The organism is Microbacterium sp. Y356 (assembly GCF_059445355.1).
The window spans coordinates 2,510,839-2,567,724 of the sequence record NZ_JCAIUE010000001.1; the positions used below are offsets into that span (position 1 = coordinate 2,510,839).

At 65.5% G+C, this 56,886-nt stretch carries 54 protein-coding genes (2 of these 54 cut by a window edge); 36 read left to right on the plus strand and 18 right to left on the minus strand.

Going from position 1 to position 56,886, the window contains the following annotated elements:
* The 17 genes from AC1C2Q_RS12055 to AC1C2Q_RS12135 all read left to right on the plus strand — a co-directional run.
* Nucleotides 1-318 carry the end of an ABC transporter ATP-binding protein gene (locus AC1C2Q_RS12055; RefSeq protein ID WP_495431334.1) on the plus strand. The gene continues 1,458 nt to the left of window position 1, outside the view, so only the last 318 of its 1,776 coding nucleotides appear in the window; its start codon lies beyond the left edge, outside the window; it ends in the stop codon at nt 316-318.
* 36 nt (nt 319-354) lie between these two features.
* Nucleotides 355-1,476: a Gfo/Idh/MocA family protein gene (locus AC1C2Q_RS12060; RefSeq protein ID WP_495450307.1), complete on the plus strand. Its 1,122-nt coding sequence runs from the start codon at nt 355-357 to the stop codon at nt 1,474-1,476.
* Nucleotides 1,473-2,366 carry a DUF6807 domain-containing protein gene (locus AC1C2Q_RS12065; RefSeq protein WP_495450308.1) on the plus strand — a complete coding sequence of 298 codons (894 nt, stop codon included), beginning with the start codon at nt 1,473-1,475 and terminating at the stop codon, nt 2,364-2,366. Before AC1C2Q_RS12060 ends, AC1C2Q_RS12065 begins: the two co-directional genes overlap by 4 nt.
* On the plus strand, nt 2,363-3,064 hold the full coding sequence (locus AC1C2Q_RS12070) for a cupin domain-containing protein (RefSeq protein ID WP_495450309.1): 702 nt from the start codon (nt 2,363-2,365) through the stop codon (nt 3,062-3,064). The genes AC1C2Q_RS12065 and AC1C2Q_RS12070 overlap by 4 nt, the downstream gene beginning before the upstream one ends.
* 77 nt (nt 3,065-3,141) lie before the next feature.
* The gene (locus tag AC1C2Q_RS12075) at nt 3,142-4,236 is read left to right on the plus strand and encodes a Gfo/Idh/MocA family protein (protein WP_495450310.1); all 1,095 of its coding nucleotides are present in this window, start codon (nt 3,142-3,144) and stop codon (nt 4,234-4,236) included.
* The gene (locus AC1C2Q_RS12080) at nt 4,233-5,198 is read left to right on the plus strand and encodes a family 43 glycosylhydrolase (RefSeq protein ID WP_495450311.1); all 966 of its coding nucleotides are present in this window, start codon (nt 4,233-4,235) and stop codon (nt 5,196-5,198) included. Before AC1C2Q_RS12075 ends, AC1C2Q_RS12080 begins: the two co-directional genes overlap by 4 nt.
* A 132-nt stretch (nt 5,199-5,330) precedes the next feature.
* On the plus strand, nt 5,331-6,623 hold the full coding sequence (locus AC1C2Q_RS12085) for an ABC transporter substrate-binding protein (protein ID WP_495450312.1): 1,293 nt from the start codon (nt 5,331-5,333) through the stop codon (nt 6,621-6,623).
* 97 nt (nt 6,624-6,720) lie between these two features.
* Complete coding sequence (locus tag AC1C2Q_RS12090; protein ID WP_495450313.1) at nt 6,721-7,710, plus strand: carbohydrate ABC transporter permease; 990 nt, start codon at nt 6,721-6,723, stop codon at nt 7,708-7,710.
* Nucleotides 7,707-8,648: a carbohydrate ABC transporter permease gene (locus AC1C2Q_RS12095; protein ID WP_495431342.1), complete on the plus strand. Its 942-nt coding sequence runs from the start codon at nt 7,707-7,709 to the stop codon at nt 8,646-8,648. Before AC1C2Q_RS12090 ends, AC1C2Q_RS12095 begins: the two co-directional genes overlap by 4 nt.
* A 30-nt stretch (nt 8,649-8,678) precedes the next feature.
* Nucleotides 8,679-9,326, plus strand: coding sequence for a hypothetical protein (locus AC1C2Q_RS12100; RefSeq protein ID WP_495450314.1), 648 nt, complete (start codon nt 8,679-8,681; stop codon nt 9,324-9,326).
* A gap of 69 nt (nt 9,327-9,395) precedes the next feature.
* Nucleotides 9,396-10,919, plus strand: coding sequence for an arabinosylfuranosidase ArfA (gene arfA / locus AC1C2Q_RS12105; protein ID WP_495450315.1), 1,524 nt, complete (start codon nt 9,396-9,398; stop codon nt 10,917-10,919).
* Between the two features lie 179 nt (nt 10,920-11,098).
* Entirely contained in the window at nt 11,099-12,226 is a 1,128-nt protein-coding gene (locus AC1C2Q_RS12110; protein ID WP_495450583.1) for a Gfo/Idh/MocA family protein, read from the plus strand.
* 3 nt (nt 12,227-12,229) lie between these two features.
* Entirely contained in the window at nt 12,230-13,402 is a 1,173-nt protein-coding gene (locus AC1C2Q_RS12115) for a dihydrodipicolinate synthase family protein (RefSeq protein WP_495450316.1), read from the plus strand.
* A complete protein-coding gene (locus tag AC1C2Q_RS12120) occupies nt 13,399-14,268 on the plus strand; it encodes a sugar phosphate isomerase/epimerase family protein (protein WP_495450317.1) in 870 nt (289 codons plus the stop codon). The genes AC1C2Q_RS12115 and AC1C2Q_RS12120 overlap by 4 nt, the downstream gene beginning before the upstream one ends.
* A gap of 10 nt (nt 14,269-14,278) precedes the next feature.
* Nucleotides 14,279-15,316: a LacI family DNA-binding transcriptional regulator gene (locus tag AC1C2Q_RS12125; RefSeq protein WP_495450318.1), complete on the plus strand. Its 1,038-nt coding sequence runs from the start codon at nt 14,279-14,281 to the stop codon at nt 15,314-15,316.
* 30 nt (nt 15,317-15,346) lie between these two features.
* Nucleotides 15,347-16,456 (plus strand): glycerate kinase, encoded by a 1,110-nt coding sequence (locus tag AC1C2Q_RS12130; RefSeq protein ID WP_495450319.1) that lies wholly within the window; start codon nt 15,347-15,349, stop codon nt 16,454-16,456.
* A 9-nt stretch (nt 16,457-16,465) separates the two neighbouring features.
* A complete protein-coding gene (locus AC1C2Q_RS12135) occupies nt 16,466-16,897 on the plus strand; it encodes a hypothetical protein (protein ID WP_495450320.1) in 432 nt (143 codons plus the stop codon).
* A 1-nt stretch (nt 16,898) separates the two neighbouring features.
* On the opposite strand, the gene AC1C2Q_RS12140 is transcribed toward AC1C2Q_RS12135, so the two are convergent.
* Nucleotides 16,899-18,026 carry a Gfo/Idh/MocA family protein gene (locus tag AC1C2Q_RS12140; RefSeq protein WP_495431350.1) on the minus strand — a complete coding sequence of 376 codons (1,128 nt, stop codon included), beginning with the start codon at nt 18,024-18,026 and terminating at the stop codon, nt 16,899-16,901.
* Nucleotides 18,026-18,847 (minus strand): sugar phosphate isomerase/epimerase family protein, encoded by an 822-nt coding sequence (locus AC1C2Q_RS12145; RefSeq protein WP_495431351.1) that lies wholly within the window; start codon nt 18,845-18,847, stop codon nt 18,026-18,028. Before AC1C2Q_RS12145 ends, AC1C2Q_RS12140 begins: the two co-directional genes overlap by 1 nt.
* 97 nt (nt 18,848-18,944) lie before the next feature.
* Between AC1C2Q_RS12145 and AC1C2Q_RS12150 the strand changes: the two genes are divergently transcribed.
* Entirely contained in the window at nt 18,945-19,577 is a 633-nt protein-coding gene (locus AC1C2Q_RS12150; protein ID WP_495450321.1) for a TetR/AcrR family transcriptional regulator, read from the plus strand.
* A 31-nt stretch (nt 19,578-19,608) separates the two neighbouring features.
* Here the strand turns inward: AC1C2Q_RS12150 and AC1C2Q_RS12155 are convergent, their stop codons facing one another.
* The 3 genes from AC1C2Q_RS12155 to AC1C2Q_RS12165 are packed head-to-tail and all read right to left on the minus strand — an operon-like array spanning nt 19,609 to nt 24,389.
* Complete coding sequence (locus AC1C2Q_RS12155; RefSeq protein WP_495450322.1) at nt 19,609-21,909, minus strand: beta-galactosidase; 2,301 nt, start codon at nt 21,907-21,909, stop codon at nt 19,609-19,611.
* Complete coding sequence (locus AC1C2Q_RS12160; protein WP_495450323.1) at nt 21,906-23,675, minus strand: glycoside hydrolase family 35 protein; 1,770 nt, start codon at nt 23,673-23,675, stop codon at nt 21,906-21,908. Before AC1C2Q_RS12160 ends, AC1C2Q_RS12155 begins: the two co-directional genes overlap by 4 nt.
* Nucleotides 23,676-23,714: 39 nt before the next feature.
* Nucleotides 23,715-24,389, minus strand: a complete 675-nt coding sequence (locus AC1C2Q_RS12165) for a rhamnogalacturonan acetylesterase (protein WP_495450324.1) — start codon at nt 24,387-24,389, stop codon at nt 23,715-23,717.
* Nucleotides 24,390-24,579: 190 nt separating this feature from the next.
* Between AC1C2Q_RS12165 and AC1C2Q_RS12170 the strand changes: the two genes are divergently transcribed.
* From AC1C2Q_RS12170 to AC1C2Q_RS12200, 7 genes are all read left to right on the plus strand, one after another.
* Nucleotides 24,580-25,245, plus strand: a complete 666-nt coding sequence (locus tag AC1C2Q_RS12170; RefSeq protein WP_495431356.1) for a YesL family protein — start codon at nt 24,580-24,582, stop codon at nt 25,243-25,245.
* Between the two features lie 76 nt (nt 25,246-25,321).
* On the plus strand, nt 25,322-26,857 hold the full coding sequence (locus AC1C2Q_RS12175) for an extracellular solute-binding protein (protein WP_495450325.1): 1,536 nt from the start codon (nt 25,322-25,324) through the stop codon (nt 26,855-26,857).
* 57 nt (nt 26,858-26,914) lie between these two features.
* Nucleotides 26,915-27,883 carry an ABC transporter permease gene (locus AC1C2Q_RS12180; protein WP_495431358.1) on the plus strand — a complete coding sequence of 323 codons (969 nt, stop codon included), beginning with the start codon at nt 26,915-26,917 and terminating at the stop codon, nt 27,881-27,883.
* Entirely contained in the window at nt 27,883-28,764 is an 882-nt protein-coding gene (locus tag AC1C2Q_RS12185) for a carbohydrate ABC transporter permease (RefSeq protein ID WP_495431359.1), read from the plus strand. Before AC1C2Q_RS12180 ends, AC1C2Q_RS12185 begins: the two co-directional genes overlap by 1 nt.
* Nucleotides 28,761-29,408, plus strand: a complete 648-nt coding sequence (locus AC1C2Q_RS12190; RefSeq protein WP_495450326.1) for a DUF1961 family protein — start codon at nt 28,761-28,763, stop codon at nt 29,406-29,408. Before AC1C2Q_RS12185 ends, AC1C2Q_RS12190 begins: the two co-directional genes overlap by 4 nt.
* On the plus strand, nt 29,405-32,044 hold the full coding sequence (locus tag AC1C2Q_RS12195; RefSeq protein WP_495450327.1) for an exo-rhamnogalacturonan lyase family protein: 2,640 nt from the start codon (nt 29,405-29,407) through the stop codon (nt 32,042-32,044). The genes AC1C2Q_RS12190 and AC1C2Q_RS12195 overlap by 4 nt, the downstream gene beginning before the upstream one ends.
* Nucleotides 32,045-32,116: 72 nt before the next feature.
* A complete protein-coding gene (locus AC1C2Q_RS12200; protein WP_495450328.1) occupies nt 32,117-33,082 on the plus strand; it encodes an aldo/keto reductase in 966 nt (321 codons plus the stop codon).
* A gap of 68 nt (nt 33,083-33,150) precedes the next feature.
* On the opposite strand, the gene AC1C2Q_RS12205 is transcribed toward AC1C2Q_RS12200, so the two are convergent.
* Entirely contained in the window at nt 33,151-34,128 is a 978-nt protein-coding gene (locus AC1C2Q_RS12205) for a hypothetical protein (protein WP_495450329.1), read from the minus strand.
* A 105-nt stretch (nt 34,129-34,233) separates the two neighbouring features.
* Nucleotides 34,234-35,877, minus strand: a complete 1,644-nt coding sequence (gene pgm / locus AC1C2Q_RS12210) for a phosphoglucomutase (alpha-D-glucose-1,6-bisphosphate-dependent) (protein ID WP_495450330.1) — start codon at nt 35,875-35,877, stop codon at nt 34,234-34,236.
* A 133-nt stretch (nt 35,878-36,010) separates the two neighbouring features.
* Here pgm and pheA point away from each other — a divergent pair, with 133 nt between their 5' ends.
* A complete protein-coding gene (pheA, locus tag AC1C2Q_RS12215; protein ID WP_495431365.1) occupies nt 36,011-36,952 on the plus strand; it encodes a prephenate dehydratase in 942 nt (313 codons plus the stop codon).
* A gap of 188 nt (nt 36,953-37,140) precedes the next feature.
* Here the strand turns inward: pheA and AC1C2Q_RS12220 are convergent, their stop codons facing one another.
* Nucleotides 37,141-38,187, minus strand: a complete 1,047-nt coding sequence (locus tag AC1C2Q_RS12220) for an LLM class flavin-dependent oxidoreductase (RefSeq protein ID WP_495450331.1) — start codon at nt 38,185-38,187, stop codon at nt 37,141-37,143.
* 95 nt (nt 38,188-38,282) lie between these two features.
* On the opposite strand from AC1C2Q_RS12220, the gene AC1C2Q_RS12225 reads away from it, so the two are divergent.
* From AC1C2Q_RS12225 to AC1C2Q_RS12245, 5 genes are all read left to right on the plus strand, one after another.
* On the plus strand, nt 38,283-39,458 hold the full coding sequence (locus AC1C2Q_RS12225) for an ROK family transcriptional regulator (RefSeq protein WP_495431367.1): 1,176 nt from the start codon (nt 38,283-38,285) through the stop codon (nt 39,456-39,458).
* Nucleotides 39,459-39,548: 90 nt separating this feature from the next.
* Entirely contained in the window at nt 39,549-40,661 is a 1,113-nt protein-coding gene (locus AC1C2Q_RS12230; RefSeq protein ID WP_495431368.1) for an ABC transporter substrate-binding protein, read from the plus strand.
* A gap of 75 nt (nt 40,662-40,736) precedes the next feature.
* Complete coding sequence (locus tag AC1C2Q_RS12235; RefSeq protein WP_495431369.1) at nt 40,737-41,555, plus strand: ATP-binding cassette domain-containing protein; 819 nt, start codon at nt 40,737-40,739, stop codon at nt 41,553-41,555.
* Entirely contained in the window at nt 41,552-42,820 is a 1,269-nt protein-coding gene (locus tag AC1C2Q_RS12240) for a sugar ABC transporter permease (protein ID WP_495431370.1), read from the plus strand. The genes AC1C2Q_RS12235 and AC1C2Q_RS12240 overlap by 4 nt, the downstream gene beginning before the upstream one ends.
* A 94-nt stretch (nt 42,821-42,914) precedes the next feature.
* Nucleotides 42,915-44,630 carry a cation:proton antiporter gene (locus AC1C2Q_RS12245; protein WP_495431371.1) on the plus strand — a complete coding sequence of 572 codons (1,716 nt, stop codon included), beginning with the start codon at nt 42,915-42,917 and terminating at the stop codon, nt 44,628-44,630.
* Between the two features lie 99 nt (nt 44,631-44,729).
* Here AC1C2Q_RS12245 and AC1C2Q_RS12250 read toward each other — a convergent pair whose 3' ends face one another.
* From AC1C2Q_RS12250 to AC1C2Q_RS12280, 7 genes are all read right to left on the minus strand, one after another.
* A complete protein-coding gene (locus AC1C2Q_RS12250) occupies nt 44,730-44,936 on the minus strand; it encodes a hypothetical protein (RefSeq protein WP_495450332.1) in 207 nt (68 codons plus the stop codon).
* Nucleotides 44,937-44,993: 57 nt separating this feature from the next.
* A complete protein-coding gene (locus tag AC1C2Q_RS12255; RefSeq protein ID WP_495450333.1) occupies nt 44,994-45,428 on the minus strand; it encodes a TA system VapC family ribonuclease toxin in 435 nt (144 codons plus the stop codon).
* A complete protein-coding gene (locus tag AC1C2Q_RS12260) occupies nt 45,425-45,670 on the minus strand; it encodes a CopG family transcriptional regulator (RefSeq protein WP_495450334.1) in 246 nt (81 codons plus the stop codon). Before AC1C2Q_RS12260 ends, AC1C2Q_RS12255 begins: the two co-directional genes overlap by 4 nt.
* A 110-nt stretch (nt 45,671-45,780) precedes the next feature.
* A complete protein-coding gene (locus AC1C2Q_RS12265; RefSeq protein ID WP_495450335.1) occupies nt 45,781-47,190 on the minus strand; it encodes a dicarboxylate/amino acid:cation symporter in 1,410 nt (469 codons plus the stop codon).
* Nucleotides 47,191-47,323: 133 nt separating this feature from the next.
* Nucleotides 47,324-47,560, minus strand: a complete 237-nt coding sequence (locus tag AC1C2Q_RS12270) for a helix-turn-helix domain-containing protein (RefSeq protein ID WP_495431374.1) — start codon at nt 47,558-47,560, stop codon at nt 47,324-47,326.
* The gene (locus AC1C2Q_RS12275) at nt 47,557-48,159 is read right to left on the minus strand and encodes a DUF2975 domain-containing protein (protein ID WP_495450336.1); all 603 of its coding nucleotides are present in this window, start codon (nt 48,157-48,159) and stop codon (nt 47,557-47,559) included. The genes AC1C2Q_RS12270 and AC1C2Q_RS12275 overlap by 4 nt, the downstream gene beginning before the upstream one ends.
* A 2-nt stretch (nt 48,160-48,161) precedes the next feature.
* Nucleotides 48,162-48,782: a hypothetical protein gene (locus tag AC1C2Q_RS12280; protein WP_495450337.1), complete on the minus strand. Its 621-nt coding sequence runs from the start codon at nt 48,780-48,782 to the stop codon at nt 48,162-48,164.
* A 230-nt stretch (nt 48,783-49,012) separates the two neighbouring features.
* On the opposite strand from AC1C2Q_RS12280, the gene AC1C2Q_RS12285 reads away from it, so the two are divergent.
* Nucleotides 49,013-51,541, plus strand: a complete 2,529-nt coding sequence (locus AC1C2Q_RS12285) for an ATP-dependent Clp protease ATP-binding subunit (RefSeq protein ID WP_495431377.1) — start codon at nt 49,013-49,015, stop codon at nt 51,539-51,541.
* A 194-nt stretch (nt 51,542-51,735) separates the two neighbouring features.
* On the opposite strand, the gene AC1C2Q_RS12290 is transcribed toward AC1C2Q_RS12285, so the two are convergent.
* Both AC1C2Q_RS12290 and AC1C2Q_RS12295 read right to left on the minus strand, forming a co-directional pair.
* Nucleotides 51,736-52,536 carry an SDR family oxidoreductase gene (locus AC1C2Q_RS12290; RefSeq protein ID WP_495450338.1) on the minus strand — a complete coding sequence of 267 codons (801 nt, stop codon included), beginning with the start codon at nt 52,534-52,536 and terminating at the stop codon, nt 51,736-51,738.
* Nucleotides 52,533-53,060 (minus strand): MarR family winged helix-turn-helix transcriptional regulator, encoded by a 528-nt coding sequence (locus AC1C2Q_RS12295; protein WP_495450339.1) that lies wholly within the window; start codon nt 53,058-53,060, stop codon nt 52,533-52,535. Before AC1C2Q_RS12295 ends, AC1C2Q_RS12290 begins: the two co-directional genes overlap by 4 nt.
* Nucleotides 53,061-53,144: 84 nt before the next feature.
* Here AC1C2Q_RS12295 and AC1C2Q_RS12300 point away from each other — a divergent pair, with 84 nt between their 5' ends.
* The 3 genes from AC1C2Q_RS12300 (at nt 53,145) to AC1C2Q_RS12310 (ending at nt 54,954) form a co-directional block, all read left to right on the plus strand.
* Nucleotides 53,145-53,645: an amino-acid N-acetyltransferase gene (locus AC1C2Q_RS12300; protein ID WP_495431380.1), complete on the plus strand. Its 501-nt coding sequence runs from the start codon at nt 53,145-53,147 to the stop codon at nt 53,643-53,645.
* Nucleotides 53,645-54,322, plus strand: coding sequence for a hypothetical protein (locus AC1C2Q_RS12305; RefSeq protein ID WP_495431381.1), 678 nt, complete (start codon nt 53,645-53,647; stop codon nt 54,320-54,322). Before AC1C2Q_RS12300 ends, AC1C2Q_RS12305 begins: the two co-directional genes overlap by 1 nt.
* A 215-nt stretch (nt 54,323-54,537) precedes the next feature.
* A complete protein-coding gene (locus AC1C2Q_RS12310; RefSeq protein WP_495450340.1) occupies nt 54,538-54,954 on the plus strand; it encodes an SseB family protein in 417 nt (138 codons plus the stop codon).
* 125 nt (nt 54,955-55,079) lie between these two features.
* On the opposite strand, the gene radA is transcribed toward AC1C2Q_RS12310, so the two are convergent.
* Nucleotides 55,080-56,462: a DNA repair protein RadA gene (gene radA, locus AC1C2Q_RS12315; RefSeq protein WP_495450341.1), complete on the minus strand. Its 1,383-nt coding sequence runs from the start codon at nt 56,460-56,462 to the stop codon at nt 55,080-55,082.
* Nucleotides 56,463-56,615: 153 nt separating this feature from the next.
* On the opposite strand from radA, the gene AC1C2Q_RS12320 reads away from it, so the two are divergent.
* A protein-coding gene (locus AC1C2Q_RS12320; RefSeq protein ID WP_495450342.1) for a cytochrome ubiquinol oxidase subunit I crosses the window boundary here: on the plus strand, nt 56,616-56,886 show its 5' end (the start). The gene runs 1,145 nt beyond the window's last position; the window shows 271 of its 1,416 coding nt (coding positions 1-271); the start codon lies at nt 56,616-56,618; the stop codon falls past the right edge of the window.

Genomic DNA, 56,886 nt, shown 5'->3' on the forward strand with positions numbered 1-56,886 from the left:
GCGCGACTGTCAGGCGGGCAGCGGCAGCGTCTGGCGATCGCCCGCGCGCTCGTGCGCGATCCGCGGATCCTGCTGCTCGACGAGGCCACCTCGGCGCTCGACCCCGAATCGGAGGGGCTCGTCAAGGAAGCGCTCGAACGGCTCATGCGCGGGCGCACCACACTCGTCGTCGCCCACCGTCTGTCCACTGTGCGGCAGGCTGACCGCATCGTCGTGCTCGAGCACGGCCAGATCGTCGAGAGCGGCACCCACGATGACCTGCTCGCCGCAGAAGGACGCTACGCGAAACTGCACCTCACACAGGCGGGGCTCACCTGAGCTAGCGCCTCGCGTCCGAATCCACGAAGGAGTGAAATGAGACAGGACCGACCATTCCAAGTCGCCATCATCGGCACAGGGTCGATTGCGCACGCCCACGCGCAGGCGATCGTCGACCTCGCGCCGCGTGTGCAGCTTGCCGCCGTTGTCGATCTCGATGAGGACCGTGCGCGCGCGTTCGCGGAGCGATTCGGAGCGGCCGCAGTGCATTCGACAGCTGACGCCCTGTTCGACGCGGAGGATCTCGATCTCGTGCACGTGTGCACGCCGCCGCAGACCCACGTGCCGCTTGCGATCCAGGCACTGCGTGCAGGCGTGCCCGCGCTCGTGGAGAAGCCGACAGCGCTGAGTCTCGCCGAGATGGACGAGCTCGTCGCCGTCTCTCGCGAGACGGGTGTGCCGGCGCTCACCGTGTACCAGCATCGCTACGGCGCGGCGGCCCAGCGACTTATTGGCCTCGTGCGCGACGGGGTGCTCGGACGCCCACTGGTCGCGACCTGCGAGACGCTCTGGTACCGCACTCCCGATTACTTCGACTTGCCGTGGCGTGGACGCTGGGAGGTTGAAGGCGGTGGTCCGACGATGGGCCACGGCATTCACCAGTTCGATCTGCTGCTGGCCGTGCTCGGGCCCTGGGCGCGGCTTTCTGCTTTCGCCGCCCGCCAGTCGCTGCCGACCGACACCGAGGACGTCTCGATGGCGCTCGTCGAGTTCGACAGCGGCGCACTCGCCACGGTCGTCAACTCGATCGTGTCGCCGCGGGAATCCTCGCGTCTGCGCTTCGACTTCGAGCACGCGACCGTCGAGGTCGAGCACGTCTACGGCTACACCGACGCCGACTGGACGTTCACGCCAGCGCCCGGTCACGAAGAGCTGGCCGCGCGCTGGGTGGCAGAGCCTTCGAGTGAGCGCAGCGGGCATCGCGCCCAGGTCGCCGCAATCCTTGACGCGCTCGCCGCCGGGAAAGAACCAGGGGTGGGCGTCGACGATGCCCGCCGCACCCTCGAGTTCGCCGCGGCGACCTACGCGTCCGCCTTCCGCGGGCGACCGGTCGCCGCGGGCGAGCTCACCGGCGACGATCCGTTCGTTCGATCGATGTCGGGCGGCGCCGTGCCGTGGCATCCTGTCAAAGCCCGTCCTGAGGAGGTCATCGCATGACCCTGACCATCGATCGTGCCGCCAGCGAGATCGTCGTCCGCGACGGCGACGTCGAGCTGTTCCGCTACGTCTTCGTTCCTGATTCGCCGCAGCTCGAGTCACCGAAGCCCTACCTCGATCCGCTGCGCACGCGGGCCGGGCGGGTGGTGAGCCTGTACCGGCCATGGGATCACGTCTGGCACAAGGGCATCGCCTGGTCCCTGCCGGTCGTGGACGACGAGAACTTCTGGGGCGGCCCCACATACGTGCGAGGTGAGGGGTACCTCCAGCTTCCCAACGACGGCACGCAGGCGCACGTCTCGGTCGCCCTCGTCGAGGAGGGCACGCTCGCCCGGTTCGCGCACGACCTTGAGTGGATCGCCCAGGACGGCCGTCGCATGTTCGCCGAGCGCCGGGAGTTGACTGCGCGCACGCTGGACGCCGATGCGTGGGCGCTCACCTTCGAGACCGCCCTGACCAACGTCACTGACGCACCGATCGTGATCGGTTCGCCCACGACGAAGGGTCGGGAGAACGCCGGATACGGCGGGCTGTTCTGGCGTGGCCCGCGCTCGTTCACCGATGGCACGCTTGTGACGGTGGACGGGACCGGGTCTGGGTCGGATGTCCGTGGCCAGCGTCACGAGTGGATGGGCTTCGCCGGTCGGCATGACGAGATTGATGAGACGTCGCTGCTCGTGATGGTCGATGCGGCGTCCAACCCGCATCATCCGCCGCAGTGGTTCGCACGCTCCGAGGAGTTCGCCGCGTTGAATCCGGCGCCGTTCTTCAGCGAAGAGTTCACGATCGCGCCGGGTGAGACGGCGACCTTCCGCTACGCGGTCGGGATCGCGGATGCCGGGGCGGATGCCGCTGCGGATCTCGCGGCGCGATTGCGGGAGCTGTTGTGACCGGCGTGTTCCCCGGCGGCGTCGCCGTCTCCGACCTCGAGGTGTACGACTGGGAGGCCGCCGACGGATGCCGCGGAGGATCTCCCCACCTGCACACCGCGTCGAGCGAGGGCTACGTCGTGATCGGCGGCACAGGCGCCGTGCAGACGCTATCGGCCGCGGGGTTCGAGGAGCACCCGCTCGTGCCAGGCGACGTCGTGTGGTTCACGCCGGGCACGGTGCACCGCCTCGTCAACGAGGGCGAGCTGCGTCTGCTGGTCGTGATGTCCAACGCTGGCCTCCCTGAGGCCGGCGATGCCGTGCTCACGTTCCCTGCCGAGGTGCTCGACGATCCGGACGCCTACGCCGCCGCCGCTGCACTGCCCGCAGGCGAGGGCCGGGCGGACGCCGCTCGCGCCCGACGTGACCTCGCCCTCGCGGGATTCGCCGAGCTTCGTGAGGGCGGAGCCGCGGCGCTCATCGCCTTCCACGAACGAGCAGTCCGTCTCGTCCGCCCGCTGACCGCGCAGTGGCGCGCACAGTGGGAGGAAACCGTCGCCGCCGAGACGGCGCGCGTCGGCGAACAGCTGACTGCGCTCGCCGCGGGGGAGCCAGGACTGATGTCAGCGGCATCCGTCACCCGCGCCGTACCGACCGCCGCCGAGCGGACTTTCGGCATGTGCGGACGACTGCGCACCTGGCAGTGGACCGACGAGTGACCGGCATCTGCGCGATGTCTTCCGGCGAGCGTCGTAAAGTTCTAAGCGTTCCTTCTTCGAGACTCTAAGGTTCCCGCATGATCTCCCCCCTCCGTGCCGCGATCGTCGGCACCGGATCCGTCGCCAACCTCCACGCGCAGGCGGTGGCGGTGCATCCGCGCGCCGAGCTTGTCGCCGTGACCGATCTGTCCCGCGTCGCGGCTGACGCCTTCGCCGGGCGGCACGGTGGGCCGGCTGTGTACGACACGCTCGACGCGCTGCTGGACGCGGAGCATCCGGACGTCGTCCTCATCTGCACTCCGCCGGTGGTGCACCGCGAGCAGGCGCTCGCTGCGCTCGCCGCCGGTGCGCACGTCGTGGTGGAGAAGCCGCCGGCGCCGTCGCTGAACGAACTGGAAGACATGCGCGCCGCGGCTGCGGCGGCCGATCGTCAGCTGGCGGTCGTGTTCCAACAGCGCACCGGTACCGCCGCCGCGCACGTCCGGCGACTGCTGCACGAGGGCACGCTGGGTCGGCCGCTGATCGCCGTCTGCCAGACGCTCTGGTATCGCGGCGAGGACTACTTCGCGGCGCCGTGGCGCGGCAAGTGGGAGACCGAGGGCGGCGGCACGACGTTGGGTCACGGCATCCATCAGCTCGATCTGCTCGGGTTTCTCCTCGGAGACTGGGCGAGCGTGCAGGGGCGGCTGTGGCGGCTCGATCGCGAGACCGAGACCGAGGACGCTTCCACGGCCACCATCACCTTCGCGAACGGCGTCGTCGCGCAGGCAACCACCAGTGCGGTCTCTCCACGCGAGACCAGCTCGATCCGCATCGACACCCAGAAGGCAACCGTGACGGTCGATCACCTCTACGGGCACGGCCATGCGAACTGGGCGATCACGCCGGCTCCCGGCTTCGAAGGCGAGTCAGGCGGCTGGTCTCTGCCGCACGTCGAAGAACAAAGCGGCCACGCGGTGCTGCTTCGCGACGTGTTCGACGCGCTGCTGGACGGCCGCGACCTGCCAGAGACCGCCGACGAACCGGCCCGTTCGTTCGAGCTGGTCGCTGCGATCTACGCCTCAGCAGCGAGGGACGGGGCCGTCATCACGCCGGCCGATCTCGCTTCGCATCCGACGCATCGCGCCGGTTTCGCGAGCCCGGTGACCGACATGCGGGCCGCCGACGCATGACGCTCACCGAGCTCTATCGGGACCCGGTCTATGACGGCGCGACCGACCCCACGGTCGTCATCGCCGACGGCCGCTGGTGGATGTTCTACACGCAGCGGCGCGCGACCCACCCTGATCCTGGACCGGGCGTCGCGTGGGTCCATGGCAGCCGCATCGGCGTCGCCCACTCCGATGACGGGGTGCAGTGGCACTATGCCGGCACCCTCGAACCGGAGGGCGCCGGACTGCAGTTGGCATCGGGGCCTCCAGACACCACCGACCGCACGCACTGGGCGCCAGATGTCATTCACGATGGCACGCGTTGGCGCATGTACCTCACCGAGATTGACGGCGTCCCTGACCAGTGGCCCGGCCACGCGCGCCACATCGTCGAGTACGTCTCGGACGATCTCGCCCTCTGGACGCGCCGCGGATCGATCGCGCTGTCGAGCGACCGTGTCATCGACGCGGCGGTCGCCCAGACACCGGACGGCAGCTGGCGCATCTGGTACAAGGACGAGGCAGCCGACAGCGTCACCATGGTTGCCGTGTCGGCCGATCTCGGCGAATGGTCAGTGGAGGGTGTCGCGATCGGAGGACGCCCGCACGAGGGTCCGTACGTGCTCGAGCTCGGGGGCTGGTGGTGGATGATCGTCGACGAGTGGCGGGGGATGGCGGTGTATCGCTCCTCCGACGCGATCGACTGGCAGCGTCAAGGTGGGCCGGACGCGGTGATCCTCGGCGCTGGCGAGGTGTCAGGCACTGGCTTCGGCCACCACGGCGCGGCTGTGCGCGAGGGGGAGCGATCCTGGTTCTACTTCTTCGGCCACCCCGCTCGTACAGTCATCCCCGGCTCCGAAGTCGAGACGATGGATGATCGACGCTGCGCGGTGTACCGGGTGCCACTGGGTGTCATCGACGGTCTGCTCACCATCGACGGAAAGCGTTTGCCTCCCAAGCTTGCAAAACGATTCAACGCGTAGTACCGTGACCGGCAAGCGCTTTCCCAAAATGCGATCTTCTGTTCGATACGAATAGCGCCCGCACTGCACCCACATGGACAATGAACGTTCGCCAGAGCACAGAGAACGCTGACGTTCACAGAGAGGACAAAGATGTTCAACAAGAAGCGGTCACTCGCAGCGGTCGCGCTCGTCACCGGCGCCGCCTTGGCCCTCGCCGGCTGCGCCGGCGGCGGCAACGAGCCGGCAGAAGAGCTCGACCCGGAGGCAGAAGTCACGCTCGACCTCGCATTCTGGGGCAACGACGTGCGCGCGGACCTGTACAACCAGGTCATCGAGGCGTTCAACGAGGAGCACCCGAACATCACGGTGAACGCCACCTTCCTGGGCTTCCCCGAGTTCTGGGAGAAGCGCCAGACTGAGGCTGCAGGCAAGAACCTGCCGGACGTCATGCAGTTCGACTACTCGTACCTTCGTCAGTACGCCGAGAACGGGCTTCTCCTCGACCTTGACCCGTTCCTGGGCGACATCATCCAGACCGAGCCGCTCTCCGAGAACATCTTGTCGATCGGCGTTGTGGCTGACACCACCTATGCGATCCCGACCTCTACCAACGCGTGGGGTCTGTTCACTAACCCGACGCTGCTCGCGACGGTCGGCGTTGAGGACTTCACCGGCGGTTCGTGGGCCGACTACACCGACTGGATGGCCGGTGTCACTGAGGCCGCAGGCGGCGAGTTCTGGGGTGGCAGTGACTACACCGGTCGCATCCAGAACTTCGAGCTCCAGTTGCGTGCAGAGGGCGGGAACCTCTTCAATGAGGATGGCACGCTCGGCTTCGATGAGGATCGACTCGCCGAATTCTGGGAAGAAGGGCAAGAGATCCGCGACGGGATCGGCGTCTCACAGCAGCTCGTCGAAGAGCTGAACCCCCTCGGCCCGTTCGATGCGGCCAAGGTCGCCAGCGAGCTCACCTGGGACAACTTCGGCAGCGGCTACCTCGGTAACCTCGGCGAGGGGTACACCGAACTGAATCTGCAGGCTCCACCCGTGACCGTTGAAGGTGCGAAGGACCTGTACCTGAAGCCCTCGATGCTGCACGCGATCTCCGCGAGCACCGAGCACCCCGCGGCCGCCGCCACGCTGGTCGACTTCCTGATCAACTCGCCGGAGTCGGGTGAGATCTTCGGTACAAACCGCGGCTTGCCTGCGTCGAGCACCGCACTTGAGGCGGCCGACCTCGATCCGCTGAGCCTGCAGATCAAGGACCACGAGACCGCGATCGCCGACCGCCTCGGCGATGCTCCGCCGGTGCCGATCGTCGGCTACGGCACCATCGAAGAGAAGTTCCGCCAGCTCGGCGCTGAGCTGAACTTCGGCACGATCACCGTCGACGACGCTGTTGCACAGCTCTTCACAGAGATCGACGTCGTCCTGAACGGCTGATCTGGCTGACGGACTCGGGGTCCGGGCGGTATCATCACCGCCCGGACCCCGTGTCCCGGATACCACCCGAACTGCCCTCATCACCACAGGAGTCCCCGTGAGCACGACTGAGACGAGAGTCATCGTCACCGGCGAGAAGCGGCGCCAGCCGTTGCGTCGCCGCCGGCCCGAGAGCCTGAACCGCCCCAGTCAGAAGCGTCGCCAGTTGCGCGAGACGGCCGCCGGATATGGTTTTCTCATCCCGTGGTTGATCGGCTTCTTCGGTCTCACGATCATCCCGATGGTGTACTCCCTCTACCTGTCGTTCACGCGGTACAACATCTTCCAGCCGCCCCGCTGGATCGGCTTCGACAACTACGTGCGGCTGTTCACCAACGACCCGCAGTTCATGCAGTCGGCGCAGATCACGCTGATCTACGTGCTGGTCGGCACCCCGATCACTCTGGCCGCGGCCCTAGGGGTCGCGATGCTGCTGAACTACCGAGACAAGGGTTCCGGTTTCTTCCGCTCGGCGTTCTACGCCCCGAGCCTGATCGGTGGCTCGGTGTCCGTCGCGATCGTGTGGCGGGCGATGTTCGGATCTGACGGACCCGTCGACAGTGCGCTGAGTTCCATCGGCCTCGACCTGGGTGGCTGGATCGGCAACCCCGCACTCGTATTGCCAGCGATGATCGTGCTGGCGATCTGGCAGTTCGGCGCCACGATGGTGATCTTCCTGGCCGGCCTCAAGCAGGTGCCGAAGGAGCTGTACGAAGCCGCTGAGATGGACGGTGCGAACGCGTGGCACCGCTTCCGAGCAGTGACGCTTCCGATGCTCTCCCCGGTGATCTTCTTCAACCTGCTGCTCGGCCTGATCGGCGCCTTCCAGGTGTTCGCATCGGCGTACATCATCTCCAATGGCTCTGGTGGCCCCGCCGGCATGACGAACTTCATCACCCTTTATCTGTACAAGCGCGGCTTCGCCGACGGCCAGATGGGTTACGCCGCGGCGATCGCGTGGGTGCTGCTCGTCGTCGTAGCGATCATCGCCTTCATCCTCTTCAGAACCCAGCGTTCCTGGGTGCACTACGCGGGAGACAACCGATGAGTACTTCCAATGCCGCCACGACGTCCGGTGCGGCCTCCACTCCGGTCTTCGCCGCGCAGCAGACGACACCGGTCGGCCCCCCGTCCGCCCGCCGCCGGGTGAAGCGCAAGACCTGGCAGACCGTTGTGTGGCTTGTTGTCTTGCTGGTGCTCACCGCGATTGTGCTGTACCCCCTGCTGTGGCTGTTCTTCTCCACCTTCAAGCCCAACGCGGAGTTCGGCCAGAACCCCGGTCTGCTGCCGAACTCGCCCACGATCGAGAACTACATCAAGGTCGCAGACGGCATCGCCGGCGTGCCGATGTGGCGGTTCTTCCTCAACTCGCTCATCCTGGCCGTCGCGGCCGTGGTCGGCACGGTGCTGTCCTCGGCGCTGGCCGCGTACGCCTTCGCCCGCGTGCGGTTCAAGGGCCTTGGTATCCTCTTCGCCGCGATGATCGGGACGCTGCTGCTCCCGTTCCACGTCGTGATCATCCCGCAGTACATCATCTTCAACAACCTCGGACTGGTCGACACCTTCTGGCCGCTCGTTCTGCCGAAGTTCCTCGCCACCGAAGCGTTCTTCGTGTTCCTGCTCGTGCAGTTCATTCGGCAGATGCCGCGCGACCTGGACGAGGCTGCGCGCATCGACGGCGCTGGGCACTTCCGGATCTTCTGGGCGATCATCCTGCCGCTGATCAAGCCCGCCCTGATCACCTGCGCGATCTTCTCGTTCATCTGGTCGTGGAACGACTTCCTTGGGCCGCTGCTCTACCTGACGAGCCCTGACAACTACCCGCTACCGATCGCTCTGCGTCTGTACAACGACCAGACGTCCAGCAGCGACTACGGTGCTACCGTGACGGCCTCGTTCATCGCGCTGTTGCCGGTGCTGCTGTTCTTCCTGGCCTTCCAACGGTTCCTCGTCGACGGCGTCGCCACTCAGGGACTGAAAGGCTAAGTCGGCGTGGTCATGCAGGAGGAGATGACGATGTCCCGTCGCGAGGAGCGCACCGCCCGCCGGGCTGCACTCTCGGGCAGTGGCCCCACCAGGGGCGACGTGCCGCCCGCGCGCTTCCCGGGCGCCGGCGCGAAGTTCGCACTGTTCGGCGAGGTGCTGCTCACTGGGCTCCTCATCACGATCGTCGGCGTGCTGGTCGTCACACTGCCAGCGGCGCTGGCCGCTGGCGTGCGTCACCTGCGCCGGTTCATCGCGGCGGAGGACTCGCGACTGAGTCTGTTCTGGGCGGACGTGAAGTCGGCCATCCTGCCGGGCCTGCCGCTCGGTCTCGGCGCCACCCTCCTCGCCCTCGTGCTGCTGCTCGACATCGATCTGGCGCGGTCAGGTTTCCTGCCCGGAGGGCCGGCGATCGAGGTCATCGGCTGGGTTGGCCTCGCCGCCTGCGCACTCGCGCTACTCACCGCCGCCGGCGCGTGGACGCCCGAGCTCGGCTGGAGGGGTGCGCTGCGTGCGATCCCGAGCGTCGTCAGGGTCGACATCGTCGGCGCCTGCTATCTCGTCGCTGCGGCAGTGTTCGTCGTCGCGACCACGTGGGCGCTCCCGCCATTGTTTGTCCCGGCGATCGGATGCGCGGCACTCGCTGTCGTCGCGATCCCAGAACGTCACCGTTCCCGCTGACCGCTCCCGCTGACCGCGGTCCTTTGAGCCGGTAAGACCACCGGCTTCCTCTCTCAGAACGGATGCCAGATGACTGACGCTTTCGGCCGCCTTGACCCCCACTACGAGATCGGCGACATCGACCGACGTGTGTTCGGCGGCTTCGTCGAGCACCTCGGACGTCACATCTACGACGGCATCCATGAGCCGACGCACGAGAGTGCCGACGCTGACGGCTTCCGCACCGATGTGATCGATCTCGTGACTGAGCTCGGGGTCTCGACGATCCGCTATCCCGGCGGCAACTTCGTCTCCGGTTACCGGTGGGAAGACGGCGTCGGCCCCGTAGAGGAGAGGCCCCGACGCCTCGACCTGGCCTGGCACTCCACTGAGACCAACGAGGTCGGGCTGCACGAGTTCCAGCGCTGGCTCGACAGGGTCGACAGCGACCTCATGCTCGCGGTCAACCTCGGCACACGCGGGACCCAGGAGGCGCTCGATCTGCTCGAGTACGCCAACAGTTCTGCAGACACTGACTGGACGCGCCAGCGCGCCGCGAACGGGCAGCAGCAGTCGTTCGGTGTGAAGATGTGGTGCTTGGGTAACGAGATGGACGGCCCATGGCAGGTGGGGCACCGCAACGCCGACGATTACGGCAAGCTCGCCTCGCGTACGGCGAAGGCGATGCGGATGCTCGATCCCGGTATCGAACTCGTCGTGTGCGGCTCATCCTCGCGAGGCATGCCGACGTTCGGTTCGTGGGAGCGCACCGTGCTCGAGCACACGTTCGACGACGTCGACTTCATCTCGTGTCATTCCTACTATCAGGAGCACGGCGGAGATGCGCAGGAGTTCCTGGCATCCGGCGTAGACATGGCGAAGTTCATCGATTCGGTCGTGGCGATCGCCGACTCGGTCGCGGTGACGCGGAAGAGCGATAAGCGCATCATGATCTCGTTTGATGAGTGGAACGTCTGGTATCTCCACCGGGAGGACGGAACGCAGTCGGGGGAGGAGCTGAAGGACAAGGGCTGGCCGGTCGCTCCAAGGCTGCTCGAGGATCAGTACCACGCCCTCGATGCCGTGGTCTTCGGAGACCTGCTCATCACTCTGCTGCAGCATTCTGACCGCGTTCGTTCGGCGTCGCTCGCGCAGCTGGTCAACGTGATCGCACCGATCATGACAGAGCCCGGCGGGCCGGCATGGCGGCAGACGACCTTCTTCCCGTTCTCGATCACCTCCCGCCTGGCGGGCGAGCGCGCGGTGCGTGTGCCTGTGACAGGCGGCACCTTCACGAGCGAGCGGTTCGGCGAGGTGGCCGCCGTGAACGCGGTTGCGACGATCGACGACGATGGCGCCTCAGTGTTCGTGGTGAACCGTTCGACGACGGATGCCGCGCAGCTGCGCCTCGATCTGACGCAGGTCGGGGCGGCTTTCGGCCGTGAGCTCACCATCATCGAGTCGCACCTGCTGCACGATGACGACATCTACGCAGCCAATACGCTCCAGGACCCCGAGCGCGTGGGCGTGCGCCCCGCTGATGCAACAACCTCCGGCGTCGAGCTCTTACTGAGCCTGCCGGCGGTCTCTTGGGTGGCGCTGCGGTTGGCCTGAGCAACAGCGTGCGGGGCGGCTTGCGGAAAGCGCGTTCCGGTGTCATGATAAATCAATTGGAAAGCGCTTACCGAGTTGTGGTGGGCCGGAGAAAAGGAACGAAAGTGTCAGAGACGACCACGCTCGCTACCGCCCCCGCGGCATCCACTCGCCCCCAGGTGCGCGAGATCGGCATCATCATGAATGGCGTCTCCGGGCGAATGGGCTACCGGCAGCACCTGGTGCGGTCGATCCTCGCAATCCGGGATCAGGGGGGCATCGAGCTTTCCGACGGCACGAAGGTGACGGTGAAGCCGATTCTTGTCGGTCGCAACGAGACCAAGCTCGCTGAACTTGCGGCTCTGCACGGCATCGAGGACTACACGACCGATCTGGACGCGGCACTCGCTGATCCGCGGTGGGAGATCTACGCCGACTTCCTGGTGACGAAGGCCAGAGCATCCGCCATCCGCAGGGCGATCGCGGCGGGCAAGGCGATCTACACCGAGAAGCCCACTGCGGAGACTCTCGAAGAGGCGCTCGAACTCGCGCGGCTGGCGAAGGATGCCGGCGTGAAGACCGGTGTGGTGCACGACAAGCTCTACCTGCCAGGCCTGCAGAAACTCAAGCGACTCATCGACTCGGGCTTCTTCGGTCGCATCCTGTCGGTCCGCGGTGAGTTCGGATACTGGGTGTTCGAGGGCGACTGGCAGCCAGCGCAGCGCCCGAGCTGGAACTACCGCACCGAGGATGGCGGCGGCATCATCACCGACATGTTCCCGCACTGGAACTACGTGCTGCAGAACCTGTTCGGTGAGGTCAAGAGCGTCTACGCGCAGGCCGCGGTCCACATCTCCGAGCGCTGGGACGAGAACGGTGAGAAGTACACCGCTACCGCCGAGGATGCCGCCTACGGCATCTTCGAGCTCGAAGGCGGCGTCATCGCCGAAATCAACTCCAGCTGGACGGTGCGCGTGAACCGCGACGAGCTCGTTGAGTTCCAGGTCGACGGTACGCACGGATCCGCAGTGGTCGGACTCTTCGGTGCGAAGATCCAGCCGCGTAACGCCACGCCCAAGCCGGTCTGGAACCCTGACCTTGAGGACACTCACGACTACGACGCTGACTGGCAGCAGGTTCCCACCAACGAGATCTTCCTGAACGGTTTTCGCCAGCAGTGGGAGGAGTATCTGGAGTCCTTCGTGCTCGGCACCGACTACCCATTCGACCTTCTTGCGGGGGCCAAGGGCGTGCAGTTCGCCGAGGCGGGCCTCACCTCCAGCGCCGAGGGTCGCAAGGTCGTTCTCGAAGCTCTGACGCTGGACTGACCCATGACAATGCTTCGCCTTCTCTCCGCTGATGGTCTGCTGTCGGATGCCACGCTGAACGACACGGGCGCGTACACCCGCCCGATCGCGCCGCTGCGCAGCCGCGTGGCCTTTGCCGCCGCGCACGTTGTCCCCAAGGTTCATGCTGACAACACTCCTGGGCAGCCAGCAGACATCGACTGGGATGCAACCCTCGCATTCCGTCGCAACGTTTACTCGTGGGGCCTCGGGGTTGCCGATGCGATGGACACCGCGCAGCGCAACATGGGACTGGACGCGGCAGCCACACGCGAACTCATCGCCCGCAGCGCCGAAGTAGCCCGTGAGGAGGGCGGTTCGGTCGTCGTCGGTGTCAACACCGATCACGTCGCCGAATCGCACATCTCGCTTAGCGCCGTGATCGACGCCTACAAGGAACAGTTGCACTTCACTGAGGAACAGGGCGCAGCCCCAGTTCTGATGGCTTCGCGCCACCTCGCTCGTGTGGCGACCGATGCCGCGGACTACCGCCGCGTGTACCGCGAGGTGCTGCAGTCGGCGACCGTGCCCGTGGTGCTGCATTGGCTCGGTACCGCTTTTGACCCAGAGCTCCGTGGCTATTTCGGTGCGGAGGACTGGCAGAGCGCATCCGCGGTCTTGTTGGACATCATCGAGGAGAACCCGGGAAAGATCGCCGGGGTCAAGATGAGTCTGCTCAACGCCGAGTCCGAGATCTCGGTGCGCTCGCGCTTGCCTGAGCACGTGCGCATGTTCACCGGCGACGACTTCAACTACGTCGACCTCATCGGCGGAGACACTGTCGGTCGAGGCAGCAGTCACTCTGACGCGCTCCTCGGCGCGTTCGCCGCAATCACGCCGGTCGCCTCGGTGGCGATTCAGGCGCTGGATGCGGGAGATCCAGAGGCGTACCTGCGCATTCTCGGGCCCACTGAGGAACTCAGCAGACAGGTGTTCGCCGCGCCGACCTTCTACTACAAGACGGGTGTGGCGTTCCTGTCCTGGCTGAATGGTCATCAGCCAGCTTTTCAGATGATCGGAGGGCTCCACTCGGCACGAAGCCTCCCGCACCTCAGCCGCATCGTCGAGCTTGCGAACGCATCGCTCGCACTGGAAGACCCTGAACTCGCCCACACACGCTGGCACGCGATGCTGCGCTTGAACGGAGTGCACGCATGAACGTTCCAGACCCGCGCCTGTCCATCAACCAGGCCACCATCAAGTACGCCGACCTGGCCACAGCGCTTCGGGTCACGGTCGAGGCCGGAGTCCAAGCGATCGGGTTGTGGCGTGAGCCGGTACAGGCGGTCGGCTTGACGGAGGCGGCGGCCATGCTCGCCGACTCGGGGCTGCGGTTCACCACGCACTGCCGCGGCGGCTTCTTCACGATCCCCGAGGGGCCAGCACGTCGAGCGTCGATCGATGACAACCGGGTCGCGATCGAAGAGGCTGCCGTCCTCGCGGCGGCCGGCGCTGAAGGATCCACTGCCACCCTCGTGCTCGTCGCCGGCGGCCTGCCAGAGGGCTCGCGCGATCTGGTTGGTGCTCGTGAGCGAGTCCGCGACGCCATCGGGGAACTCACCCCTGACGCTGCCGCCGCAGGTGTGACCCTCGCGATCGAGCCGCTGCATCCGATGTACGCGTCCGATCGTTGTGTGGTGGCCACTCTCGGGCAGGCGTTGGACATCGCGGCAGACTTCGACCCGGCCGTCGTTGGCGTCACGGTGGACACCTTCCACATCTGGTGGGATCCGGAGGTGATCTCGAGCATCCAGCGTGCTGGTCGTGAGAGACGCATCGCGACGTACCAGGTCTGTGACTGGAAGACACCGCTTCCGCTGGATGTGCTCCTCGGCCGCCACTACCCGGGTGAAGGCGTCATCGACTTCGGGCCGATGACCCGAGCGGTACTGGATAGCGGGTACGACCGTGACATCGAAGTGGAGATTTTCAACGAGAAAGTCTGGGCGACAGACCCGCTCGAAGTCGTTCGCCGAACCGCTGCGGGGTTCGGTTCCGCCATTTCGCCGCACCTCACCGCCTAGAATCACGATTGTGACTGACGTTCCTGCTCCCGCGCACTCCGGCTCAGCCACGCTGCACGACGTGGCACGAGAAGCCGGCGTCTCTTTGGCCACCGCATCGAGGGCGCTGAACGGCTCGACGCGCAAGGTCGCTGACTCCTATCGGGAGCGGGTTGAGGCGGCCGCTGAAAGGCTCGGATACACCGCGAACCTCTCTGCGCAGGCGACGGCCCGTGGCACGTCGGCCATCATTGCACTGCTCGTGGCTGACATTGCCGACCCGTACTTCGGCGAACTGGCATCCGGCGTCGCCCGAGGAGCCGATGAGTCGGGACTGGTCGTCACGATCGCGATCACCGAACGCGACCCAGAGCGCGAGGTGCGCCTCGTGCGGGCCCTGCGTGGTCAGCGGCCGCGCGGCGTGATTCTTGCGGCATCCCGTCCCTCTCCCGAGATCGCCCCAGAGCTGGCCAAAGAGCTCGACGCGGTGACGGCGTCCGGTGGGCGGGTCGTGGCTCTTGGTGTCGGATCCGACACCGTGCGCGCCGTCGGGATCGACAACCGAGGGGGAGCCAAAGCCCTGGGCGCCGCACTCGCCGAGCGAGGATATCGTCAGGCAATCGTGCTTGCAGCCGCCGAGGGCGTGGTGACCAGCGATGCACGGCTGGCCGGATTCGAAGAGGGATTCACCGCTGCAGGCGGAGCGCAACCGCGCGTCTACCGTGGTGCCTTCACGCGTGATTCGGGCACCGACGTCATGGCGCAGGCACTTGAGGGCGGCATCGACCCAGGAACGCTCGTGTTCGGTATCAGCGACGTGGTCGCTATCGGTGCTCTGTCAGCGATCCGTGCGGCCGGGCGCGAGGTTGGCGCCGACATCGCTCTGTGCGGGTTCGACGACATTCCCACCGGACGCGACGTAACCCCGGCCCTCACGACCGTGCATGTGCCGTTGGAAGACGTCGGATACGAGACCTTCCGCGCGGCGACTGATCCGGAGTGGGTGCAGGACGACGATGCGCTCCGCCTCGAAGTTCTCCTGCGATCCAGTACGCCCCCGCTGTCTTGACCGACGACACGCTCACAGGGGGAGACATAGATGACTAAGGTCGTACTCGCACCGGACAGCTTCAAGGGGTCCATCACTGCGGCTGATGCCGCACAGGCGCTCGCCGATGGGTGGGCCGCCGTCGATCGGACGGCTGAGTTCGTGATGCGCCCCATGGCCGACGGTGGCGAGGGCACGGTGGCCGCGTTCGACGCGGCCGTGCCTGGTGCCGTTCGAGTGCCGGTGCGCGTGGACGGACCTGCGGGAGTGCCGGTGGATGCCGAATGGCTGCTCCTCCCGCCGACGGATGCCACGCCCGGCGGCACAGGTGTGATCGATCTGGCATCAACGTCTGGCATCGAGTTGGTCGACGACCTGCGCCCCTTCGACGCTGACACGACCGGATTCGGTCAGGCGATCGTCGCCGCGCTCGATCATGGCGTCTCTCGCCTCGTGCTCGGTATCGGATCGAGCGCCTCGACGGATGGGGGGACCGGGCTGCTGACCGCGCTCGGAGCGCGATTCACCGATGTCGACGGGCTACCGATCGCGCCCGGTGCCCGCGGACTGCTGGATCTTGCGGTGGTTGATCTCGAAGGCCTTCGCTCTGCGCCGGAGGTGCTCGTTCTCTCGGATGTCACGAATCCGCTGGTGGGGTCGCACGGTGCTGCGGCCGTGTTCGGACCGCAGAAGGGGCTGACGGATGCCGTCGACATCGTGCGCGTCGACGCCGCACTGGTGCGCCTCGCCGATCTGCTCGGCTTTGACCCGCAGTTGCCTGGTTCTGGTGCAGCCGGCGGGGCTGGCGCAGCACTGGCGCGCTGGGGCGCCGAGCTCGCTCCGGGTGCCGGTGAAGTCGCGCGGCTGATCGAACTCGACGAAGCGATCGCCGACGCCGACATCGTCGTGACCGGAGAGGGCTCCTACGACGGTCAGTCCGGCGACGGCAAGGTGCCCTCGTTCGTAGCGGGGGTCGCGGCGGAGGCGGGGGTGCGTGCGGTACTGGTCGCCGGGCGGATCACCTCGGACGCCGATACATCACTATTCAGCGCATCCGTGTCTCTCACAGATCTCGCCGGTTCAGGGGAAGCAGCTATCGCCGACCCGCGTCGCTGGCTCCATGCAGCCGGCAGCGCGCTCGCACGCAACTCACCTGCTTAAGCTGTGTCGGTGACTGACAGCAAGGCATATCAGGGCAAAGGCTACTGGGCGACCCAGATCGCGGGGTCTGCGGTGCTGGCCGTTCTGTTCGCGTTTCTGGCGGTTGTCATCGCGATCTCGCCGGGCGAAGACTCGGCTGGTCAGTCCTTCATGGTCGGACTGACCAGCCTCCTCTTCTTCGGTGTACTGATCTGGCTGGTGAAGCAGTACTCCAGGCAAAGCGCAGAGCAACGTGCGGTCTACGCGTGGGTGATCATGCAACAGTACGGCGACCGAGTCCACTACGACGTGGCTGGCGATGTCCAAACGATGGGCATCGCGCAACGCGCCAGCCGCGGTGAGCTCACGCGTGCCGAGATCGAACAGCTCCAGTCTCTGCGTCCGGACGTGTCCTACCCAGGAAAGCTCCCGCCCTCTGCCGCCGTTTCTCCCGAACTCTGACTCAGAGGGTTCTGGCCAGCGGGTCGAAGTCCGCACCCAGCGCACCTACCGGGTCGAGAGTGCTCTCGATCGGAACGAAGGCGCTGCTGTCGGCCGTGGCGGCCTCCTCGATCGTGAGGAGGGTGTCGAGCACGTGGTAGCCGAGCTCGCCGGTGGCGACGTGCGGACGGCCGGCACGGATCGAGCGGGCCATGTCGAGCACGCCGAGACCGCGGCCGGTCAGGATGCCCTCCTGCGGCAGGTCGATGCGGATCGGATCGGATCCGGCATCCGGAGCCGGGCGCACGATGGTGAGCTCTCCGCCGAACGTGTTCGGGTCGGGGATGATCAGCGAACCCTCCGTGCCGTGGATCTCGACGAGACCCTGGCGGCGCAGCGCCGAGTCGGTGCTGTACAGGCTCTGGCCCTGGCCGCCGTTCTCGAACTGCATGAGCACGGAGACGGTCGAGGGCACCTCGACAGGGAAGGTTTCGCCTGCGAGCGGACCGACCTGCACCGTGCGGTGCTCGGATCCTTTGAGCCCGAGAGCTGCGACAGCCGCGACCGGGCCAAAGATGTGCACGAGCGTGGAGACATAGTACGGCCCCATGTCGAGCAGCGGCCCGCCGCCCACGGCGTAGAGGAAGCCAGGGTTCGGGTGGAAGATCTCCGGCCCCTGCCACTGGAACGTCGTCTGCGCGAAGAGCGGACGCCCGATGTCACCGCGGGCGATCGCCCGCTTCGCGGTCTGTACGCCGGGGCCGAGCACGGTGTCGGGTGCGACGCCGACGCGCAGGCCGCCCGCTCCCGCCTTCTCGAGCAGTCCGCGCGAGGATGCGCGGTCGACGCCGATCGGCTTCTCGGTCCAGACGTTCTTGCCTGCCGCGATGATGCTCTCCGATACCGCGACGTGCACGGCGGGGATGGTGAGGTTGATGACGATCTCGATGTCGGGGTCGTTCAGCACGACATCGACGCCGCCGGCGTTCGGGACGCCATACTTCGCTGCCTGCTCACGAGCACGGTCCTCGAGGAGGTCGCCGACGGCGAGGACGGTGACGTCGGGGAACTGTGTGAGGTGTGACAGGTACTGATCGCTGATGTTGCCTGCGCCGATGATGCCGACGCCGACGGGTCCGCTGGCGGCCATCAGCGGGTGACCTTCTCAGCCGGGACGGTCTCATCGAGGAACACGCGGCTCGCCTCGATGGCCGCATATAGGTCGCCATCGAAGTGATCGAACTCGACGACGGCGAACTCGAGAGCGCTCGCAGTGGCAAGCGCCTCCGCGAGCGGCACGACGCCTTCGCCTGCCGGAACCTGATCTGCAGGCGGATACGCGTTCACCTTCTCGGCGTCGAGCGTGCCGTCCTTCACATGCACGGCGACGACGCGGTCACCGAGGGTACGCAGCAGCGCGAGGACGTCAACACCAGCGCGTGCCGCCCAGTACAGGTCGACTTCGAGCACGACGCGCGGGTCGAGGTGATTTGCGAGGATCTCCAGACCGGTTTCTTCGCCGAAACGTGCCTCGAGCTCGTGAGCGTGGTTGTGATATCCGATGCGGATGCCGCGCGCTGCGGCCGCATCGGCGGCGACGTTGAGCAGCGAGGCGATCTCCTGGATCTGCTCGACGCTGGTCCAACGGGCAGGGTCGGTGTACGGCTCGATGACGACTGTCATCCCGAGCTTCTCCGCTGCGGTGAAAGTCTCGTCGAGGGTCGGGACGTCGCTGTCCGTCGTGCTGCCATCGGGGTTCACGAAGGATGCGGATGCCACGAACGCGTGCCCCGTCGGAGAGGAGAGTCCGCGAGATGACAGCGCGGCGGCGAGCAAATCTGCGCGACGCACGAAGTTGTAGGGCTCGACTGTCGTGAAGCCGCGCGCGGCGATGGCGTCGAGCGTCTTGTCGAGGTCTGCGTCAAGGTCTTGGTTGACGGTGAAGAGCTGGATGGAAGTGAGAACGGACAAGTGTGAATGCTCCTCGTTGAGGTGATTTCAATGGTGTGGTGCGACAGTATCAGAGAAAACCCCCGTGTGGAGGTTTTTTCTGAGTAGGATCAAGATCATGACAGCCGAAGCCGGGATACCGGCACCCGATGCCGGTGCTGATGCCCCGAGAGCACCCTCCCGAGGTGCCTATGCCAAGGGTGTGGCCAGGCGTCAGGAGATCCTCGATCGTGCGATCGAGGTGTTCGCACAGCGCGGCGCCGATCGCACCAGTTTGCGTGCCATCGCTGAAGCCGTCGGAGTGACCCACGCGGCACTCAGGCACTACTTCGGGTCGCTGGAAGAGCTTCTCATCGAGGTCTATCGGGAGTCGTCGCGCACGATCGCCTCGACGGAGATCCCGGGCGCTGAGCCTGAACCCGTCGGGGGCATGAGTCGATCGGCGGAGCGCAACAGGGAGATCCCTGGGCTCGTGCAGCTGTACTCGACACTCGTGTCATCCGCGCTCGAGGAAGGGCATGCGCACGCAACGGCCTGGGCGACGCAGCGCTTCGCGCACCTGCGCGCCGAGATCGCCGAGCAGGTGCGCGGGCAGCAGCAAACCGGGCGCATGCGCGCCGATGTCGACCCTGACGCCGTCGCAGCCCTCATCATCGCGGCATCCGATGGTCTTCAGACGCAGTGGCTTCTGGATGAGTCGACGAAGCAGTCCGAGGCTCTCGCGCTCCTCGAACTGTTCCTCGCCGCCTGAAGCGGCTCAGACGCCCAGCAGCGCCTCGAACTCAGGCGTCGGTCGCGCGCCAGAGTCCGCGGGAGCGGACGGTGACGGAGGGCGCACCGCGGAGTCCGTCGTCTGAGGCAGCACGGAGTCTCGCTGCCGCCTGCTGAGCGAGCGCGACCGTTGAGTGGGACGAGAGTGGCAGGACGCGCAACGTCACAGCGCTGTGCCCGGTCACGCCGACGTCGATGAGTGACACCTGCCATCGGGTGCCGTCCCAGAAGCGGTCATCGACCGTGACATCGTCCACGCGCAGTTGCCCGACATCTCCCTCCCAGTCGATCTCGAGCACGGCATCATGCGCGGGATCGGCGGCCCACTCTGGCAGCTCGAAGACGTAGACGGCGGCCGAAGCATCCACAATCGCGGCCTCCGGTGCGCGATGACGGCCTGCGCCGAAACCATAGTCGTCGGGGACCTCGCTCGCGGCCCGCGACCGGACGATTGTCACGTTCGACTGCGCAGCCTGGGCGCCGCGAGGCTCCACCTCGCACGGCACCCATGTGCGCGACTGCGGATCGTATTTATCGAGGTTTGCGGAGCCGGCATCGGAGCGCAGCCACACGGTCCGCTCGTCCCAGGAGAGTTCGGCATCCGTGCGCAGAAGGTGCCGATTGCCGCGCGCATCTTCGCGCACCCAGATCCGTGCCGTCTCGGAGTCCGGGAGCACCAGGATGTCTGCCCCGGTGGTCCGGATCGGCGAAGTGCTCGGTTGGATCGTCACCGGCGCCGTGTCGCCGATCGCGATCTCAACGGGAATGCCGGCATCAGCCACCAGTACGAGTGTCGGCGTCGCACCCGGCAGCACGGTGAGCGCCGAGGCCGTCACCCAGCGCACGTGTGCACCGCCGATGCGCAGGCCGAGTGGCCAGCGCGCGAGTGTGCCGGATGGGATGTCGACGGGGCGAGAGGGCACCGTGATCGAGCCGGCACCCATCTCGATCTGCAGTTGTACGTCGCTGACGGACTCAAGCCGCTCGTAAGGCTGGTGGTGGGAGATGATGGCAAACCCCTCGGCGCCGTCGCTGCGCAGCGCCCAGCGCAGCGTGTCGCGGTCATCAACTCCGCTCGGACGGGTCTCCGGAAGAGTGGATGTCATATCGGCCAGCCGATCGCCGAATGCGTTCAGGAAGGAATGCTGCGCACGAAGCAGCGGTGCCGTACCGCCCAGGTCTCCGGATTGACGGATCGGGGCGTGGAAGTCGTAGCTGAGTTCCGGCATGTCGTTGGGGTAGCCGGTCGACTGCGTCTCCTGCATCCCTGGCGCCGGGTTGCGGCCTCCGGAATACATGAAGTAACCCTGCCATGCCGACCCGTTGCCGATCTTGGTGTGCGCGAGCGCGGCGGTGTCCTTCGGGTCAAGCACCGGACGGCGGTGGTACGCGGTGGCCATGCCGCCGCCGAGTTCGCAGGTCGCCGGGGGAAAGCCATGCAGATCTGTTGTGGGGACGACTTCGACCGCGATGGCTGGGTCGCTGTGGATCGCGCGGACGTCCGCACCGACACCCGGATCGTCCCAATCGTGGGACGGCAGGAAATGTGCACGGAAGGTGGGGTCCCACGGCTGATCAGGATCGACCCAGAAGCCGTCGGCATAGCCCCCGAACAGCGGGAAGACCTCGCCATGCGGCAGGTCGGCACCGCCCCACGCGGTGGCCGTCCACAGCGGAGCCGTGATCCCCGCTTCGCGCGCCATCCGCTTGAGAGTCACAAGATGCTCTGGGCGATCGTAGAGTTCGTTCTCCAACTGGATGGCGATGACAACCCCGCCAGGGGTGGCGCGTCCAGCGAGCGCTTCGGCCAGCTGGCCGAACCATTCCCGCACGAGTGCGAGGTAACGCGGATCGTCGCTGCGGTGGGCCAGATCCTGCTGCTGCACCCAATCAGGGAAGCCGCCATTGCGCGCTTCGCCGTGCGCCCACGGGCCGATTCGCAACACGACCTCGAGGCCGGCCGTCTCGCACTCGTCGACAAACGCGCCGACATCGAGGGCGCCCTCGAAATCGGCTGCGCCGGCAGAGGGGGCGTGGTGCAACCAGAACACGTATGTCGAGGCCACGGTGAGGCCTGCCGCGCGCATCTGGCGCAGCCGCTCTGCCCACCTGGCACGGGGCAGACGGCTGTAGTGCACTTCCCCCGAGATCGGAATCCATCCGATTCCCTCGCGCAGAATCGCACGATCCGTGACAGTGATCCCGCGGCCGGCATCCTCCGTTATCGGCATGCCGGCAGAACGTGCCGGCACCGACCAGGGCAGGTGGCGGGCAGTCAGAGGGCCGACTGGGCCGCGCTCCGACGCGCTCATTCGACTTCGTGTCCGAGGTTCGGGCGAGCGAGAAAGCGCGCCGTCGCATCCGTCATCGCCTCGAGCTCGACGATGACGATCTCGTTGCGGCCCTGCTTCGTCACCGGCCCCGGCACGTACAGAGTGCGCTGGGGTCCACGACGCCAGTATCGACCAAGGAAGAAGCCGTTGATCCAGGCGTAGCCCTTGCCCCAGCCTGCAGTGTCGAGGAAGAGATCCGCGGGCGCATCCAGGTCGAATCCTGCGCGCAAGCCCACCGGACCGGCTGCATGGGCGTTGGTGATCGCACCCGAATCGCTCGAATCGCCCGGAGCGTTCAAGACGGCATGGGCGAGTCTGGGCACGTCGATGCTGCGCACCTGCCAGGGGCCGTCCAGCGGGATGCCGTTGAGCGTCGGCGCGGAGATGATTCCCTTGTGCTCGCCGATCTTCGTGTCGTAGTTGACACGTCCGGTCTCTTCGACCAGAAGGCGAAGGCGATCCCCGGGAGGAAGAGCAAGGGCAAGATCGCCGGTTGTCCGCTGAAGCATGCCGACGGGGCGATCATCCAGAGTCACCCATGCGACGTCTCGAACGTCCGCCGCCAGCACCGTCGTCTCCTCGGATGCGATGCGAGTCGAGTACTCCACGAGCACGACGTCGGCGCCGAGATCATCCATCGACGGCGGGGTGCTGAACTCGCCGTGGTCGAAGGCTGCTGATGGGAGCGGGTTTCCGACGCTCTCGAGTGGGACGGTCAACGTCGGTGCATCGATGGCCGTGGGCAGCGGATCCGAAGGAACCGCAGCATGTTTTGCGATCACATTGCGGAACGCGTGGAACTTCTCGGTGAGATCGCCCGACTCGCTGATCGGCGCGTCGTAGTCGTAGCTCGTCACGAGCGGCAGATAGCGTCCGGAATCGTTCGCTCCGGCGGTCAGACCGAAGTTCGTGCCGCCGTGAACCATGTAGATGTTGACGGATGCTCCAGCGCTCAGCAGCAGATCGAGATCGGCGGCGCTGTCTGCGAATGTCGTGGTGTGGTGCTTCTCGCCCCAGTGGTCGAACCAACCGCACCAGAACTCCATGCACATCAGCGGGCCGGTGCTCTGGTGCTCGCGCAGAGTGGCGAGGCGTTCGTGGATGCGAGAGCCGAAGGATCCGGATTTATGGAGCCCCTCGTGCGCGCCGTTCTCGAGCATGTGCGGGATCGGCTGGTCTACCTGGGTTAGTGGCACGGTGATGCCCGCGTCGCGCGTGAGCCGGATGAGCTCTGCGAGGTAGGCCTTGTCTGAGCCGTAGGCGCCGTATTCGTTCTCGATCTGCACCAGGATGACGCTGCCGCCGGTGTCGATCTGGCGTGGAGCGATGATGTCGTTGATCTTTTCCAGGTAGGCGGTGACGGCTTCGATGTAGCGAGGGTCAGAGCTGCGGAGTCGTACCTCCGGGTCGGCGGTGAGCCAGGTCGGCAGACCGCCGTTGTGCCACTCGGCGCACACGTACGGCCCTGGGCGCACGATCGCGTGCATGCCTTCTTCGGCGATCAGATCGAGAAAGAGGCCGAGGTCGTTCTGCCCTGTGGCATCCCATTGCCCTCTGACCGGTTCATGCGCGTTCCAGGCGACGTAGGTCTCGATGGTGTTGAGCCCCATGAGGCGAGCCTTGCGGATGCGATCACGCCAGTGGCCCGGATGAATTCGCGGGTAGTGCATCGCCCCCGAAATGATCTGAAGTGGTGCGCCGTCGAGAAGAAAATCGGTGTCACCGATCTCAAAGCGGGAAGTCATTGATGTCCTTTCGGGGGAGTGGTCTTCGACGCGATCGCGTCAGCTGACGATCTGCGAGCCTTTCGCGGGCTGGTCGCCGCCCTGTCGTTCGATCGCACGCAGCGAGCGGGCAACGAACGCCGCAATGCGATCGGCGCCTTCGACGCGGAAGTGCGTGTTGTCGGTCAGCCCGTCGGGCCACGCGGCTGCCTCTCCCGGAGCGAAGTGCGAAAGCATGCGTGTGGACTCGGCCTCGCCGAGATCTTCATACAGCCAGGAGGTGAAAGCCGTGAGGTCGATGAGTGGGGAATCGAGCTCATGGGCGAGATCTCGCACAGCGTTCGGATAGTCGCCGTGCGTCGGAGTCAACTGACCGGCGTCGTCGAACCAACGACGTTCGCATGACGTGCACAGCACCGCGAGGGCGCCCTGCTCGTGAACATCGGCGACCATGCGGCGCAGGCGATCGGTGTAGCCGCTGCGAGCGGCGAGTTCTGGCTGCTTCTGGTCGTTGTGTCCGAACTGGATCACGACGGTGTCGCCCGTGCGGACCTCAGACAGAAGCTCCGCCCAGCTGCCGGAGGAGAGGAAGGATTCGGTGGTCGCGCCGCCGAAGGCGAGGTTTCGGACGGGGAGTTCGACATGTCGTTCAAGGAAGTGTCCCCACCCCGACATCGGACTCTCTGCGGGCTTCATGGGAGCGACGGTCGAGTCGCCGGCCAGGTGATAGATCATCTTCGATTCCTCAAACGCTGGGCACCACTGTGGGATGCGAACGGCTGTGACAGCAGTGTGTCATGGATAGCGCTTTCCTGCTGTGGTTGACGCGTCCTGGTTCGTGGGTTAGCATCGGGAACGGAAAGCGCATTCCCGCCCCGAAACCGTATCGCTGACACGCGCGGAATGCCGATCGATGGAGATCCTCATGAGCAATAGAACCGCGTCAGGCGGGTGGGCGATCCGCGCCCATGCAGCCTGCGACTGGCTGTTCTGGGTCATGACGGTGAATGTCCTCTGGTACGTCTTCACCCTCGCTGGCGGCATTGTGCTCGGCGCGGCGCCGGCATCAGTCGCAGCCGCCGAGCTCACCCGCCGCCGGCTCCGCGGTGAAGCTTTCCCAGCCGTGCGCACGTTCGCCGAGGCATGGCGTCGCGAGTTCTGGCGAGCGAACGCCGTATTGGCGCCCATCCTGATCATCGGCGCCATCCTCACGGTGAACACGATCGGCTTCGCCGGTGCAGGCACGCTCGCCGAGGCATCCGGAATTCTCACTCTGGCAGCACTCGTGCTCACGTTCGCGCTGCTGGCCGTCGTCGTCCCGCTCTACGTCCACTACGACCTGCCGCTACGGGCCTACGTTCTGACGGCGTCCAGATGGATGCTGCGCAACCTCGCCCACGTGCTGCTGCTGGTTCTCGCTGCTGTCGTCGTCGTCACCGCGAGCCTGATTCTTCCGGGCATCATCCCGTTCCTCTCGCTCGGCACGTGGCTCACGATCGACACAGCCCTGTGCCTGGCCTTCTTCGCAGCGAACGACCGGCAGCTCGCCGCCGCTGTTGTCGCCGACGCGGTTCCCATCGCCGCTGGCTGACCATCCCGATCCCACCAACCTCACCCCTGCAACCCTCACCCCTGCATCTCGCAACAGCACGAACGAAGGAGTTCACATGAAGCACATCAGAAAGCTCAGCGGTCTGGCACTCGCCACCGCCGGTGCCGTCGTCCTCGCCGGATGCTCAGCAGGAGGCTCAGGCGGAGGTGAAGGTGAGACCGCCGAACTGAAGAGCCTGTCGATCATGGCACCGTATCTGGTCACGAACGCTCCGGCCGAGGGCAATGAGATCCAGGCCGCCCTCGAGGACATCGCCGGTGTCGAGCTCGACATCAACTGGGTGCCCAACTCGTCGTACCTGGACAAGACAAACATCACGCTCGCCGGTGATGACATCCCACAGGTCATGGTCATCCAGGGCAAGGACCCTGGGTTCGTCCGCAACGCAGAGGCCGGCGCCTTCTGGGATCTCACGGAATACCTGGACGACTACCCCAACCTGAAGACGACCTTCCCCGAGGTGCAGGAAGCCGCGAGTGTGAACGGCAAGGTGTACGGCATCTTCCGCGCCCGCGACGTGATGCGCGCCGCCGTCATCATCCGCAAGGACTGGCTGGCGAACGTCGGGCTCGAAACGCCGAAAACCACGGAAGACCTGTATGAGGTCGCCAAAGCCTTCACCGAGCAGGATCCAGACGGCAACGGCGTCGACGACACCTACGGACTGATCATTCCCAAGTGGCCGGGCGCGATCGGCAGCAACAGCCCGTATGACGTGATCGAGACGTGGTTCGGCGCCGGCAATCGGTGGACCGAGCGCGACGGCGAACTGGTGCCCAGCTTCACGACCGATGAGTGGCTCGACGCGGTGGAGTACGAGAAGGAACTCGTCGACGGCGGCTACGTGAACCCCGACTACGCCACTTTCGACTCGGCGACGTGGAACGAGCCCTTCCTCAATGGCAAGGGCGGCATCATCATCGACGTGCACTCGCGTGCAGGCGTGCTGATGAACCTGTTCAAGGAATCCGACCCTGAGGGCTTCGACCAGTACGTCGACATCGCCGGAAACCTCACCGGACCCGAGGGGGAGCTGAACGCCCACCCGACCACGGGCTACAGCGGATTCCTGGCCATTCCGAAGACGAACGTGCGCACCGAAGCCGAGCTGCGCGCAGTGTTGGAAGTCCTCGACAAGTTGAACTCGACCGAGGCGGGGCCCATCCTCAACAACGGTATCGAGGGCGAGACCTACACGCTGGACGGCGAGCTCGCTGCTCCCATCGACGACGCCCCGCAGGAACTGAAGGATGCCGTGCTCAGCTACAGCCAGCTGGGCATGAACGTCACGGGCTTCCAGGGCTATCTCCCCAAGCAGGCGACGGAGTACGAGCAGGAGATGTACGACAAGCGCAAGGAGATCGAAGCCTCGGACTCCGAGAATGCGAGGTACGACGAGGCAGCGGCTTACGTCTCAGAGACCTACGTGTCCAAGGGTGCCCAGCTGGACGTCATCGTCTCGGATGCGCGCATCCAGTACATCGCCGGTCAGATCGACCTTGACGGTCTCAAGGACGCGGTCGCGCTGTGGCGCAGCAGTGGCGGAGACGACATCATCGCCGAGATCAACGAGCTGAGCAGCCAGAACTGACCGAATGAGGGGCGGATGCGAGCTGCATCCGCCCCTCCCACACCGACAGGAGATCGCGTGGTCGTTCTGGACTCACCCGTCACACAGACGGAGGCTCTCACCGTTCCGCCGCTGAAGCGTCGTCGGGGCGCACGGGTGCATTTCACCCAGTTCAAGTGGCTGTATCTGATGCTGCTGCCTGGACTCATCTATTTCGCGGTCTTCCGGTACGGGCCGATGGGCGGCGCGGTCATCGCGTTCAAGGACTACGTCCCCTTCCTCGGTATCGCCGACAGCCCCTGGGTGGGCTTCAAGCACTTCGAGGATCTGTTCGCCAGCCCCGACTTCGGGCGCATCATGACGAACACCCTGATCTTGGCGCTGCTGAGCGTCGTCGTCGCCTTCCCGCTGACGATCGTCGTCGCGCTCCTGCTCAACGAGCTGCGCGTCAACATCGTCAAACGCTCCGTGCAGACGCTGATCTACATCCCGCACTTCCTGTCGTGGACCGTCGTCGCGTCGCTGACCTATCTGCTGTTTGCATTGGACATCGGCCCATTGACGCAGCTGATCAATGGTCTGCTCGGAACGGAGACCAGCTTCCTCACCGACCCGGCCTGGTTCCGCCCGATCATCGTCCTGCAGGACATCTGGAAGAACACCGGCTGGGGCACCATCATCTTCCTCGCCGCGCTCGCGAGCGTCGATCAGGAGCAGTACGAGGCGGCGATCATCGATGGGGCGGGGCGTTTCCAACGCGTCTGGCATGTGACGCTCCCGGCCATCCGCCCCACGATCATCATCCTGCTCGTGCTGCAGATGGGGCAGGTGCTCAACACCGGTTTCGAGCAGATCTATCTGATGACGAACTCGCTGAACCGTCAGGTCGCCGACGTCTTCGACACCTACGTGTATTTCATGGGCATCACCCAGGGCTCCTATAGCTACAGCACCGCGGTCGGCCTTTTCAAGGCGGTCGTTGGTGTGGTGCTGATCTTCGGGGCGAACTGGCTCGCCAAACGTTTCAACCAGACGGGGATCTTCTGATGGCACGCGAGAAGTACCGGTTCAACACCCCGGGTGGCAAAGTCTTCGACGTGTTCAACGTTGTTCTGCTCACGGCAGTTGGTGTCGTTGCGCTGATCCCGTTCGTCTATGTCATCGCCGGCTCCTTCGCCACCGAACTCGAACTCGCTACCCGGTCGTTCTTCGTGTGGCCAGAGACGTTCAGCCTGCGCGCCTACGAGTCGATCCTCACGAGCCCCACGTTCCTGCGCGCGATGGCGACGACGATCGGGGTGACGGTGGTCGGGACGCTGATCCAGCTGTTCCTCACCGCGTCGATGGCGTATCCGCTGTCGAAGGGAAACCTGCCAGCGCGGCGCACGCTGCTTTCGCTCATCGTGTTCACAATGGTCTTCTCCGGCGGCATGATCCCGACGTTCCTCGTCGTCAAGGATCTGGGGATGCTCGACACGTACTGGGCGCTGATCCTGCCGATGGCGATCAATCCGTTCAGCCTCATCATCATCAAGAACTTCTTCGAGCAACTTCCGGCTGAGCTTGAGGAATCAGCGAAGATCGACGGAGCGAACGAGATGCAGGCGCTGTGGAGCATCATCCTCCCGCTCTCCAAGCCCGTGCTCGCCACCTTCGCGCTGTTCTACGCCGTGGGCATCTGGAACGACTTCATGTCGCCGCTGCTGTACCTCAACGACAACTCGATGTGGACGCTGCAGATGTTCCTGCGCCAGGTCACGGTCGCCACTGATCTGTCGATGCTCGAGGCTGGCCCCGGTCAGATGCCTCCAGCGCAGGGCATCAAGTTCGCCGTTATCGTCGTGGCGACCCTGCCCATCCTGCTGTTCTACCCGTTCCTGCAGAAGCACTTCGCGAAGGGGATGCTGATCGGTTCGGTGAAGGGATGACGGCTCTGCTGTATGCGAATCCGCTGGTGTCTCCTGGAGATCTGGCCGGCTGGGTTTCCGAAGGGCCGATGGTCGCGGCGGCGGAAGATGACGGCCTGATCCTCTCCAGCGGCGGAGGAATCGACGAGCACTGGACACTGTGGTGCCCGGAGGTTTTCGGTGATCGCATCCGCATCACCTGGGAGATGTCCCCGCGCAGCGAACCGGGTCTTGCCATGCTGTTCTTCGGTGCGGCTGCGGTGGGCGGCGGTGGGATCTTCGACGATGGACTCGCTGCGCGAACGGGCGTCTACCCGCAGTATCACTCCGGCGATATCCGCACCCTGCATGTGTCCTACTTCCGCAGGCGATGGGAAGACGAACGCGCCTTCCATACCTGCAATCTGCGCAAGTCGCCCGGGTTCCATCTGGTCAGTCAGGGTGCCGACCCCCTGCCGTCCGTCGACGACGCACGCGGAGCGTTCTACCGCATCTGCGTCATCAAAGACGGTGCCCGCGTGACTTTCTCGATCGACGACCTCGTTCTCTTCGACTGGGTCGATGACGAATCAACCGGACCACGGGTGCGCGATGGCCGCATCGGATTCCGACAGATGACCCCGCTGACCGCCTGCTACCGAAACCTTGAGGTGCATTCGCTATGACCGTCCCCGCCACTCCGGCCGTCCCCCTGCGCTGGCTCGACGACGTCGCCCCGGCGGTGCTGCCCTCGGGTGTCACCTGGGGTGCACCGCTTCCGCGCGGGAGTGTCGCATCGGCCTCGGAACTTCGCCTTCGCCGCGATGGCGTGAACGTGCCCGGACAGTTCTGGCCCCTCGCGACCTGGCCCGACGGGTCGGTGAAGTGGACGGGCGCGGCGCTCGGCGCCACGGACGTTGTCGGCGAATACGAGATCGTGGCGGATGCCGCATCCGAGGCTCCCGAGCACGAACGGCCGGTGCGGGTGCGCCGCGAGGCCGGCGCGGTGGTCGTCGACAACGGTGTGATCGCGGTGGAGGTTTCCGTGCCCGAGCAGGGCGGTTCGGTCGACGCGCTCATACGGAAGATCACGCGAGACGGTGTCACGATCGCCGAGGACATCCGTCTGGTCAGCTTGCGGCAGGACGAGATCGCGGAGGACGGCGGCAGCGCGCCGCGGGAGCAGTTCCGCTCGCGCATCTCACTGGTCGATGTCGAGCAGGAAGGCCCTATCAGGGCTGTCGTGCGGCTTGAGGGCACGCACCGGGCAGAGTCGGGAGAGCGGGAGTGGCTGCCGTTCATCGTGCGACTCGTCCTGGTCGCGGGCTCTGCGGAGATCCGCGTCGTGCATACGGTGATCTGGGACGGCGACGGCGAGGTCGATTTCCTCACCGGTCTCGGTGTCAGGGCAGGGGTACCGCTGCGGGCAGCGCTGCACGATCGGCATGTCCGGTTCGCCGGTGCTGATGGGGGCTTCTTCTCCGAGGCGGTGCGCGGGCTCACCGGCCTCCGCCGCGATCCTGGTGCCGAGGTGCGTGCCGCACAAATCAGGGGAGATGCGACGTCGCCGACCTCCGGATGGAACCCGGAAGTATCAGAGCGGCTGGATCTCATTCCGGCCTGGTCAGATGCCACGCTCACCCAGCTCAGCGCCGACGGCTTCGGCATCCGCAAGCGCACCGCCCCTGGCCACGCGTGGATCAGCGCGGGCGCAGGCACGAGGGCCGAGGGCTTCGTCTCGGTCAGCGATCCGGGTGGCGGGCTCGGCGTCGGAGTGCGGAGCTTCTGGCAATCGCATCCTGGTCAGCTCGACATACGGGGCGCGGCATCTGAACGGGCGGAGGTCACGGCGTGGCTGTACGCGCCGGAGGCGCAGCCGATGGACGTCCGGTTCTATCACGATGGTCTCGGGCAGGATGACTTCGCAACGCAACTCGAGGCGCTTGAGATCACCTACGAGGACTACGAGCCCGGCTTCGGCGAGGCGCAAGGCGTCGCGCGCACCCACGAGCTCACGCTGTTCGCCTACGCAGCCACCCCGCCGATCGAACGCGCAGCCGACGACGTGGCGCGGCTGCAGACTCCTCCGCTGCTGCAGCCGACTCCCGCGCACCTCGATGCCGTGGGTGTGTTCGGTGACTGGGCGCCGATCGATCGGTCGACACCGCTTCGAGGGGAGATCGAGGACAGCATCGACTTCCTCCTGGACTTCTATCTCGGCCAGATCGGGCAGCGCAGCTGGTACGGGTTCTGGGACTACGGCGACGTGATGCACGCGTACGACGCCGACCGTCATGTCTGGCGTTACGACGTCGGCGGCTATGCCTGGGACAACAGCGAGCTCTCACCCGATCTGTGGCTCTGGTACTCGTACCTGCGCAGCGGTCGCGCCGACGTGTTCCGACTCGCAGAGGCGATGACCAGGCACACGGGCGAGGTCGACGTCTATCACCTCGGTCGTTGGAAGGGGCTCGGATCGCGGCACAACGTGCAGCACTGGGGATGCAGCGCCAAGCAACTGCGCATCAGCAGCCCGATCTACCGGCGCATCTTCCACTACCTGACCGCGGACGAGCGAGTTGGTGACCTGCTCACCGAACTGCGGGACAGCGACCAGCGTTTCCTCGACACCGATCCCACCCGGAAGGTGCGAGCGGATGCCGCGACCTACCGCCCGGATCGTTCGGCGCTCGCCGTCGGGCTCGGGACGGATTGGGGCGCGCTGGCTGCGACGTGGCTCACCGATTGGGAGCGCACCGGCGACACGCGCTCCCGCGACCGGCTGCTGGGCACAATGGCCGACATCGGCGCGCTCCCGCACGGATTCCTCACTGGCGAGGCCCTGTACGACCTCGACACCGGACGCTTCGACACGACTCGCGACCGTATCTCGGTGTCGCATCTGAGCGCAGTGTTCGGGCTCGTGGAGGTGTGCAGCGAGCTGATCGACCTTGTGGACGTACCCGGATTCCGGGACGCGTGGCTCGATTACTGCCACCTGTACCTGGCAACGCCGGAGGAGCAGACAGCGGCGGTCGGAGCTCCGCTTTCCGGCATTCATCTCGAACAGGCGCACAGCCGACTGACGGCGTACGTCGCTGCAAGCACCGACGATGCTGCGTTCGCCGAGCTGGCCTGGCAGGCGTTCGAAGGGGTTGGGGAATGGCTCGTCCACCGTCGCGATCTCACGCTGAATCGGGTGGGGGTGCCGCACGTCCTCAACCCAGTGGATGAGGCACCCAGCGTGTCGACCAATGACGCGGCCCAGTATGGGCTGGCGGCGATCCAGAACCTCGCGTTGATCGGGGATCGCCTTGGATGATCTGACCAGAAAATTGGCGAGCTCCGTGGGTACACCGCCCCTGGCAGGGATGCGCACAGAGGAGAAGACAAAGTGAAGTACACCCGACTGGGCCGTTCCGGCGCGCAGGTGAGTCGCATCGCCGTGGGAACCATGAATATGGGTCCTGTGATCGGCGAGGATGAGTCATTTGCCATACTCGACCTCGCGTTTGAACGCGGCGTGACCTTCTTCGACACCGCCGACGCATACGGGGGACCGCCGTGGGGACCGGAACCCGGCCAGACGGAAGCTCTGCTCGGCCGGTGGATCTCGTCCCGCGGCGTGCGCGACCAGGTGGTACTCGCGACGAAAGTCCACGAGGTCATGGGCCCCGGTGTGAATGATCGCGGATTGTCATCGCTGCACATTCGCAGCGCGGTAGAGGCTTCGCTGCGGCGTCTGGGGACCGACCGGATCGACCTCTACCAGATGCACCACATCGACCGCCACGTCCCGGTAGATGAGGTGCTGGATGCTTTCACGCGGCTGCGCGACCAGGGCAAGATCGTCTATCTGGGCTCGTCGAACTTCGCTGGTTGGCATATCGCCCAGTATCAGGAATTGTCAGCCGCCTCGCATCGAGCGCCCCTCGTCACCGAGCAGTCTGTATATAGCCTGGCGAACAGGACGGTGGAGTTGGAGGTCGTTCCGGCAGCTTCTGCCTACGGGATGGGTTTGCTTCCGTGGTCACCTTTGGCTGGCGGAAGACTGGCGGGCGTGCTCCGCAAGACAGACACAGCACGAAGCGATGCTTCGAAGCTTGGTGAGCATCGCGCACAGATTGAGCAGTATGAGCAGTTCGCCGACGAGCGCGGCATCGATCCGGCCGTCCTTGGCATTGCTTGGCTGCTGCACCAACCGGTGGTGACTGCGCCCATCGTCGGTCCCCGGCGGATGGAGCATCTGACCAGTGCCCTCGCGGCACTGGAGGTGACGCTGAGCGAAGAGGATCTGGATCGGCTCGATCGCATCTGGCCGGGCCCGGGCGGCCCAGCGCCGGAGGCGTACGCCTGGTAGCAGCCGGTCTCCGCTTCGATCGGGATCTGCCTATCGAAGCGGAGACCGGAGATTCACCGGTGACGATGTCAGATGAAGGGGCGCACGTCGAGGATGGAGCGGAGCGAGAATCCGCCGGTATCGATCACGTCGGGCAGTTGCACTGTGAGTTCGGCCACCAGCCCGACACGCGCCTGCACGACGTGAAGATCACCTTCCGTGGCATCCGGAGCCGACAGGGCGGCGGCAGCGCGGTCGGCGAGCGTCTCACACGCCGCCGTGACCTCCGCTGCGCGGTGACCTTCGCGCGCCGACCGACCCACTGAGTAGACCCAGTCAAGCTGCCGGAATCCCCACGCGTCGAGCGAGCTCTCCTCGGACGGCAGCACGGTCGCTGTCTCGTGTAGAAGAAGAAGTCCCGTGTCAACGACGCCAGACGGATGTGGCCACCGGCGCCCGAGCCACTCGTAGAGAAAATGCATGTGGAAACTGCATCCGAGATTGCCGAACAGTCCTGGGTCCTCGCCGACGGCCCCCATTCGATCGCGGAGCCAGAGTCCCGTCTCGTCATCGGCGTGTTCGTCCAGCCAGCCCAGATATTGGTCAAGCCATCTGGTGCGCTCGTTCTCTTCAGCCCCAGCGCAGACGACGCCGATGGCGAGGAGCCCGGCCGCGTCATGCGACGCAGGCCACGGCTGATCCCAGTCGAGTCCAGCGAGGAACGGGGATGCCGCCTCCGCGCGCAGCAGGTCTTGCAAGCGGGCGGGGACAGAAGGCAATTCTCCGAGCACCATGAGTGTCGTCAGCGCGGTGGCCGCGCGGTGGATTTCGCCGTGAGTCGGATCCGCGAACAGCCCGTCTGCTGTCGCGAACGAATTCACTGCGCGGCGCAGATCTTCCGCCTCGGGATCCGTGGGGCGGTCGCCGAGCGCGATCCTGATCCCGACGGCCGCTGCTGTTCCGTACAGATCCGCGGCGGTGCCGCCACGGTGACGGGTATATCCGCCTTCCCGGCGGCTCTCAGAAACCCGCTCGCGAGCATTGCGAAGAAAACGGTCGAAGCTCAATGCGCTGACCATAAATCACCGTTCTCGGGAGGGCTCGTCGCGAGCACAGTTGGTTTCGCAACGGCGTCTGGCGCCGGTACGGGGCCGATGCAGGGGAGCGGTAGCTCAGCCGCCCAGCGCCGCCGACACCACAGCGCGAGCCTCGGCCTGCACCTCGGCGAGATGTTCTGCTCCGAGCAGGCTCTCGGCGTAGAGCTTGTAGACGTCTTCCGTGCCGGAGGGACGAGCCGCGAACCAGGCGTGCTCGGTCTGCACCTTCAGCCCGCCGATCGCTGCACCGTTGCCTGGCGCGTGCGACAGCTTCGCGGTGATCGGCTCACCCGCGAGCGACGTCGCCGCGACGGCATCCGGAGTGAGCTTTCCGAGCGTTGCCTTCTGCGCAGGCGTTGCCGGAGCATCGACGCGCTGATAAGCGGATGCTCCGAACGCCAGCTCGAGTTCGGCATAGCGCTCTGACGGACTCTTGCCCGTGACCGCGATGATCTCGGCGGCGAGCAGGCACAGCAGGATGCCGTCCTTGTCGGTCGACCAGACGGTGCCGTCCTTGCGGAGGAAGGATGCTCCGGCAGACTCCTCGCCACCGAATGCGACCGAGCCGTCGAGCAGTCCCGGTACGAACCACTTGAAACCGACCGGAACCTCGAGCAGACGACGGCCGAGGGACTCAGCGACCCGGTCGATGATCATCGACGAGACGAGAGTCTTGCCGATCGCGGCATCCCGTGGCCAGGCATCGCGGTGCGAGAACAGGTAATCGATCGCGACCGCGAGATAGTGGTTGGGATTCATGAGGCCGGCATCCGGAGTCACGATGCCGTGCCGGTCGGCGTCGGCGTCGTTTCCGGTGAGCACGTCGAAGTCGCCCTTCTTGGCGACGAGGGATGCCATCGCGTTGGGCGACGACGGATCCATCCGGATCTTCTCGTCCCAGTCCAACGTCATGAAACGCCAGGTCGGATCGACCTCGCGGTTGACGACGGTCAACTCCAGCTCGTATACCTCTTTGATCAGCGCCCAGTACTCGACGGATGCGCCGCCGAGCGGATCGGCGCCGATGCGGACACCGGCGTTCTTGATGGCATCGATGTCGATGATCGTGGCCAGGTCGCGCACGTAGGCGTCGCGGAAGTCATAGCTCGGCAGGGCATCCCAGTCGATGTCGGCGAAGCTCGTCGATTTGACGGCGTCAAGGCCTGCCTCGATGAGTTCGTTTGCACGGTTCGCGATCCAGCTCGTGGCGTCAGTGTCGGCGGGGCCGCCGTGCGGCGGGTTGTACTTGAATCCGCCATCGCGCGGAGGGTTGTGCGACGGGGTGACGACGATGCCGTCCGAGCGGCCAGCAGCATCCGTCGGCAGTTCGCGGTTGTAGGTGAGGATCGCGTGGCTGAGCGCCGGAGTCGGCACGTAGGAGTCGCGTGAATCGACGCGCACCTCGATGCCGTTGGCGACGAGCACCTCGATCGCGGTGCGCTCGGCTGGCAGGGAGAGGGCGTGAGTGTCGCGTCCGAGGAACAGCGGACCGGTGATGCCCTGCGCACGGCGGTAGTCGACGATCGCCTGAGTGGTGGCGAGGATGTGCTGCTCGTTGAAGCTGTTCGACAGCGATGAGCCGCGGTGACCGCTCGTGCCGAAGGCGACGCGCTGAGCCGGATCACTCGGATCGGGGCGGCGGTCGTAGTACGCGGCGATCAATTCGTCGACGTCAATGAGGTCACTTTCCTCCGCGGGGAGGCCGGCACGGCTGGTCATGGTCCCAGTCTGCCCCTTTTTCTTCCTCCCCGACATCCCGCGAAACTTCACATGTGTCATGAATATCCCCGGCGTCGAGGACATAGGCGAAGTCTCGCGGCGCGGGTGAGGCAGGAGGGCTAGGGTAAAACGCGTGACTGAACGTCGTACCTACAGCTACCTGGGCCCTGCGGGCACCTTCACCGAAGCGGCACTTGACCAGGTGGCCGAGGCGCGAGGTCAAGACTGGCGTGCTGTGCACAACGTCGGCGAGGCTCTCGCGGACGTGCTTGAAGGGCGCAGTTACGCGGCGATGATTGCGATCGAGAATTCCATCGAGGGTGGCGTCTCCACGACACAGGATGCTCTCGCAACGTTGCCCGGGCTGCGCATCGTCGGCGAGTATCTGGTGCGCGTGAACTTCGTGCTGGTCGCTCCGCGTGGCACGAAGCTCGAGGATGTCACCGTGATCGCCGCGCATCCGGTCGCCTACGCCCAGTGCCACGGCTGGCTGGGCGAGAATCTTCCGAACCACTCGCACTTTCCGGCGGCCAGCAACGTGGCATCCGCGATCGGCGTACTTGATGGTTCGTCGCCCGCGCAGGCGGCGATCGCTCCCCCCGGGATCGTGCAGCACTACGACGTCGATGTGCTGGCATCCGAGATCGGCGACAACTCTTCGGCCGTCACGCGCTTCGTGCTCGTGACCCGCACTACCACTCCGCCAGACCCGACCGGCGCTGACAAGACCTCCCTGATCGTCGAGCTTCCCAATGACCGACCCGGTGCGCTGCTCGACATGCTCGAGCAGTTCTCGACACGCGGCATCAACCTGTCGCTGATCGAGTCCCGCCCCATCGGAGATGAGCTTGGGCGCTACCGATTCGTGCTCGACGCCGACGGTCATGTGCAGGATGAGCGGATGGCGGATGCGCTGCTCGGCATCCGTCGGTTCAGCCCGCGCGTGGTGTTCCTCGGTTCGTATCCTCGTGCCGACCGTCGGATCGTGCACTACCCGGACCGCTACTCGGATGAGGTGTTCGTCGAAGCGCGCGACTGGCTCCGCGGGCTCCTCTCCGGCGCGCCGGAGGAGTAAGCGGGCTGTTTCGCCGGGAGGGGTCGTAGCCTGCCGCTTCAGGATGCCGAGGGCGACCAAGTGCGACCCCTGACCGTTGGGGGCGTTTAGTGAGGTGGCGCGTTTTGCCGCTATGTGTCGATTGAAGCGGCCAGGTGTGACACCTGAGGCTCGAACGTCAGGATGGCGGACCCGGCCGGGCGCAGCCCTTACAGCGCTGCGGCGATGAGCTCCAGCGTCTGGGCGCGGCCGGCCGGGGAATCCTTGGGCTCGGCCTCGTAGACGCCGGCCACGGGGGAGATCATGACCTCGTCGACGCCGTACTTCGCGGCGAACTCGCGCGTCTCGGCGGCGACGGACTCGCCAGTGCCGACGAACCAGCGCGAACGCCCGGCCTGGACGGCCTGATCGGTGGCGGCATCCGGCGTCGCAGCAAGCGCCTCTTCCACGGTCTCGAGTGCGGTCAGAGGCTTGTTAAGGCGCAGCCGCGCCATCATCCGCAACTGCGGGAGTGCACGCGCCTCGGCCTCGGCGGCGGTCGGTGCGGCCACCACGTTGACGGTGAGGAAAGTGCGCGGCTCTGGATGCTCCTCGCTGGGCTGGTATCCGGTGCGGTACAGATCGAGAGCACGCTCGAGGCCCTGGCCGGAGAAGTGGTTTGCGAACACGTAGGGCAGACCATGGGATGCCGCGAGCTGAGCCGAGTAGTCGCTTGAGCCCAACAGCCAGATCTCGGGAGAGCTGGTCGCGGAAGGTGTGGCATGCACGGTGTACTCGCCGCCGGACGTGAAGCGCAGGGTCGCACCGTCGCCCGCGAGGAACGCGGCGATGTCCTGCACGTGGCGGGGGAACTGCTCGACATCGCTGGTGGTGCCGGAACCGCGCAGGAGCTGGGTGATCACCGGGTCGCTTCCTGGCGCACGGCCGAGGCCGAGGTCGATACGTCCTGGCGCGATGGCCTCGAGCGCAGCGAATTGTTCGGCGACGATGAGGGGCGCGTGGTTCGGCAGCATCACGCCGCCAGAGCCGAGTCGGATCTGCTTCGTGCGCCCGGCCGCGGCGGCGATCAGTACCGGAGGAGTGGTGGATGCCACCGCCGGCATGTTGTGGTGCTCGGCGAACCAGAAGCGGCGGTAGCCGAGCCGATCGGCGATCTCGGCGAGCGAGAGTGACGCTGCGATCGCCTCACTGCTGGTCTGGCCGGTGCGCACCGGGACGAGGTCGAGTACAGACAGGGCGGGGGCTATAGCAGTCATCCTTAGGTGCAACGCCTGGCGATCGTCCCACATTCCCCGCGTGGCAACCGCGTGATGACAGCGCGTGCGATGCCGACGCCGGGTAAGGTGACGTCGTGACATCACAAAGGCGTCCTCCAGGCTCGCAGGCTTCATTGCGTGAAGCCAACCGGCGTCGCGTCGTGGCTGCGATCAAGAAACAGGGGAGCCTGACGCAGGTCGAGCTCGCCGCGGTGACGGGGCTGTCAGCAGCATCCGTGTCGAACATCGTCAAGGAGCTCACCGCGGGTGGCGTCCTGCGCACGGCACCCAGCATTCGCAGCGGGCGCCGCGCCACATTGGTCTCCTTTGCCCGCGCTGTAGGTCTCGTTGCCGGTGTCCATGTCGCCGCACGGCATCTGCGCGTTGTGGTCGCCGACGTGAACGGCACGGTGCTCGGTGAGAATCACATGCCCTTGGCTCGTGATCACCGCGCCGACAACGAGCTCGATCGGGCATCGCTCCTGCTGGCCGACATCCTCTCGAATCTCGAATCCGGCATCGACGAGCTGCGCGGCGTTGGCATGGCGGTCTCGGCCCCGATCGATCGGGCATCGGGGCGTGTCGCGGGGCGGGGAATCCTGCGCGGCTGGACCGGAGTCGACATCGTTGAGGTCATGCACCGGCGACTGCGGCAGCCGATCTTCCTCGACAACGCCTCGAATCTCGCGACGCTCGCAGAGGCAAGGCTGGGTGCGGGGCGCGGTAAGCAGAACGTCATCTTCATCGATGCGGACGAGGGCATCGGCGCTGGTCTGCTCTTGGAAGGGCGGTTGCTGCGCGGCCACAATGGCACAGCAGGCGAGCTCGGCCATACTGTCATTCTCGAAGACGGTCCGCTGTGTCGATGCGGCAACAGAGGATGCTTGGAGGCCATCGCCGGTGGCCCGGCCATCCTCGAGGAGCTGGGCGACGTGGGTGGGATCACGAAGGTCGGCGATGTTGTCGTGCGAGCTATGGCGAACGACGACGCGTGCATCCGAGCGCTCGCCAGGGCAGGCCGCCACATCGGGCTGGCGGCAGGCAACCTGTGCAACCTCTTCGACCCAGAGCGGATAGTCGTTGGCGGAGACCTCGCGCGCGCCGGAGAGCTGCTGCTGGGGCCGATCCGGCTGGCGATGGAGAACACGGTGATCGTCAGCGGCGACGGCATACCGGACGTCGTGCAGGGGCAGCTCGGCACTGCGGCGGCCGCGCGAGGCGCTGCGGTGCTGGCGATCGATGAGACGAATGTGCGCGAATCGACTCTGTGAACGGATTGAGTTCAAGTCTTGACGCCAATGGCTGAATCCTGCCATGCTCGGTTGGTCGCCAGAGTGGTCGGCACAGCTATGGAGGTTTCGATGAAGAACACAACCAAGCGCGCGCTGGTGGCTGTTACCGCGCTCGCTCTTTCGGTGGGCATGCTCTCGGCATGCTCCAACGGCACACAGACCGGTGAGGACGCCCCCGCCGATACGGCGGATGCAACGGCCGCGACGATCGGGCTGCTGCTTCCCGACAATGTCACCGAGCGCTACGCGAGCGCCGACAAACCCTACTTTGAGGAGCGCGTTGCAGAGCTGTGCGCCGACTGCACGGTGTTGTTCGCCAACGCTGACGGCGACGCCGCCAAACAGCAGCAGCAGGCCGAGTCGATGCTCACCCAGGGTGTCGATGTGCTTGTGCTCGACCCCTTCGACGGCAAGGCCGCGGCCGCAATCGTCAATCAGGCCAAGGGCAAGGACGTCCCTGTGATCTCCTATGACCGCCTCATCGACAGCGCAGACGTGGCGTACTACGTCTCGTTCGACAATGAGAAGGTCGGCGAGCTGCAGGCGCAGGCGCTCGTGGACCGGATGAAAGAGCTCGGTCTCCCAGAGGACTCCGGGATCATCATGGTCAACGGATCGCCAACCGACCCCAACGCCGCACAGTTCAAGAAGGGCGCGCACAGCGTCATCGACGCATCCGGGCTGACGGTGCTCGCCGAGTACGACACCCCAGGATGGGAACCGCCGAAGGCGCAGGATTGGGTTGCCGGCCAGGTGACGAAGTTCGGTAACAAGATCACCGGCGTGTACGACGCCAATGACGACACCGCGGGCGGTGCGATCGCCGCGCTGAAGGCGGGCGGCGTTACCCCGCTCCCGCCTATCACCGGTCAGGATGCTGCTCTGTCCGGCCTCCAGCGCATCCTCTCCGGAGACCAGTACATGACGGTGTACAAGACCTTCAAGCCCGAGGCTTACAAGGCCGCCGAGTTGGCCGTCGCGCTCACCGAAGGCGAGTCACCGAAGGCCGATACTGCCGTGGATACCGACAGCGGTGACTCGATCCCGTCATTCCTGCTGACGCCGGTCGCAGTCACAGTGGACAACATCAAGGACACAGTCGTCGCCGACGGGCTGTACACCGTCGACCAGATCTGCACTGCGGAGTACGCTGACGCCTGCGCCGAGCACGGTTTGAAGTGACCCGCCTCTCTTAACGGCTCGACCCGCGGTGCCGGCATCTCGCCGGCACCGCGGCCTCACAGCGAAGGAATCTCCGTGGCACTAGCATCCGATCTTGACGAACAGCATGACGCCGTACGCGAGCCGGTCCTGTCGATCCGAGGCATTTCCAAGGGATTCGGCGCCGTCAGGGCGCTGACCGACATTGACCTCGACGTGTACCCGGGTGAGGTCGTCGCCCTGGTTGGCGACAACGGCGCCGGCAAGTCCACCCTCGTGAAGATCCTCGCCGGGGTTCACCCCGCCGACAGTGGCACCATCACCTTCAACGGCACGCCAGCGGCGATCCCATCGCCGACCGCGTCGCGCGAACTGGGCATCGCCACGGTCTTCCAAGATCTCGCGCTCTGCGACAACCTCGACGTCGTCGCCAACTTGTTCCTCGGGCGTGAACGCGGCACCGCCACTCTCGACGAAGAGCTGATGGAGCAGCAGGCGTGGGACCTGCTGCGTCAGCTTTCGGCAAAGATTCCTTCGGTGCGAATCGCCGTGGCATCTCTGTCGGGCGGTCAGCGACAGACCGTCGCCATCGCCCGTTCGCTGATCGGCGAACCTCGCATCGTCATCTTGGACGAGCCCACTGCGGCGCTGGGGGTGGCCCAGACCGCTGAGGTGCTCAACCTCGTCGAGCGACTGCGTGAGCGTGGGCTCGGCGTCATCCTCATCAGCCACAACATGGCCGATGTGCAGGCAGTCGCCGACCGCGTGCTCGTGCTCAGGCTCGGCCGCAACAACGGCATCTTCCGCACCGCCGATGTCAGCTACGAGGACATCGTCGCCGCGATCACCGGCGCCACAGACAACCCGGTCAGCACCCGCGCGGCGTCGCGCATCGACGAGGAGGACGCTCGATGAGTACACCGCAGCCAGTGAAGGACAATTCCATGCCCACCACCAGTGCCCTCGACCTGCAGGACGAACGGCTGGTACGCGGAGACGGCATCCGCGGTGCGGCCGCCGCATTCGGCACCCGTGTCCGCACCGGCGATCTGGGCTCTCTGCCGATCTTCCTCGGGCTGGTGGTCATCTGGGTTGTTTTCCAGCTGCTGAACCCGAACTTCCTCGCGGCCGACAACCTCGTCAACCTCACTCTGCAGTGCGCGGCGGGGGGAACCATCGCGCTGGGTGTGGTCGTGGTGCTCCTGGTCGCCCAGATCGACCTGTCGATCGGCTCGCTGAGTGGACTGGCCTCGGCCATCCTCGGTGTCACCTTTGTGAACATGAACTGGCCGATCTGGGCGGCGATCCTGCTCGCCATCGCCGTGGGAGCACTGATCGGATTCCTCTACGGGTTCCTTTTCACCCGGTTCGGAGTCCCCACGTTCGTGGTCACGCTGGCAGGTCTTCTCGGCTTCCTCGGTTTGCAGCTGTGGGTTCTCGGGCCCACCGGCACGATCAATCTGCCGTACTCATCGTGGTTGGTGCAGTTCGCGACTTCCTGGTTCCTGCCACCGTGGCTGGCCTATCTCATCGCCGGGGTTGCCGTCGTCGGGATCGTGCTGAGCGACCTCGCACGCGCACGCCGGAGAGTGAAGGCGGGGCTGTCGACAGGGCCGGTGTCACTCATCGTCATCAAGGCCGTGATCATTGCCGTCGTCGCTGTCGCCGCCATTGCCTACCTGGCGACCGACCGCGGCGTCGGCGTCATGTTCCTGACGTTCATCGTGTTCGTCGCCGTGATGGCAACTCTGCTCACACGCACGCGCTGGGGGCGCTGGATCTACGCGGTTGGTGGCAACGTCGAGGCGGCCCGACGTGCCGGCATCAACGTCAAGGCCATCTACATCTCAGCGCTCATGGTGGGCACAGTGCTCGCAACGGTGGGCGGGCTGATGGCGGCGGCGCGGCTGACTGCGGCGAGCATCTCCAGTGGCGGCGGAACGACGAACCTCATTGCGATCGCAGCGGCGGTCATCGGAGGTACGAGTCTGTTCGGCGGACGAGGCTCGGCATGGTCGGCCCTGCTGGGCATCTTCGTGATCATGTCGATCCAGAACGGTTTGACGCTTCTGAGCCTCGACTCGTCCGTGCAGTTCATGGTCACCGGTGCCGTGCTGCTGCTCGCCGTCATCATCGACTCGTTGTCACGGAAGTCGCGGGCTCTACACGGACAATCCTGACGTCCTAGGCACCTTTGGTGTCTGAGGAGATTCGCGTTCGTCGGCGCTCGCGCTCCCTCGGCCCGAGCCGCAGGTGGGGGGATACTCTTTTCGGATGGATGCCACGCTCTTCTACGTGCTCGTCGGTGCCGTCGTCGTGGCTGCGTTCGCGCGCTGGCGGGGGTGGCCTGCACCTCTGCTGGTCACGGTCGTGGCGCTCGCGGCATCCTTTCTGCCGTTCATTCCAGAATTGGAACTCGATGGACATCTGCTGCTGAACCTTGTTCTGCCGCCGTTGTTGTATTCCGCAGCCCTCGATGTCTCATTCGTCGGATTCAAGCGCAGCTTGCCGCAGATTCGCCGACTGGGCATCTGGCTGGTACTGCTGACCGCGGTCGTCGTCGGCCTGGTCGCGTGGCTCATCCTGCCGGCTCTGACGTTGCCGGGCGCCCTGCTGCTTGGCGCGATCGTCGCCCCGCCGGATGCCGTGTCTGCTGCCGCCATCGGTCGAAAGCTCGGACTTCCGAGGCGCATCATGACGGTGCTGTCAGGGGAGAGCCTGATCAACGATGCCACCTCGCTGACGCTGTTTCGCGTGTTCGCGGCGATCATCGCCGGGCAAGCGCTGACGGTGTGGGACGGAATCTGGCAGTTCGTGCTGGCAGTCGTGATTGGTGTGATCGTCGGCCTGGTCTTCGGCGTTGTCCTGCACCAGCTGCGCATGCGTGTCGCCGACCCTGTCGTGATCGGCACGTTCGGGCTTCTGGTGCCATTTGGTGCTTATGCGATCGCCGAGCACCTTGGTGGATCCGGCGTACTCGCGGTCGTGGCCATGGGGCTATATGTCGGCTTCAACGCTCCGCGCACCGACTACACGACGAGGCAGCAGGAGGCGCCGCTGTGGCTGTCGGCCGATCTGCTGCTGGAGAGCTTCGTCTTCGCCTACATCGGGTTGCTGTTCCGTCGCGTGTTGAGCGATCTGGGGTCGGAGTCGGTGGCGCACATTCTTCTGCTCTCCGGCGCCGTGCTGCTCACCGTGCTGCTGGTGCGTCCGCTGTATATCTACCCGGCGCACGCATTCGCGCGGTGGCAGCAGCGGGTGCGACTCAGGCGCTGGGAGCGCGCGGTCACGGCCGGGAGGTTCGAGCAGAAACAGCGCACAAGGCCAGGGCGTCAGCCGATCACTGCCGAGCAGATGAAGAAGCGATTGACCGAGCCGGAGCTGAGCTGGAAGGACAACGCAATCATCTCTTGGGCGGGGATGCGGGGTGTGGTGACTCTGGCGACCGCGCTCGCAGCGGCTGACCTGGCAGCGCTTGACGAGAAGTCTTCGCACGCCATCGTGGTCGTCGCGTTCATCGTTACCGTGGCGACCCTGCTGTTGCAGGGGCTGACACTGCCGTTGCTGATCAAACGGTTGGGCATCGCGAGTGATGTCGATCACGCGGAGGATGCCAGGGCGATTGCCGTGGTGCGAAAGCGCAGCCGCGAGGCGGGTCTGGCGTTCCTCGACAAGAAACGTGCGGAATGGGCGACGAAGTATGGGCCGTCCGAGATGAAGGCGTTCGACGTGTTCACGAGGCGAATGTCAAGAGTCGAGACAGAGACCGAACAGATTCAGGTGGTCGAGGATGCCGCGAGGCGCCCGACCTATGACGATCTCACGGCCTTGATGAAGGGCTGGCTGCACGTGCGACGCGAGGTGCTGCTGGCTGAGCGCGACGCCGACAACCTCGACGAAGAGGTGATGCGTGAGCTGATGGCCGCGATCGACGCCGAGGAACTCGCCCTCGACACGAGGGGTGCGACCCGGCCGCAGTCGCGGGCGTAGCATCCTTCCCTCGCCGGCGCCCCTGGTTCTCGCCGAGGCCTCCCGTTACAGACGTCTGTATCGCGGGGCGTCGGCGGCAGGGCGGGGCGTCGGTGCAGCTCAGCGCCGATTACGCGGATGCTCCTTAGCAGCACGTTCGTTTCCGTGCTTGTAGTTGCCGGTCCAGCGGGCCATGGCGCCCTGCGGATCAGAAACGACGGCTTCGAGGAACTCCGCGGCCCGAGCGCCGCGCAAGACGGTCGCCTGTCGTCCGTGGTGAGTAATCACCACACTGCCGTCCGCGCGCACCTGAAAATCGAAGCCCATGACCGAGAGTCTTTCAGTGGCCGGTGACGGCCGCCAGTGCAGGCCGGTACCTGGTGCTCAGATGGCGAGACCGGGATCGAACGTCTGTAGCCCGGGGAATCTGGCGAATCCGCGGTCGCGCGTCGCCAGGCGTGCACGGTTCGCGAGACAGAGCGCTGCGATGTACGTGTCGGGCACGAGGTTGCCGCGGATACCGGAATCCTGTGCGGCCAACGATTCGAGCTGCGCCCACGAGGTTGCACCCGTGGTTAGCCATTGGGTCTTCGGTGCATCCACAAGACGATGGGTGAACTCGAGCGCAGCGGAGATTGGCGCGGGTGCACTGGTGATCCGCGGATGAGTGACGATGCGGAGGAACCCACTGAGGATCACATCTGAGACACCCAGAGGATCACGCGTGAGGGAGGCGTTCAACCATCCCGCGTATCGGTCGTGCTCGGGAGCGTCCTCGCGAAATGCGTAGACGAGGATGTTCACATCCGGAACGATCACTGCGCTGCTACTCCGTCGAGAACATCCCAAAGTGCATCATGGTCATCAATATCGACGAGGAAACGTGACGTGCGCCGATCGCCGAACGTCGGGAGCGGCTCCGCTTGCATCGCGGTTTCCTGCTTCGCCAGCCGATCGCGTAGAGCCTCCTCGATGAAGCTCGTCAGGGTTCGGCCTTCCGCGGCAGCGCGCGCCTTTGCTTCGGCGGCGAGCGCCTCAGACAGGTTCAATGTAGTGCGCATGCAGATGAGCATACTCCTTGACGCAGATGTATGCGCCCCTGGGTGCATGCGGCAGAAACGACAAGGGGGACGGATGCCGAAGCATCCGTCCCCCTTCGTCGGGCGGTGCGTCAGCGTGCGGCGACCGGCTCGGCTTCCTGCTCTTCTGTCGAGTCGGTCGAGTCATCCGCGAACGGGAGTCCCTCACGGTCGGCGTTGTACAGCTCCACGTCGAGGATGCCTTCACGCTTCGCGACGATCGTGGGCACGAGTGCCTGACCGGCGACGTTCACGGCTGTGCGGCCCATGTCGAGGATCGGGTCGATCGCGAGCAGCAGGCCGACACCCTCGAGCGGCAGTCCGAGGGTGGACAGCGTGAGCGTGAGCATCACCGTGGCACCGGTGGTGCCGGCGGTGGCCGCAGAACCGACGACCGAGACGAGCACGATCAGCAGGTACTGGACGAAGTTCAGCTCAATGCCGAAGAACTGCGCGACGAAGATCGCGGCGATCGCCGGGTAGATCGCGGCGCATCCGTCCATTTTGGTCGTGACGCCGAACGGCACGGCGAAGGAGGCATACGAACTGGGTACGCCGAGGTTGCGCTCGGTGACGCGCTCGGTGAGCGGCAGCGTGCCGATCGACGAGCGGCTGACGAACCCGAGCTGCACCGCAGGCCAGACGCCGGTGAAGTACTGCTTGATCGACAGGCCGTGAACCCTGATCAGCACCGGGTAGACGACGAAGATCACCAGGGCGAGACCGATGTAGACGGCGGCGGCGAACCACGCGAGCGAGGCGAGCTTCTCCCAGCCATACTTGATCACCGCGGAGCCGATGAGGCCAAACGTCCCGATCGGCGCGATGCGGATGATCCACCACACCACGCGCTGGATGACCTTCAGCAGCGACTCGGTGAAGGCGAGGAAGGGCTCGGCCTTCTTGCCGGCCTTGAGCGCGGCGATGCCGATGACGGCGGCGACGACGATGACCTGCAGGATGTTGAAGTTGACATTGGATGCCACAGCGCCCGACTCGGGGTCCAGTGAGCTGCTGACGCCGAGGCCGAGGAAGTTCTGCGGGATGAGGCCGAGGAGGAAGTTCCACCACGTGCCGACGGTGTAGGGCTCGCTGGGCGTGAGGCCGTCGCCGGCGCGCGCACCCGGCTGGATGACCAGGCCGAGCACGATTCCGATGGTCACGGCGATGAACGCGGTGATCGCGAACCAAAGGAGGGTCTGGCCGGCGAGGCGTGCGGCGTTCTGCACGCGGCGCAGATTCGAGATGCTGGCGACGATCGCGGTGAAGATCAACGGGACGACAGCCGCACGAAGCAGCGTGACGTACGAGCTGCCGATCGTATCGAGTGTGGCGGAGAGGCCGTTCGGGTTCTCCGCGGTGGCGCCGAGGTTGCGCCCGATGAGCCCGGCGATGACGCCGAGGACGAGGGCCGCGAGGATCTGAAAGCCGAACGAAGTCAGGAGCTTCCTGGCGGGGCTGCGGGTGTCTGGCGCTTTCGGGGCGCGTGTGGTGCTGCTCATTGAGACTCCAAGTCGAAGCGCGCTGCTGTGCGCGCGGGATGAGTCAACGCTAGGAGTTTGTCGGTGAGATGGGGCGGAGATGACGCCGGATGACGGAGGGAGAGGGGTTTGTGATCCTGGCGTTGCCCCAGACTCAATCCTGAGGCGTCACCACAAGCAACTCCCCAACCTCACATCCGAGCGCGTCACAGATGGCGCGAAGTGTCGAGTACCTGATCGCCCGCGCGCGGTCGTTCTTGAGCACCGAGAGGTTGACGATGCTCACCCCGACCCGAGCGCTCAGTTCGGTGAGCGTCATCCCGCGCTCGGTGAGCAGTTCGTCGAGGCGGCAGTGGATGCCAGTCTCCTCCTCTTCTGCCGCGGGAGTCATACCAGGCCCTCCGCGTCCTTCTGCAGCGCCGTGCCACGGCGGAACACGATCACAAGCACACCGACGGCCAACGCGGTACCGAAAAGGGGCAACTGTTCGAAGAAGAGCTCTTGCCCCCCACGGAAATCTCCACCCGCCGCGGCGAACACGCCATTGAGGCCCATCGTGCGAAAGGACATTGCACAGAGCGCTGCGACGGTCAGCAGGATCGATATCGCTGACAGCAGGCGTATGTTGGCGCGATCGAAAACAGTGCCGCGTAGCAACCGGACGCACAAGATGCTCGCCAGCACTGTGGCTGCGATCAGCCCTATTGCCGCCAGAACGATGCCCAAGAGTAGGCACGCAACACTGGCCAAGCTCACATCGTGAACCGTCAGCAGTGCCGAATCGACGATGGCGGGTGTGCCGCCTCCGATCTCGGCAATGATTGGCTGCTGCGGCATCGGAGTACGTGCCGTGATCGCACCAGGTTCCGAGAACAGCTCCACGATGTTTCGGATGCCGTTGTACAACACGAATCCGGTGGCGATCAGACACGCGGCGATGCCGTAGAGCAGATCATTGCGATAGCGGCTGAGGTCGTTGATGCGGGCCATCGTCACACCAGTCCCGCCGTCTCACGCTGCAGGCGTTGACCCACCTCGAAAGCCGTCGCCACGAGCCCCAAGGCGATGCCCCAGCCGATCGACGCAGGGTTCAACTGGTATAGGAACATCCAGAATCCACTGGTGTCTGCGCCGGATGCCGCGATCTGCTCAACCGCCTGGGCGCGAGCGATCGCACCGAACAGCGGAGCGATCATCCCCGTCACGACGAGCGCGAACGCCGCCGTCGCCAGCACCGGAACCATCGACCGCCGAAACGCCTGTTGCCGAATCAGCGACAGCCCCAACCACCACAGTGACATGCACACGATCACTGTCGCCAGAGCGGGAAGGGTGACCTCTGCGAACAAAAGCCAGCGCGTACCGGCATCCAGAGTCTCAAATGAGACCAACGACTGCGTGTACTCCGCCGCGGCGATGCCGCCGACATCCGCAAGCGAAGTCATCTGCGCACCGTCGACCGGCAGACTCACGGAAACTGGTGACCCGAAGATCTCGATGCCCGCGCCGATAGCACCGACGATGGATGCGATCCCGATGCTCACGGCACCGGTCGCGACCAGGCCGAGGACTACCGCCTCGCTGGATGACGGGCGTCTGTTGCGATTACTCATGAGTACCTCGTATCGACATTCGTTATTATCGCTTTTCGTTAACATAACGATTCTCGATAACCTGGTCAACCCCTGCTCCGGCATCCGGTCCTCAACGGGTGTCCTGCGGTACTTTCGCCCGTCACGCGGCTATGCCGACGGCGAACACGGGCATACCAGCCCTGTGCGGTCGTTACTCTCGATGTACAGGCGCTTGCCGCGTCTTCGCCCCGTGCGAATAAGGAGTCAACATGTTCGAGAGATTCACGGACCGAGCCCGTCGTGTGGTTGTCCTCGCCCAAGAAGAGGCGAAGATGCTCAACCACAACTACATCGGAACCGAGCACATCCTGCTCGGTCTCATCCACGAGGGTGAGGGCGTCGCCGCCAAGGCGCTCGAAAGTCTTGGCATCTCCCTCGACGCTGTGCGCGAGCAGGTGCAGGACATCATCGGTCAGGGTCAGCAGCAGCCGACCGGCCACATCCCCTTCACGCCCCGTGCGAAGAAGGTGCTCGAGCTGAGCCTGCGCGAAGCGCTGCAGCTCGGCCACAACTACATCGGAACCGAGCACATCCTGCTCGGTCTCATCCGCGAGGGCGAGGGCGTCGCCGCTCAGGTGCTCGTCAAGCTCGGCGCTGACCTGAACAAGGTGCGCCAGCAGGTCATCCAACTGCTCTCCGGTGCCCCTGGGCGCGAGCCTGCCGCTGTCGGCGCGCAGACCAACGACTCGTCCAGCGGTACGCAGGCAGGTTCGGCGGTGCTCGACCAGTTCGGTCGCAACCTCACCCAGGCCGCCCGCGACGGCAAGCTCGACCCGGTCATCGGGCGCGAGAAGGAAGCCGAGCGGGTCATGCAGATCCTCTCGCGCCGCTCCAAGAACAACCCCGTCCTGATCGGTGAACCGGGCGTCGGCAAGACCGCCGTCGTCGAAGGACTCGCTCAGGCCATCGTCAAGGGCGATGTCCCAGAGACGCTGAAGGACAAGCAGCTCTACTCGCTCGACCTCGGCTCGCTCATCGCCGGTTCCCGCTACCGCGGTGACTTCGAAGAGCGTCTGAAGAAGGTCACCAAGGAGATCCGCACACGCGGCGACATCATCGTCTTCATAGATGAGATCCACACCCTGGTGGGTGCCGGTGCCGCCGAGGGCGCGATCGACGCGGCCAGCATCCTGAAGCCGCTCCTTGCCCGTGGCGAGCTGCAGACGATCGGTGCCACCACGCTCGACGAGTACCGCAAGCACTTCGAGAAGGATGCCGCGCTTGAGCGCCGCTTCCAGTCGGTGCAGGTCAGCGAGCCGACGCTGCCGCACACGATCAACATCCTCAAGGGACTGCGCGACCGTTACGAGGCTCACCACAAGGTGCAGATCACCGATGGTGCGATCGTCGCCGCCGCAAACCTCGCCGACCGTTACGTCAGCGACCGGTTCCTTCCGGACAAGGCCATCGACCTGATCGATGAGGCTGGTGCACGCCTGCGCCTCAGCATCCTCTCCTCGCCTCCCGAGCTTCGTGAGTTCGACGAGAAGATCGCTAAGGTCCGCGAGCAGAAGGAAGAAGCCTCAGAAGAGCAGGACTTCGAGAAGGCAGCATCGCTGCGCGACGAGGAGAAGAGTCTTCTCGCCGAGCGTCTGCGCCTCGAGAAGCAGTGGCGCTCCGGCGACGTCGCGACTCACGCAGTCGTCGACGAGGGTCTGATCGCTGAGGTTCTTGCTCAGGCGACCGGCATCCCGGTGTTCAAGCTCACCGAAGAGGAGTCCAGCCGACTCGTCTTCATGGAGAAGGCACTGCACCAGCGCGTCGTCGGACAGGAAGAGGCCATCGCGGCACTCTCCCGCACGATTCGCCGCCAGCGTGCAGGGCTCAAGGACCCGAAGCGTCCCTCCGGCTCGTTCATCTTCGCCGGCCCCACCGGTGTCGGAAAGACTGAGCTCGCCAAGGCGCTGGCCGAGTTCCTGTTCGACGATGAGAATGCGCTCATCTCGCTCGACATGAGCGAGTTCGGTGAGAAGCACACCGTGTCGCGGCTGTTCGGTGCCCCTCCAGGGTTCGTCGGCTTCGAAGAGGGTGGCCAGCTCACCGAGAAGGTGCGCCGCAAGCCGTTCTCCGTCGTGCTGTTCGACGAGATCGAGAAGGCTCACCCCGACATCTTCAACTCGCTGTTGCAGATTCTCGAGGAGGGTCGCCTCACCGACGGCCAGGGTCGGATCGTGGACTTCAAGAACACGGTCATCATCATGACGACGAACCTCGGATCGTCCGCGATCGCCGGTGGCCCCGTCGGCTTCCAGGTCGAGGGCAACGCGCAGACCAGCTACGAGCGGATGAAGGGCAAGGTCGACGAAGAGCTCAAGCGCCACTTCAAGCCCGAGTTCCTCAACCGTGTCGATGACGTTATCGTCTTCCCGCAGCTGTCGAAGCTCGAGCTCGTGCAGATCGTGGATCTGTTCACCAAGCGCCTCAGCGAGCGTCTGCTCGACCGTGACATGACGATCGAGCTGTCGCAGACGGCCAAGGAACGCCTCATCGAGATCGGGTTCGACCCGGCCCTCGGTGCACGCCCGTTGCGTCGTGCGATGCAGCGTGAGATCGAGGACCACCTGTCCGAGCGCATCTTGCACGGTGAGCTCAACTCCGGCGACCACGTCAAGGTGGACACCGCAGACGGCAAGTTCACGTTTGAGACCGCCCCTCGTGGGGAGCGCGTCGCAGTCGGCATCAACACGGGCGGCGCGATCACCGCGACTCCCGACCTGGCGGCCGCTTCGGGCGAGTAACCCTCATATGAAGAAGGGCGGATGCTTCGGCATCCGCCCTTCTTCGTGCCCGGCCGGTACACCTGCACGCCCCGGCGACACCTGCACGCCCCGGCGACACGTGCACGACCCGGCGACACCTGCACGACGAAACAGCAGTATTCGTCGTGCGTCCGTCTCTGGGTCGTGCAGGTGTACCGCGGCGGTCAGGGCAGTCAGGCCTTGTCGGCCCACGACCAGACGTCGTCGCCGCGCAGCGACACTTCGGCGCCGCCGTCGTCGTAGATGACCTGACCGGCGAGGTGGGTGTTCTCGATGCTGGTGAGCCAGATCAGCAGGTTCGCGATCGACTCTGGCGGCTGGTGGTAGTTCAGTGGCATCGGCACGTTCGCGTCGACCATCGCCCGGCCCTCTTCGGTCTCGAGCAGCTTCTGCGTCATCGGGGTGAGAACGGTGCCGGGTGCGACCGCGTTCAGCGGGATGCCGTTGCCGGCCCACTCGGGCGAGATCGACTGGCGGCGCACCCAACGAGACAGGGCGCGCTTCGATGACGGATAGACGAGGTACCCAACGCGTGGCCCTTGGGCCGTGAGCTCCTCGGCGATCTTCAGTGCGGCAGCCTCGTCGCCGGCGAGAGCGGCATCGACCATCGCGGCCGAGTGATTCTGCAACGATGCCATTGACGACACGACGGCAGCGCGCGGGGCAGCGGACTTGACCAGCGCCGGACGCAACTGTTCGAGCAGTTCGGTGACACCGAAGTAGTTCACCGAGATCGTCAGGGGGATCGGTGCCGAGATTCCCGCACACGCGATCACGCCGTCGATGATGCCGCCGGCGAGTTCGATCGCGCGTGTCGCGGCATCCGTGCGCCCGGCAGCGGTCGACAGATCGGCCTCGACGTCGGCGTTCTTCAAATCGATGCCGATCACGCGCTCGCCGCGGTCACGCAGCAGTTGCGCTGTGGTCGCTCCGATGCCGGACGCTGATCCGGTAACGACAAAGGTGCGGGTCATGGTTTTCCTCCATTTCGCGACCGTGGGTTCGATCGCTCGTGTCCGGCTGCGGGTTCGCGTCCGGATGATTCGGTGTGGCCGCCCAGCGCGTCGACGAAGCGACCGAACTGCGTGCTGAACTGGGCGGCTTCATCGCCGGACCAGTCGGCGATGGCCTCCTGCATCATCTCCACGCCGCGCCCGACAAGCCGCTGATGAGCGAGCGAGCCTGCGGAGGAGAGGCGGATGACGGTGCCCCTACGATCGTCGGGATCCGCGTCTCGGTCGATGAGCCCTGCGCGCTCCAGGCGCGCGAGCTGCTTGCTCATCGTCGGCCGGGTGACGTGGAGTGAGGCGGCAAGGTCACCGGCACGTGAGGCGCCGCGAAGCCCGAGCATGTACAGCGGAGCGATGTCGATCGGATCGATCACGACGTGTGCCTCGGCGGCGACGGTGGCCTGAGTGTTGGTCGACGACCAGCGGGCCATGAGGTGCGTGAGGGATGCCAGCAGGACTGCTTCGGTGGTTGCCGGCTCAGTGCTCATGGAATCACTCTACTCTTTTAGTTGCCTGAGGCAACCATCAGGTGAATCCGAGGTGAGGGAGCGGGGCGAGTTTAGGCTGGAGGCGTGAACGAGTACACCGTCCGCCCGGCGCGCAGCGCCGACGTCCTCGGCATCCACCATCTGCTGGAGCCGCTGGTCGAGCGACGCATCCTGCTCGGCAAGGATCTCGCGGTGCTTTACGGCGCAGTGCAGGAGTTCATCGTCGCCGAGAAAGACGGCGAACTCATCGGATGTGGCGCGCTCCACGTGATGTGGGAAGACCTCGGAGAGGTGCGCACACTGATCGTGCGCGACGACTGGCTGCACCACGGCGTCGGGCGTGCAATCGTCGAAGGCCTCGAGGTGCGTGCACGTGAGCTCGGTCTCAGCCGACTCTTCTGCCTCACGTTCGAGACCTCCTTCTTCACCAGCCGAGGATTCGCGCCGATCGGTGAGCAGATCGTCGACCCCGACGTGTACTCGCAACTGCTGCGCAGCCCGGACGAGGGTGTCGCTGAGTTCCTTGATCTTGCTCACGTGAAGCCGAACACTCTCGGGAACATGCGGATGCTGAAGAACCTGTGATGGCTGATCGTCGCAGAAATCGCGCCAAATATCGGCGTCGTCGCCTCGCCGTGTTCCTTGGCCTGATCGTGCTGCTCGCCGCGCTGGCTGTCGGGGCGTGGCTCGTCATCGCGCAGCCCTGGGCGGATGCCACCGCGCAGCCCACCTCGACACCGAAGCCGTCAGCGACGGATGCGCAGACGGAGACACCCGCGCCAGAGGCAACGGACGAGGAATCGCCGTCTCCGCAGCCGAGCGCGGAGCCCACCGCCGAGGAGACGCCGGGGATTGCGCCGTGTCAGGCCGGGGACATCACCGTCGAAGCCGTCACGAATGCCGAGACGTATCCGGCGGGTTCGCTACCGGAGTTCTCGATCCTGCTGACGAATAAAAGCTCCGAGGATTGTTCGATCGATGTCGGCTCCGCCACGCAAGCGTTCATCGTCACCAGCGGCAGCGACCAGTGGTGGGACTCGCGGCACTGCCAGGAGAACCCCAGCAGCATGGTTGTGACTCTCGCTGCCGGCCAATCGGTGCCCAGCGGTTCGCCCGTCATCTGGGATCGCACACGCTCTGATGTGGGCACCTGCGCCCAGGAGAACCGCCCACGCGCGCCCGGCGGCGGAGCGTCGTACCATCTCACTGTCTCCATCGGCGGGTTCGAAAGTGTGACAACTACGCAGTTCCTGCTGTACTGAGTCCAGAATGACTGGTCCGAAGGCAGACACTTCGCGATCTTTGGGATACCATTGAATTGATTCTCGGGATAATTCGGTGTCAGCCATCCCCAGTGGCGTCGTATTCAGCGTCCCCAGCGCTTCGACAATTCACCGATCGAGAATCCGAGGGCCCTTTCGAGTACCCCAGTCCCCACTGGACGACTCGAGAGGGCCCCAATCTTTAAACTGGGTACATGACAGCGAAGAAATCGAAGTCCGCGAGTAAGAAGCCGGCACCCGAAGAGTTCCGCTCCGAGGCCCTCGCGCAGGCGCTCGAGAAGCAAGACATGGCAGCAGTCGCCCTCGCCCTGCGCAACGGCAATACTGTGGTGCCGCTGCTCTCAGCTGGCGCACGCGACAACCCGCTTGACGGCGGGGAGGTGTGGACATTCCGTGATCCGGCATCCGGAAACGTCGCACTATTGCTCTTCAGCGATGCGAAGAACAAGCCAGCGAACCTGCCGCCTGGCGTCGGGATCTATTCGCCGGCGTGGTTGCACAAGTTCCTGACCACGCATCGCGAGACGATCACCACGGTGTTCCTCGACATCGCGGGACCGCACCCGATGCAGGCCCCGCCGGAGGAACTGCTGAAGGCGCTCGAAGCCTGATCCGTTCTTGCGGGCGTGGCGGGCGTCCGCCCGTCGACCGCCGGGCCACCGCCAGCCATCGCCGGGCGTCCGCCGGCCATCGCCGGGCTTCCCCCAGCCAATGGCCAGCGACGCCGGGCGACAGCTCAGAACGGCGGGATGTCGTCTTCCCGACGCGGCTTCGCAGGATGAGCAGACCGGCTGCGCGACTTGACGTCGTTCAGCGCGGCGTCGAGAGTGCCAGAGCGCTCGTCGATGACCTGCTCATAACCGAGCCTCGTGGCCTCTGACCGGCGCTGCGCTGCCTGCGTGACCGCACGCACCTCTCCCGCGAGGCTGAGCTCGCCGACTGCCGCGACTGTGCGTGGCACCGAGAACTGCCGGATCGAACCGGCGACGGCGATCGCGATCGCGAGGTCGGCCGCAGGTTCGGTGAATCGCACGCCGCCGACGGTCGAGACGTAGACGTCGAGCTTTCCGGTCGGGATGCCGCCGCGTTTCTCGAGGATCGCTAGCACCATGGCCACGCGCGCCGAGTCGAGGCCGGACACTACCCGGCGCGGATTCGGCGCGGTCGAGTCCACGGTCAGCGCCTGCACCTCGACGGGCAGTGCGCGGCGACCCTCCATTGCGATCGCGACGCAGGTGCCTGGCTCGGTGGACCCGTGGCCGAGGAACAGGCCGCTCGGATCAGGAACCTCGGCGATGCCCGATCCGGTCATCTCGAAGCATCCGACCTCGTCAGTCGGGCCGAAACGGTTCTTCAGTGCGCGGATGAACCGCAGCGCTGTCTGGCGGTCGCCCTCGAAATGGCAGACGACGTCGACCAGGTGCTCGAGAATGCGGGGACCGGCGACCTGCCCGTCCTTCGTGACATGTCCGACGAGGATGATCGGCAGGCTGCGTTCTTTCGCGACTCGAATCAGAGTCGCAGCGACCTCGCGTACCTGGCTGGGCTGGCCTGCCGCGCCGTCAGACAGCGAGGATGACACGGTCTGCACCGAGTCGACGATGACGAGTTGTGGCTTCACTTCATCGATGTGCCCGAGGATCGTCGCGAGATCGGTCTCGGCGGCCAGGTACAGCTCGTCGTGCAGGGCCCCGGTGCGCTCGGCGCGCAGTCGCACCTGAGCCTGCGATTCCTCGGCGCTGGCGTACAGCACCCGTCGTCCGCCGCGTGCGGCTTGTGCTGCGACCTCGAGCAGCAGGGTCGACTTGCCGACTCCTGGCTCGCCGCTGAGCAGGATCGCTGCCCCCGGCACGATTCCGCCGCCGAGCACACGATCGAACTCACCGACCCCACTGGAGCGGCGGGGCGTATCGGCCGTGCTGATCTGGGTGATGGGACGCGCGGCGCGATCGGCAGCAGGAGCGAGCGGAGTCATCTGCCTGAGGATGCCCGTCTTCGCAGCCTGTTCTTGCACCGTGCCCCACTGCTGGCACTCGCCGCAGCGGCCGACCCACTTCGATGTCGACCATCCGCATTCGGTGCAGACGAAAGCGGGGGGTGCGGGTTTGCGGGTGGCCATACGACAAGGCTATCGACCGCATCCGACATCACTATCGCCAAAGGGCCCATTCCGGCCAGGTGACGCACAGTCGCTCGAGATAATGAATGAGGGCGCATCGCGGCGGATCGGCCAGACAATATCTGGTCAGAGTTCGAGTGAAGGAGTCGTGTCATGGAGTGGTTGGATCCACTGGTTCTGGCGAGATGGCAGTTCGGTCTGACGACCATCTACCACTACCTCTTCGTGCCGCTGACGATAGGCATGGCGCTGTCAGCCGCGATCTTCCAGACGGCTTGGGTGCGGACGGCGAAAATCCACTATCTGCACCTGACGCGGTTCTTCGGGAAAATCTTCCTCATCAACTTCGCGATGGGCGTCGTCACCGGAATCGTGCAGGAGTTCCAGTTCGGCATGAACTGGTCGGATTACTCCCGCTTCGTCG

Bases quoted from the DNA above. Each gene is read 5' to 3' on its own strand.
- AC1C2Q_RS12060 (WP_495450307.1), top strand. From the start codon at position 355: ATGAGACAGGACCGACCATTCCAAGTCGCCATCATCGGCACAGGGTCG.
- AC1C2Q_RS12065 (WP_495450308.1), top strand. From the start codon at position 1,473: ATGACCCTGACCATCGATCGTGCCGCCAGCGAGATCGTCGTCCGCGAC.
- AC1C2Q_RS12075 (WP_495450310.1), top strand. From the start codon at position 3,142: ATGATCTCCCCCCTCCGTGCCGCGATCGTCGGCACCGGATCCGTCGCC.
- AC1C2Q_RS12080 (WP_495450311.1), top strand. From the start codon at position 4,233: ATGACGCTCACCGAGCTCTATCGGGACCCGGTCTATGACGGCGCGACC.
- AC1C2Q_RS12085 (WP_495450312.1), top strand. From the start codon at position 5,331: ATGTTCAACAAGAAGCGGTCACTCGCAGCGGTCGCGCTCGTCACCGGC.
- AC1C2Q_RS12095 (WP_495431342.1), top strand. From the start codon at position 7,707: ATGAGTACTTCCAATGCCGCCACGACGTCCGGTGCGGCCTCCACTCCG.
- AC1C2Q_RS12100 (WP_495450314.1), top strand. From the start codon at position 8,679: ATGTCCCGTCGCGAGGAGCGCACCGCCCGCCGGGCTGCACTCTCGGGC.
- arfA (WP_495450315.1), top strand. From the start codon at position 9,396: ATGACTGACGCTTTCGGCCGCCTTGACCCCCACTACGAGATCGGCGAC.
- AC1C2Q_RS12110 (WP_495450583.1), top strand. From the start codon at position 11,099: ATGAATGGCGTCTCCGGGCGAATGGGCTACCGGCAGCACCTGGTGCGG.
- AC1C2Q_RS12115 (WP_495450316.1), top strand. From the start codon at position 12,230: ATGACAATGCTTCGCCTTCTCTCCGCTGATGGTCTGCTGTCGGATGCC.
- AC1C2Q_RS12120 (WP_495450317.1), top strand. From the start codon at position 13,399: ATGAACGTTCCAGACCCGCGCCTGTCCATCAACCAGGCCACCATCAAG.
- AC1C2Q_RS12130 (WP_495450319.1), top strand. From the start codon at position 15,347: ATGACTAAGGTCGTACTCGCACCGGACAGCTTCAAGGGGTCCATCACT.
- AC1C2Q_RS12140 (WP_495431350.1), bottom strand. From the start codon at position 18,026: ATGGCCGCCAGCGGACCCGTCGGCGTCGGCATCATCGGCGCAGGCAAC.
- AC1C2Q_RS12150 (WP_495450321.1), top strand. From the start codon at position 18,945: ATGACAGCCGAAGCCGGGATACCGGCACCCGATGCCGGTGCTGATGCC.
- AC1C2Q_RS12155 (WP_495450322.1), bottom strand. From the start codon at position 21,909: ATGAGCGCGTCGGAGCGCGGCCCAGTCGGCCCTCTGACTGCCCGCCAC.
- AC1C2Q_RS12160 (WP_495450323.1), bottom strand. From the start codon at position 23,675: ATGACTTCCCGCTTTGAGATCGGTGACACCGATTTTCTTCTCGACGGC.
- AC1C2Q_RS12165 (WP_495450324.1), bottom strand. From the start codon at position 24,389: ATGATCTATCACCTGGCCGGCGACTCGACCGTCGCTCCCATGAAGCCC.
- AC1C2Q_RS12170 (WP_495431356.1), top strand. From the start codon at position 24,580: ATGAGCAATAGAACCGCGTCAGGCGGGTGGGCGATCCGCGCCCATGCA.
- AC1C2Q_RS12175 (WP_495450325.1), top strand. From the start codon at position 25,322: ATGAAGCACATCAGAAAGCTCAGCGGTCTGGCACTCGCCACCGCCGGT.
- AC1C2Q_RS12185 (WP_495431359.1), top strand. From the start codon at position 27,883: ATGGCACGCGAGAAGTACCGGTTCAACACCCCGGGTGGCAAAGTCTTC.
- AC1C2Q_RS12190 (WP_495450326.1), top strand. From the start codon at position 28,761: ATGACGGCTCTGCTGTATGCGAATCCGCTGGTGTCTCCTGGAGATCTG.
- AC1C2Q_RS12195 (WP_495450327.1), top strand. From the start codon at position 29,405: ATGACCGTCCCCGCCACTCCGGCCGTCCCCCTGCGCTGGCTCGACGAC.
- pgm (WP_495450330.1), bottom strand. From the start codon at position 35,877: ATGACCAGCCGTGCCGGCCTCCCCGCGGAGGAAAGTGACCTCATTGAC.
- AC1C2Q_RS12220 (WP_495450331.1), bottom strand. From the start codon at position 38,187: ATGACTGCTATAGCCCCCGCCCTGTCTGTACTCGACCTCGTCCCGGTG.
- AC1C2Q_RS12230 (WP_495431368.1), top strand. From the start codon at position 39,549: ATGAAGAACACAACCAAGCGCGCGCTGGTGGCTGTTACCGCGCTCGCT.
- AC1C2Q_RS12240 (WP_495431370.1), top strand. From the start codon at position 41,552: ATGAGTACACCGCAGCCAGTGAAGGACAATTCCATGCCCACCACCAGT.
- AC1C2Q_RS12245 (WP_495431371.1), top strand. From the start codon at position 42,915: ATGGATGCCACGCTCTTCTACGTGCTCGTCGGTGCCGTCGTCGTGGCT.
- AC1C2Q_RS12250 (WP_495450332.1), bottom strand. From the start codon at position 44,936: ATGGGCTTCGATTTTCAGGTGCGCGCGGACGGCAGTGTGGTGATTACT.
- AC1C2Q_RS12260 (WP_495450334.1), bottom strand. From the start codon at position 45,670: ATGCGCACTACATTGAACCTGTCTGAGGCGCTCGCCGCCGAAGCAAAG.
- AC1C2Q_RS12265 (WP_495450335.1), bottom strand. From the start codon at position 47,190: ATGAGCAGCACCACACGCGCCCCGAAAGCGCCAGACACCCGCAGCCCC.
- AC1C2Q_RS12270 (WP_495431374.1), bottom strand. From the start codon at position 47,560: ATGACTCCCGCGGCAGAAGAGGAGGAGACTGGCATCCACTGCCGCCTC.
- AC1C2Q_RS12275 (WP_495450336.1), bottom strand. From the start codon at position 48,159: ATGGCCCGCATCAACGACCTCAGCCGCTATCGCAATGATCTGCTCTAC.
- AC1C2Q_RS12280 (WP_495450337.1), bottom strand. From the start codon at position 48,782: ATGAGTAATCGCAACAGACGCCCGTCATCCAGCGAGGCGGTAGTCCTC.
- AC1C2Q_RS12285 (WP_495431377.1), top strand. From the start codon at position 49,013: ATGTTCGAGAGATTCACGGACCGAGCCCGTCGTGTGGTTGTCCTCGCC.
- AC1C2Q_RS12290 (WP_495450338.1), bottom strand. From the start codon at position 52,536: ATGACCCGCACCTTTGTCGTTACCGGATCAGCGTCCGGCATCGGAGCG.
- AC1C2Q_RS12295 (WP_495450339.1), bottom strand. From the start codon at position 53,060: ATGAGCACTGAGCCGGCAACCACCGAAGCAGTCCTGCTGGCATCCCTC.
- AC1C2Q_RS12305 (WP_495431381.1), top strand. From the start codon at position 53,645: ATGGCTGATCGTCGCAGAAATCGCGCCAAATATCGGCGTCGTCGCCTC.
- AC1C2Q_RS12310 (WP_495450340.1), top strand. From the start codon at position 54,538: ATGACAGCGAAGAAATCGAAGTCCGCGAGTAAGAAGCCGGCACCCGAA.
- radA (WP_495450341.1), bottom strand. From the start codon at position 56,462: ATGGCCACCCGCAAACCCGCACCCCCCGCTTTCGTCTGCACCGAATGC.